Origin of the sequence: Brevibacterium sp. R8603A2 (assembly GCF_023072605.1) — a bacterium.
GTDB classification, from domain to species: Bacteria; Actinomycetota; Actinomycetes; order Actinomycetales; family Brevibacteriaceae; genus Brevibacterium; species Brevibacterium pityocampae.
Genome location: NZ_JALLGN010000017.1, coordinates 1 through 47,878, shown reverse-complemented (window position 1 = coordinate 47,878; position 47,878 = coordinate 1). Strand labels below are relative to the sequence as shown.

Below are 47,878 nucleotides of genomic sequence, written 5' to 3'. Positions count from 1 at the left end.
GAAGAGCACCTCGATCTGCGCACGTTCCGTCACTGTCAATCTGGGTCCAGGCACCTCGATCACCCACGATCATCAAAGCCATCCCCGCCACTCAGGGACACCGTTGCAACAACCGTATGAAACCACCCTCAGGAACCTTCGGAAATTGAGGTTTGGGGGGTGGGTGAATAGAGGCCGCCGACGGCGTCGGCTTCCCCTCCGATGCCGCCGGCGGCGGGCGCGCCTGAGCGCGCAGAACTCATCCTATACCGAGAACACTCGGATTCGACAACTCGATTTCACGAGTTCTGCTCAGGAACCTCGGAGGGAGTGGTCCCCGCAGCGGCCCCGGCGGGTTCGGCATCGCGCTCGGCGCGCAGCGAGGCGATCGCGGCCTCGAAATCCTCGAGCGACTCGAAGCCCTGGTACACGCTCGCGAAGCGGAGGAACGCCACCTGGTCGAGCTCGCGCAGCGGCTCGAGGATCGCCAGCCCCACCTCGTCGGCGTCGATCTCCGCGATCCCGCGGCTGCGGATCTTCTCCTCGACCCGCTGGGCGAGCTTCGCGAGGTCGTCCTCCCCCACCGGTCGGCCCTGGCAGGCCTTGCGCACACCGGAGATGACCTTCTGCCGGGAGAACTCCTCGGACACCCCGGAGCGCTTGATCACCGCGAGGCTCGTGTGCTCCATCGTGGTGAAGCGCCGCATGCAGTTGGGGCACTGGCGGCGCCGTCGGATCGACGAGCCGTCCTCCGAGGTGCGGGAGTCGACGACCCGGGAATCGGGGTGGCGGCAGAACGGGCAGTGCATCAGTTCTCCTCATCCGCGGCGAAGCGCAGGCTCACCGCGGCGCCGTGGGCGGGCAGGTCCTCGTCCGCGGCGAGTGCGACGATGTGGTCGGCGACGGCGGCGAGCGCCGGGGCCGGGTAGTCGATGACCTGGCTGACCTTGAGGAAGGACTGGACGCCGAGCGCGGAGGCGTGGGCCGCGTTCCCCATCGTCGGCAGCACGTGGTTGGAGCCGGCGCAGTAGTCGCCGAGCGCCACCGGCGAGTGGTCGCCGAGGAACACCGCTCCCCCGTTCGTCACACGCTCCGCGACGGCGCGGGGCTCGGCGACCATGAGCTGCACGTGCTCCCCGGCGTAGGCGTTGAGCACGGCGATGCCGGCATCGAGGTCCCGCACGAGCACGATCCCCGACTGCGGCCCGGCGAGCGCCTCGGCGATCCGCTCCCGGTGGGAGGCGGCGGGCACCTGCGCGGCGAGCTCGGCGGCGACCGCGTCGGCCAGCGCCTCCGAGGCGGTGACGAGCACGGAGGCCGCCTGCGGGTCGTGCTCGGCCTGGCTGATGAGGTCGGCGGCGACGAAGCGCGGGTCGGCGGTGTCGTCGGCGAGGACGATGATCTCCGTCGGGCCGGCCACCGAGTCGATCCCGACCACCGAGCGGACGCTGGCCTTGGCGGCGGCGACGAAGGCGTTGCCCGGGCCGGTGATGAGGTCGACCGGTTCGAGCACCTCGCCGTCGTCGAACCCGTGGGCGAACGCGGCGACGGCCTGTGCGCCGCCCATCGCCCACACCTCCTCGACCCCGAGCATCGCGGCCGCGGCCATGACGGTGGGGTGCGGCAGCCCGGTGGACTGCGGCGGCGAGGCGATCGCGAGCGAGGCGACACCGGCGACCTGCGCCGGCACGACGTTCATCACCACGGTGGACGGGTACACCGCGAGCCCGCCGGGCACGTAGAGGCCCACCCGGTCGACCGGGAGCCAGCGGGTGGTCACGGTGCCGCCGCCGTCGAAGCTCGTCGTCACCGGGGGCCGGGCATCGGCGGCGGCGACTGCGCGCGTGCGGCGGATAGTCTCCTCGAGCGCGGCGCGGATCCGCGGGTCGAGCTCGGCGGCGGCGCGGGTGAGCTCGGCGGCCGGCACGCGCACGGTGTCGAGCGCCACCCGGTCGAAGCGCTCGGTGTACTCGAGGACGGCGGAGCGGCCGTGCTCGCGGACGGCGGCGAGCAGCGGGCCGACGGCGGCGACTGCGTCGGACAGGTCGACCTGGGCGCGCGGAACGGAGGCGCGCAGGGTGCGGCGGTCGAGTGCGGAGTCGCGGAGGTCGAGGCGATTGATCGGTGAAGTGGTCACTACCCCAGTCTACGACTCGCAGCCGGCCGGTCGCCGTTCGCGCTCGAGCCCACAGCGCTGGATCGGCTCACCCGAACATCGACGGGGAGGACACCTGCAGGCACTGGGCGCCGAGGAGCGCCTTGAGGTCGCCGAACAGGCTCGGCCCCGGGGTCACCCGCACGCTCGCATCGAGCTTCATGACGATGCTGCGGCCGGGCTGGGTGAGGCTGAGCCGGACCTCGGTGGGCCCGGAGTTCGCGCGCAGGATCTCCCCGAGCTGCTCGACGAGCTCCGGGGTGCACCGCTGCACCGGCATGGTGATGTGGAGCGGCCGGTCGGCGGGGTCGGTGACGTCGGGGATCGTCATCGACTGCGCCATGAGGGAGGCCGGGCGGTCGTCGGAGCGCCGGATCCGTCCCGTCACGGTGACGACGAGGTCGGTCGCGAGCAGCGTCGCCACGGGCTCGTAGACGTCGCCGAAGAACATCACCTCGACGCTCGCCTCGAGGTCCTCGACGGTGACGATCCCGTAGGGCTTGCCGGAGTTCTTCGACACCCGGCGCTGCACCTGCGTGATCATCCCGCACACCTTCACCGAGGAGCCCTCCGGCCGGGTGTTCTCCGGGTCGACGATCTCCGCGATCGAGGCCTCCGCCTCGCTCTGCAGGACGCCCTCGAGCCCGTTGAGCGGGTGGTCGGAGACGTAGAGGCCGATCATCTCCCGCTCGAACGCGAGCTTCTCCTTCTTCTCCCACTCCGGGCGGTCGGGGATCGAGACGGAGAAGCTCGTCTCGCTCGCATCGTCGCCGCCGAGCCCGGCGAACAGGTCGAACTGGCCCGCGGCCTCCTGCCGCTTGACGCCGATGACGGAGTCGACGGCCTCCTCGTGCACCTCGACGAGCGAGCGGCGGGTGTGCCCGAGCGAGTCGAACGCGCCGGACTTGATGAGCGATTCGATCGTGCGCTTGTTGCACACGTGGCTGGGCACCTTGTCGAGGAAGTCGGTGAAGGAGGTGAAGGCGCCCTTGTCCTGGCGCGCCTCGACGATGCCGTCGACCACGTTCGCCCCGACGTTGCGCACCGCGCCCATCCCGAACCGGATGTCGGTGCCGACCGGGGTGAAGTTCTGCGCGGATTCGTTGACGTCCGGCGGCAGCACGGTAATCCGCATCCGGCGGCACTCGCCGAGGTAGATCGCGAGCTTGTCCTTGTTGTCCCCGACCGAGGTCAGCAGGGCGGCCATGTACTCCGCCGGGTAGTGCGCCTTGAGGTAGGCGGTCCAGTAGGAGATCACGCCGTAGGCCGCGGAGTGGGCCTTGTTGAACGCGTAGTCGGAGAACGGCAGCAGGATGTCCCACAGCGCCTGCGCCGCGGCCTCGGAGAAGCCGCGCTCCTTCATCCCCTCGAAGAAGCCGACCTGCTGCTTGTCGAGCTCGGACTTCTTCTTCTTGCCCATCGCGCGGCGCAGGATGTCGGCCTGGCCGAGCGAGTATCCCGCGACCTTCTGCGCGATCGCCATCACCTGCTCCTGGTAGATGATGAGGCCGTAGGTCGTGTCGAGGATGTCGCGCAGCGGCTCCTCGAGCTCGGGGTGGATGGGCGTGATCGGCTGCTGGTCGTTCTTGCGCAGCGCGTAGTTCGTGTGCGACTGGGCGCCCATCGGGCCGGGCCGGTAGAGCGCGAGGGTCGCGGAGATGTCCTCGAAGTTGTCCGGCTGCATGAGGCGCAGCAGCCCCTGCAGGCCGCCGCCGTCGAGCTGGAACACCCCGAGCGTGTCGCCGCGGGCCAGCAGCTTGTAGGACTCCGCGTCGTCGAGCGCGAGCTGCTCGAGGTCGAGGTGGAAGTCGCGGTTGAGCTCGATGTTCGCGATCGCGTCGGAGATGATCGTGAGGTTGCGCAGGCCCAGGAAGTCCATCTTGATGAGCCCCAGGCCCTCGCTCGTGGGGTAGTCGAACTGGGTGATGACCTGGCCGTCCTGGAAGCGGCGCATGATCGGGATCACGTCGATGATCGGCTCCGAGGACATGATGACGCCCGCGGCGTGCACGCCCCACTGCCGCTTGAGCCCCTCGAGTCCCTTGGCGGTGGTGAAAGTCTCCTGCGCGTCCGGGTCGGAGGCGACGAACTCGCGGAACTCCCCGGCCTCGCCGTAGCGCTTGGCCTGCGGGTCCTCGATGTCGGCCAGCGGGATGTCCTTGGCCATGACCGGCGGCGGCAGCGCCTTGGTGAGCCGCTCCCCCAGCGAGAACGGCTTGCCGAGCACGCGGGCGGAGTCCTTGAGCGCCTGCTTGGTCTTGATCGTGCCGTAGGTCACGATCATCGCGACGTACTCGCTGCCGTACTTGCGGGTGACGTACTCGATGACCTCGCCGCGGCGACGATCATCGAAGTCGACGTCGAAGTCGGGCATGGAGACGCGCTCGGGGTTGAGGAAGCGCTCGAAGATCAGGCCGTGCTCGAGCGGGTCGAGGTCGGTGATGCGCATCGCGTAGGCGACCATCGAGCCGGCGCCGGAGCCGCGGCCGGGACCCACCCGGATGCCGTTGTCCTTCGACCAGTTGATGAAGTCGGCGACGACGAGGAAGTAGCCGGGGAAGCCCATCGAGATGATGACCTCGAGCTCGTAGTCCGCCTGTTTGCGCACCTCGTCGGGGATCCCGCCGGGATACCGGTAGTGGAGGCCCTTGTCGACCTCCTTGATGAGCCAGGAGGTCTCGTCCTCGCCCGGCGGGCAGGGGAACTTCGGCATGTAGTTCGCCGAGGTGTCGAAGGACACCGCGCAGCGCTCGGCGATCTCGAGGGTGTTGTCGCAGGCCTCGGGCATCTCCTTGAACAGGGCGCGCATCTCCGCCGGCGACTTGAGGTAGTAGCCGGATCCGGAGAACGCGAAGCGGCTGCCGCCCTGGTCGTAGGTCGGCTCGATGAGCTTGGAGCCGGACTGGATCGCGAGCAGCGCCTCGTGCGCCTTCGCATCCGATTCGTGCGTGTAGTGGAGGTCGTTCGTCGCGACGAGCGGGAGATCGAGCTCCTTCGCCAGCCGCAGCAGGTCCTTGATGACCCGGCGCTCGATGGACAGCCCGTGGTCCATGATCTCGCAGTAGTAGTTGCCGGCGCCGAAGATGTCCTTGTACTCCGAGGCCGCGCGCAGCGCCTCGTCGTACTGGCCCAGGCGCAGGCGCGTCTGCACCTCGCTCGAGGGGCACCCGGTGGTGGCGATGAGGCCGCTCGCGTGGTTCTCGATGAGCTCCCGGTCGAGGCGGGGCCACTTGCCGAACGCGGAGTCGAGCGAGGCCACCGAGGACGCCCGGAACAGGTTCTGCATGCCGGTGTTGTTCTCCGCCAGCAACGTCATGTGGGTGTAGGCGCCGCCGCCGGACACGTCGTCGCCGCGCTGGCTCTCGTCGGTCCGCCACTTGACGCGGGTCTTGTCCCCGCGTGCCGTCCCGGGGGTGACGTAGGCCTCGACGCCGATGATCGGCTTGACCCCGGCGCTCGTCGCCTGGCTCCAGAAGTCGAACGCGCCGAACAGGTACCCGTGGTCGGTGGTGGCGATGGCGGGCATCCCCATCTCCTTGGTCGCCGCCATGAGATCGCCCACGCGGGCCGCTCCGTCGAGCATCGAGTACTCGGTGTGCACGTGCAGATGTACGAAGCTGTCGCTGCTCACGGATCCCTCTTCCCGGCCTCGGATTGTGCTCGTCCCAGGGTACCGCCGATCACGGACACGGGGGTGCTCCCGAATCCCCTGCGCGGTCCGTTCAGCGGACGATCGCGCGCACCTCGTCGCCCGTTCCCGGGCGCCAGGCAACCGGGTGCTCGGTGCCGGGGGCGAATCGTGATCTCTGCCACCGGGCGAGGTGCTTGATCTCCCAGCCGCGGAACGTGCGGCCGTCGGGGAGCCGGACGTCGTAGACGATGAGGTGCTCGTAGGCCTCGTTGCTGATCCGCCCCAGGAAGGTCTGCTCGGTCACGGTGCCGTGGGCCACCGGCGCGCCGACGAAGGCGGGGTCGAGGCGCCGCTCGCGGTGCCGGCGCAGCATCACACCGAGGACCGCGAGGCCGGCGACCGCGGCGAGGAACAGACCGCCGATGACGACGACGAGGCCGATCGCGAACAGCCGGTCCACGGGCGCCCCGTCAGCCCTGGGCGCGGCGCAGGCGGTCGAGCGCGGTCTGCAGATCCTCGGGATAGCTGCTCTCGAACTCGACGAACTCCCCGGTCTCCGGATGGGTGAAGCCGAGCCGCACCGCGTGCAGCCACTGGCGCTCGAGTCCGAGCTGGCCGGCGAGCACGGGGTCCGCGCCGTAGGGCAGGTCCCCGGCGCAGGGGTGCTTGGTGGCGGCCATGTGGACGCGGATCTGGTGGGTCCGGCCGGTCTCGAGCCGGACCTCGAGCAGAGTCGCCGAGCGGTAGGCCTCGAGGACCTCGTAGTGGGTGACGGCGTGCTTGCCGTCGGTGAGCACGGCGTAGAGCCCGTCGCGGCGCGGGTTCCGGCCGATCGGCGCCTCGATCGTGCCGACGACCGGGTCCGGCAGGCCCTGCACGAGCGCGTGGTAGGTCTTGGCCACGGTGCGCTCCTTGAACGCCCGCTTGAGCACCGAGTAGGCGTGCTCGCCCTTGGCGACCACCATGACGCCCGAGGTGCCGACGTCGAGGCGGTGGACGATCCCCTGCCGCTCGGCCGCGCCCGAGGTGGCGATGTCGTAGCCGGCGGCCGCGAGCCCGCCGATCACCGTCGGGCCCTTCCAGCCGGCGGCGGCGTGGGCGGCGACCCCGACGGGCTTGTCGACGACGACGAAGGCATCGTCGTCGTAGATCACGCGCATCCCCTCGACGGGTTCGGCGACGATCTCCAGCGGTTTCGCCGGCTCCGGCATGACGACGTCGATGCGGGCCCCGGCGCTCACCCGTTCGGACTTCCCGACGACCGTGCCGTCGACGTGGACGTCACCGGCGGCGGCGATCGCCGCGGCGGCGGAGCGCGACAGCCCGAGCATCCGGCTCAGGGCGGTGTCGACCCGCTCCCCCTCGAGGCCCTCGGGCACGAACATCGAACGCTGGGTCACACCTGCTCCTTCGTCTGGTCGTCGGCGGCCGGACCGGAGGCGGTGTCGAGCGTGCCGTCGAGGCCGATGCCGCGCAGGGTGGTGAGCACGATGACGACGGCGGCGGCCGAGATCGCGATGTCTGCGATGTTGCAGATGAAGAGCGAGAGGTCGATGAAGTCGACGACAGCGCCGTGGAAGAATCCCGGCGGCCGGAACAGGCGGTCGAGGAGGTTGCCGGTGAGACCGCCGAGGAGGAGGCCGAGGCCGCAGCTCCAGGCGCGCGAGCCCAGCCGCCGACTGGCGAACAGGATCCCGACGAGCACGATGATCGCGATGACGGCGAAGATCCACGTCGAGTTCGCGCCCATCCCGAACGCCGCTCCCGGGTTGCGGTAGAAGGTGAAGCCGGCGAGCTCGCCGATCACGGGGATCGAGGGCTGGCCCTCGAGCGTCGCGATCGCGATCTGCTTGGTGACCTGGTCGAGCACGATGACGGCGGCGGCGATCGCGAACAGCGTTCCGGCGAGGAGCCCTCTCCTGCCGGTGGGGGGTGCGGTGCTCACGGCCGTGGGGTCTCCTCGGGTCGGGCGGCGATCGATTCGGCTCCCCAGTCTAGCGGCCGAACCGCCCTGGCTAGTACTCGGCGGAGCGCTGGGCGAGGAGCAGACCCTTGCCGACGGCGAGCGTGAGCACAGCGAACCCGGGCGTCTCGCGCAGGGCGGCTGCGAAGTCGGCGGTCTCGTGCTCGTGGGAGATGACGTTGTCGACGACGAGCAGCCCGTCGAGCAGCCGCAGGATCTGCGGCAGGTAGTCGAGGTAGGCGGTGCGATCCGAATCGAGGAAAATCAGGTCGAAGGAGCCGTGGATCGCGGCGAGCTCCTCCCCCGCGTCGCCGACCCGCTGCTCGATCTGCGCCTCGAGGCCGACCTCGGCGAAGTGCCCGGCGGCCTCTGCGGCCCGCCCGGGGTGGTTGTCGATGGTGAGGATCCGCCCGCCGGGCGGCAGCGCCTGGGCGATCCACATCGTCGAGTACCCGTTCGAGGTGCCGACCTCGAGCACGTTCTCCGCACGCAGGCCGCAGACCAGGTCGGCGAGCAGGCGGGCCGAGGCCGGCTCGAGGTTGCGGTAGCGGCTCTCATGCGCTTCGACCCGGGAATCGTGCTCCCGGGACCGAGCGAGGACCGCGGCACTGAAATCGTGGAAGTCGACCATGGTCCCACCCTAGGCTCCCGCGCCCGGCTTGGGAACAGTGCCGGACCGCACCGGGGAACAGCGGACGGCGCCGGCGAGCCGTGCTCGCCGGCGCCGTCGCGTCGCTGCCGATCGAACCGGGGTGCGGCTCAGATCGAGTGCTGCGGGGAGTTCCCGAGCTTGTTCCCGCCCAGGGTCTCCGGGGCCAGGGACCCGGAGTTCTCGAGCTCGCGCAGCTGATCGCTGAGGTAGCTCTTGAGACGGGTGCGGTACTGACGCTCGAAGTTCTGCAGACCGTCGATCTCGCGCTCGAGGTTGGCCTTCTCGGTCTCGAGGTGGCGCAGGATGTCGTCGCGCTTCTTCTCCGCGTCGCCGACGATCTCCGCGGCCTTCTTCTCCGCGTCGCCGATGAGGCGGTCGCGGGTGCGCTCGCCCTCGGCGAGGTGCTCGTCGTGGAGGCGCTGTGCGAGGGCGATGAGGCCGTGCGCATCCTGCTCGGTGCGTCCGGAGCCGCCCGCGGCGGACCCGGCGACGGCACCTGCACCCGCACCGGCGGCGAGGCCGGCACCGGCCGACTGGCCGAACTGCTGGCTCTGCGGCGAGGTCTTGGGCGCCTCGGCCGGAGCGGACTGCTGCTGCGGGGCGACGAGCGGCGAGGACTGGGTCTGCGCCTTGGGCTCGGGGCGCTCCTCGGCCTTGGGCTCGTTGCCGGGCACGGCGGCGGGCATCGCCTGGGTGGCCTGCGGGTCGATCGCCGGCTCCGGCTTCGAGGTCTGCGCGGATCCGCCCTGGGAGAGTTCGTTCACACGCTGTTCAGCGGCCGAGAGCTTCTGACGGAGCTCGTCGTTCTCCTGGTAGAGACGGCGGAGCTCGACGACGACCTCGTCGAGGAAGTCGTCCACCTCGTCCTGGTCGTACCCGTCGCGGAACTTCACGTGCTGGAACCGCTTGTTTACTACGTCTTCAGGCGTAAGCGCCATGAGGCCACCTTCGGTCGACAATGGTGTTCTTTACAAGTCTGTTATACAACAGGCAACAGAGAAACTGTATCCCATCCCCCGCGGTGTTGTCGTGTCCAGCGGTTTCCCGCATCGTTCCGGCCCTGGCCGGGCACCCCGGGAGTGGTCACGGAACGGTCACGACGCCGGCGGTGCGGGAGTCGTCCCCGCACCCGGCTCAGGCGAAGGAGTTGCCCGCCACGCGCAGCGCGCCGGCGAGCACCTGGACGAGGATGAAGACGACGATGAAGCCGAGGTCGAGCGAGATCTGCCCGAGGCGGATCGGCGGGATGATGCGGCGCATGAGCTTCACCGGCGGATCGGTGAGCGTGTAGACGACCTCGCAGAGCACGAGCACGAACCCGGTGGGGCGCCAGTCGCGCGAGAACACCTGGATGAGGTCGATGACGACGCGGGCGAGCAGCACGTAGACGTACAGGCTCACGATCGTCGCCAGGAGATGGAAGATGATGCCCACGGGCGAGTCGAACCTCTTTCGTGAAGGGGACAACGGCGGTCTACCCACCAGGGTAGACCGCCGTCGGAGGAAACCGGAACCGCGACCCGCTTCTCCCAGCGAGCCCTCGGGTGGTGCCGGGGCTCAGCTCTGGTTGAAGAAGCTCGCCTGCATGTCGCCTGCGCCCTCGTTCTCCGTGGACACCTCGATGTTCTCCGGGGTGAGGAGGAAGACGTTGTTCGTGACCTTCTCGATCGAGCCGCGCAGCCCGAAGATCAGGCCGGCGGAGAAGTCGACGAGGCGCTTGGAGTTCGCCTCGTCCATCGCGGAGAGGTTCATGATGACCGGGATGCCGTCGCGGAACGCGGTGCCGATCGCCTTGGCATCGTTGTAGCTGCGGGGGTGGATCGTCTGGATGCGCTGCATGGCCGAGGCCGGAGCGGATTCGACGGGGCGCACGGAGGCGCGGATGGGGGTCACGGCGGCGGGCTCCTCGTACTCGACGACGTCGTCGTAGTCCTCGACGCCGTACTCGTCGGCGTAGTCGTCGGTGTCGACGGTGCTGCGCTGGTGGCGGATGTGCGGGTCGTCGATGTCGTCCTCGACGAAGCCCAGGTAGGTGCCGATCTTCTTGAGAGCGGACATGTCGTCTCCTCGTGGTTCGCGGTTCGTGTCGCAGGTGCGCCTGCGCTGAGTCTCCCTCGATTCGAAACTAGCGCAGTCGACGACCGGATCGCGGGAGGGCGCGCGGGTGTGTCGAGGGCCGCCGGCGGCTCAGTGGGCGCGGAGCCAGATCACGCCGGCGAACCGACCGGTCACGCCGTCGCGGCGGTAGGAGTAGAGCCCGGGGTCCTCGGCGGTGCACGTCGGCACCCACTGGTGGATCGCGGCACCGGCCCGGCGGAGCTGCTCGGCGACGCCGGCGGCGACGTCGAGCGCCGGGGTGCCGTGGGCCGACACCGAGGCGGTCACGGGTTCGGCGGCCGCGACCTCGGCGCGGAGCTCCTCGGGCACCTCGTAGCAGCGCGGGCAGATCGAGGGGCCGATGACGGCGGTGATGCGCTCGGCGCCGGCGGCGGCCATCGCCTCGAGCGCGGCGGGCACGACCCCGTCGGCCATGCCCTTGCGGCCGGCGTGCACGGCGCCGATGACGCCGGCGGTGACGTCGGCGAGGAGGACGGGGGTGCAGTCGGCGACCTGGACGACGAGCCCGAGGTCCGCGCTCGTCGTGATCTGCGCGTCGGCGACGACGGCGGGTGCGGGCACCGATGCGCTCGGGTCCGGGAGATCGATCCGGTGCACCGCGGTGCCGTGGACCTGGGACACGAAGCTCAGGCGGTCGGCCTGGAGCTCGAGCACCGTGGCGAGCATGCTCCGGTTCGCCGCGACGTGCTCCTCGGCGTCGCCCACGTGGTGGGCGAGGTTGAAGGAGTCGAAGGCGGCAGCGCTGTAGCCGCCCCGCCTGTCGGTGAACGCGGCGTGCGCGGTGAAGCGGTCACCCGACAGGACGAAGCGGCTCTGCAGCACGGGACGGCCTCAGACGATCCCGGTCACTTGAGGAAGTCCGGGATGTCGAGGTCCGAGTTGTCGAACCGGGACGGACGCTGCTCCTCCGGGAGGGAGGAGGGGACGTCGGAGTCCTGCTGGGCGGAGGTCGCCTGGCGGTCCTGCGCGAAGCGCTCCTGCGAGAAGTCCTGGCCGCGCTGCTCGGCGGGGGCGGACTCCGCGGCCGGCGATTCCGGCTCGGGCTCGACGACCGCGGGGCGGCCGGCGGGCTCGGGGGCGTCCCCGACCTGCGAGTCGAAGCCCGCGGCGATCACGGTGATCCGGCACTCGTCGCCGAGGTTGTCGTCGATCACGGTGCCGAAGATGATGTTCGCCTCCGGGTGCGCGGCCTCCTGCACGAGGCGTGCGGCCTCGTTGATCTCGAACAGGCCGAGGTCGGAGCCGCCCTGGATGCTCAGCAGCACGCCGTGCGCACCCTCGATGCTCGCCTCGAGCAGCGGGGAGGCGATGGCGGCCTCGGCGGCCTGCACCGCACGGTCCTCGCCGACGGCGGAGCCGATGCCCATGAGGGCGGTGCCGGCGTTCTGCATGACCGACTTCACGTCGGCGAAGTCGAGGTTGATCATGCCGGGGGTGGAGATGAGGTCGGTGATGCCCTGCACGCCGGAGCGCAGCACCTCGTCGGCGGACTGGAACGCCTCGAGCACGGACACGTTGCGGTCCGAGATCGACAGCAGCCGGTCGTTCGGGATGACGATGAGGGTGTCGACCTCTTCGCGGAGCGCGGCGATGCCGGCCTCGGCCTGGGCCGAGCGGCGGCGTCCCTCGAAGGTGAACGGGCGGGTGACGACGCCGATGGTGAGCGCGCCGAGCGAGCGGGCGATGCGCGCCACGACGGGTGCCGCACCGGTGCCGGTGCCGCCGCCCTCGCCGGCGGTGACGAAGACCATGTCGGCGCCCTCGAGCGCCTCCTCGATGGCCTCCTCGGAGTCCTCCGCGGCCTTGCGGCCGATCTCCGGGTCCGCACCGGCGCCGAGGCCCCGGGTGAGGTCGCGGCCGATCTCGAGCTTGAGGTCGGCCTCCGAGAGGAGCAGCGCCTGGGCGTCGGTGTTGATCGCGATGAACTCGACACCGCGCAGACCGACGTCGATCATCCGCTGGACAGCGTTGACTCCGCCGCCGCCGGTGCCGGCGACTTTGATGTCCGCTCCGGATTGTGGGAATTCAGCCAAGTCGGTTCCTCTTTCGACGCATCTGGCCCGCGAGCGGGCGCTCCGGCGATTTTGCCTTCGACCCGACGCTATGGGGATCGCCGCCCCGGTGCAACCACTGTCCCCGGTGTGTCCGCCGGGGATCGCGGAATCGGGCGGAAAGTCCGTCCCGGACCGCGGCGGGGCGGGCGCGGGTGCGGGCGTGGGTGCGGGTCAGCGGGTGACGGGAACCTCGGGCACGGAGACGTCGATCTCGGTGGCCCCGGTGCGCATGAGCGCGAGCGCGACCTCGAACTTCCGGGCGGTGTCCTCCGGGGAGCCGAAGTGCACGGTGACCTCGGTGCCCTCGTGGTCGTAGAGCATGCGGAGGTCCTGGTCCGAGCCGGCGCGCATCGAGGTGATGTGCGCGCGCTGCGCGGCGGGCACGGCGTCGATGAAGGCGACGGCCGCGCCGACGGCGGCGGGCACGTCGGCGCCCTCGGTGAGCTCGAGCACGGGCAGCCCGTCGGGGGCCTCGTCGACGCTGTCGATCGCGTGCCCGGCGATGTCGTAGCGGTCGAAGCCGCCGTCGGCGGGCACCGCGAGGACCGGCTGCCGGTCGGTGAGCTCGACGGCGAGCGCCCGCGGTCCGGCCCAGCGCACGCGCACCGTGTCCGTCTTGGGGAACTCCGCGCCGATCGCCTCCTCGAGCGCGCCGAGCCGGATCCGCGGCAGCGGGGTGCCGGCGTGCGCGCCCTCGACGTACTCCGTCACGGCGGCCGGATCGGTGAGCTCGGCGCCGGTGACCTCGACGCGCTCGAGCGCGAGCAGCGGTGAGAACCACGCGGCGGCGGCGAGTCCGAGGACGGCGAGCACCGCCCCGGCGGCGATCGCCCAGGTGCGGATCCGGGCGCGCCGGCGGGCGGCGAGCCGGTCGGCGAGGCTCGCGGTGCTCACGCTTCGAGGGCCGCCACGAGCTCGGGGCCGAGGAGCGTGACGTCGCCGGCGCCGGCGGTGATGACGACGTCGCCGGGCCGCACGCGCTCGCGCACATAGGGCACGGCGTCGGCGAAGGAGGCGAGGAACACGACCTCGTCGTGGGGCACCTCGGCGGCGATGAGCGCCCCGGTGACGCCCGGGATCGGGTCCTCGCGGGCGGGGAACACGTCGAGCACGACGACGTCGTCGGCGATCCCGAGCGCGCGCCCGAACTCCGCCTTGAAGCTCTGCGTGCGGGAGAACAGGTGCGGCTGGAAGATCACGTGGACGCGGCCGCCGGGGTCGACGACCTCGCGGGCGGCGGTGAGCACCGCGGCGACCTCGGTGGGGTGGTGGGCGTAGTCGTCGTACACCCGCACCCCGCCGGCGGTGCCGCGCAGCTCGAAGCGGCGGCGGGTGCCGCCGAAGGACTCGACGCCGGTGATCGCCTCGGCGAGCGGCAGGCCGAGCTCGGCGGCCACGCAGAGGGCGGCGGTCGCGTTCGCGGCGTTGTACTCCCCGGGCTGGCGGAGCCGGATCGGCCCGTGCACGGTGCCGGCGAGCGCGAGGGAGAACTCCGCGCCGGTGCGCCCGGGGCGGATGTCGACGATCCGCGCGTCGGCGTCCTCGGCCTGCCCGTAGAGGAGCACCCGGGCACCCTCGGCGCGGGCGCGCTCCCCGATCTCGCGGGAGCCGGCGTCGTCGGCGCACACGATGACGGTGCCGTCGCGCTCGGCGATCCGGGAGCAGAAGTCGACGAACGCCTGCTGCACGGCCTCCCAGGTGCCGTAGTGGTCGAGGTGGTCGGCCTCGACGTTGGTGATGACGCCGACGGCGGGCTCATAGAGGAGGAAGGAGCCGTCGGACTCGTCGGCCTCGGCGACGAACACGTCGCCGGTGCCGTCGTGGGCGTTCGTGCCGGTCGCGGTGAGCACCCCGCCGATGACGAACGAGGGGTCCGCGCCGCAGGCCTGGAGCACGACGGTCGTCATCGAGGTCGTCGTCGTCTTGCCGTGGGTGCCGGCGATCGCGACGGTGCGCCGGTCGGTCATGAGGGAGGCGAGCGCCCGGGAGCGGTGGATGATCCGCAGCCCGGCGGCGCGCGCGGCGGCGAGCTCCGGGTTGGTCTCGCGGATCGCGGAGGACACGACGACGGTGTCGGCGCCGGCGATGTTCTCCGCCCGCTGCCCGATCTCCACCTGCGCGCCCTGCGCGCGCAGCGTGGTGACGACGCTCGAGTCCTTGGCGTCGGAGCCGGTCACGGTCATCCCGCGCATGAGCATGATGCGGGCGATGCCGGACATCCCGGCCCCGCCGATTCCGATGAAGTGCACCCGGCCGAGCTCGGCGGCCGGCACGATGGCCTCGGTCATTGGTGTCCCTCGCTGTCGGGTCGTTCGGTGGTCGGGGGTGCGGCCGCATCGCGGGCGCGCTCGTCGCGGGTGCGCCGCTCGGGCGGGTAGGGCCGGTGCGGGTGGTCGAGCCCGGCGGCGTCGAGGATCATCGCGACCATGGTGCGGGCCGCGGTCCGCGGGAACACCATGTTCCGCGCGGCCTGCTCCATCGCGGCCAGGCGCGCGCCGTCGGTCAGCAGCGGGATGATCCGGGTGCGGATGCATTCGGCGGTGAAGTCGGCGTTCTCGATGATCTCCGCCGCCCCGGCGGCCGCGGCGTCGGCGGCGTTGAGGCGCTGCTCGCCGTTGCCGATCGGCAGTGGGACGTAGATCGCGGGCACCTGCGCGGTCGTCGCCTCGGCCACCGTGCCCGCGCCGGCCCGGCAGATGAGGAGGTCGGCGGCGGCGTAGACGTGCTCCATCCCGTCGACGTAGTCGACGACGTGGTAGCCGTGGTAGCGCTCCGCGGCGGCGGCGAGCTCCGCGCCCTTGCCCGCGCCGGTGATGTGGAGGACCTGGAGGCCGGCGGCCATGAGGTCGGGCATCGCCTCGCGGAAGGCCTCGTTCATCGCCTGCGCGCCGAGCGAGCCCCCGGTGACGACGAGGGTGCGCCGCTGCGGGTCGAGCCCGAGGGCGGTGGCGGCCCGGGCGCGGGCGGCGGGGTCGGTGCGGTCGACGGCCTCGATCGCCGAGCGCATCGGCATGCCGACGTGCACGCCGCCCAGCGGGGTGCTCGCGAAGGTGTAGCCGACGCGCTCGCGGGGGGCGAGGCGGGCGCCGAGGCGGTTGGCGAGCCCCGGCCGGGCGTTCGCCTCGTGGACGACGATCGGGGTGCCGGTGCGCCGCGCGGCGAGGTACGCCGGGGTCGACACGTAGCCGCCCACCCCGCACACGACGTCGACGCCGCGCTCGCGGATGATCCGGGTGACCGCGGCAACGGTGCCGAGCAGGCGGCCGGGGAAGCGCACGAGGCCGGCGTCGAACCTCCGCGGGGCGGGCACCTTGTCGATGGTGAGGAGCTCGTGGCCGGCCTCGGGGACGAGCCGGGTCTCGAGGCCCTCGGCGGTGCCGAGCATGAGGATCTGCGCGTCGGGGACCTGGAAGGCGAGGTCGTCGGCGATCGCGAGCATGGGCGAGATGTGGCCGGTGGTGCCGCCGCCGGCGAACAGGACTGTCAGGGGCATGGGGATCTCACTTCTGTCGGGCCGGTCGGCGGGCGAGGACGGCGAGGGAGCTGCGGACCCGGTTCGACTGGGCGCGCATCGCCTCGCGGGCGCCCTCCTCGGCGCGCGCGAAGGACAGCACCATGCCGATCGCGATGAGCGTGGCGAGCAGCGCGGAGCCGCCGTAGGAGACGAGCGGGAGGGGGACGCCGATGACCGGCAGCACGCCGGCGACGACGCCGATGTTCACGGCCGCCTGGCCGACGAGCCACATGAACACGGCGGCGGTGGAGGTCTGCACGAAGCGGTCGCGGGAGCGCATGATGATGCGCACGAGGCCGTAGCCGAGCGCGGCGAAGAGGAGGAGCACGACGACGGAGCCGAGCAGTCCGAGCTCCTCGCCGATGATCGCGAAGATGAAGTCGTTGTGGGCCTCGGGCAGCCAGGACCACTTCTCGCGGCTCGCCCCGAGTCCCACCCCGAACCAGCCGCCGGAGGCGAGCGCGTAGAGGCCGTGGTTCGACTGCCAGTGCTGGCCCAGCGGGTCCATCTCCGCGGAGTCGGAGCCGGTGAGCATCGCGCGCACGCGGGCCATCCGGTTGGCGCTCGTGATGACCATGAGGGTGACGACGACGCCGATCGCGGCGAGCGCGCCGAGGAAGTAGCGCCACGGCACTCCCCCGACGAACAGCGCGCCGAGCGCGAGGCCCATGATGATGAGGCCGGTGCCGAGGTCGCGGCCGTAGAGGATGAAGCCGAGGACGATCCCGAGGACGGCCACCGCCGGCATCATCTCCTTGAGGGAGCGCAGCCGGTGGGCCTTGTTCGCGAGGAACACGCCGAGCCAGAGCGCGAGCGCGGCCTTGACGAACTCCGCCGGCTGGCCCTGGATGCCGCCGATCGACACCCAGCTCGTGGAGCCGTTGACGGTCCGCCCGAGCCCGGGGATGAAGGGCAGCACCTGGAGGGCGATGCCGATGAAGATCGCGAACGGGGCGATCATCCGCCAGCCGCGCAGCGGCACGAAGGACAGCCCGAGCATCGCGAGGAGGCCGACGACGGCGAAGGCCGCCTGCCGGCCGACGACGGAGAACGAGGAGCCCTCTCCCCCGGCGTAGGAGGTGATCGAGGAGGCCGAGAGCACCATGACGAGGCCGATCCCGGTGAGGGCGAGGGTCGCGGCGAGCACGAGGTAGTAGCTCGTCACCGGGAGGTCGTGGATCCGCCGGAGCACGGCGAGCACCCCGGTGTCGCCGCGCAGGAAGTCCTGCGGGCGGGTGCTCCGGGCCTGCGCGGAGCCGGTCCGCGGCGCGGTCCTGCCGGGGCTGCTCATCAGCCCTCCACGGCGCGGCGCACCGCGCGGGTGAACAGGTCGCCGCGGGTGGCGTAGTCGAGGAACTGGTCCATGCTCGCCGCGGCCGGGGCGAGGAGCACGGTGTCGCCGGGCCGGGCGGCGGAGGCGGCGAGCGCGACGGCGCGCTCGGCCACGGCGGCCCCCCGCTCGGCGGGGTCGGCGTCGGCCGGGTCGGCGGGGACGTCGACCTCGAGCACGGGGACCTCGGGGGCGCGGGCGCCGAGCGCGGTGCGCAGCGGGGTGCGGTCGGCGCCGATGAGGACGACCGCGCGGAGGCGGTGGGCGTGGGCGGCGACGAGCGCGTCGTAGTCCGCGCCCTTGGCGAGCCCGCCGGCGATCCACACGGTCGGGTCGAAGGCGGACAGCGCGGCCGCGGCGGCGTGCGGGTTCGTCGCCTTCGAGTCGTCGATCCAGCGCACCTCGGCGTGCTCGGCGACGAGCGTGAGCCGGTGGCCGCCGGCGGCGTGGGCGCGCAGGCCGTCGCGCACCGCGGCCGGGGGCACCCCGACGGCGCGGGCGAGCGCCGCGGCGGCGAGCGCGTTGGCGATCTGGTGCGGCGGGGCGGGGCGGTCGGGCTGGCCCGAGGCGCGCGCGACGTCGGCGAGCGAGGCGAGCTCCGCGGCCGCGGAGTAGCGCTCCGGGATGTAGGCGCGGTCGACGAGCGCGTCCTCGACCACCCCGAGCTCCCCGGGGCCGGGGATGCCGGCGGTGAAGCCGATCGCGCGTGCCCCGGCGATGACCTCGGCGTCCTCGACGAGGGCGCGCGTGGCGGGGTCCTCGACGTTGTAGACGCAGGCGGTGCGGACGTTGGTGTAGGCGCGGCCCTTGTCCGCGGCGTAGGCCTCGCCGCTGCCGTGCCAGTCGAGGTGGTCGGCGGCGATGTTGAGCACCGCCGCGGCGTCGGCGCACATCGAGAACTGCCAGTGGAGCTGGAAGCTCGACAGCTCGATCGCGAGGACCTCCGCCTCGGGGTCGAGCACGGCCTCGAGCAGCGGGGCGCCGATGTTGCCGCAGGCGCGCACGTTCAGGCCGGCGGCGCGGAGCATCGCCTCGAGCATCGTCGTCGTCGTGGTCTTGCCGTTGGTGCCGGTGACGACGAGCCAGGGGGCGGCGTTCGCGCCGCGCACCCGCCAGGCGAGCTCGACCTCGCCGATGACGGGGATGCCGGCGGCCGCCGCGGCGCGCAGCAGCGGCTGGTCGGGCCGCCAGCCGGGCGAGGTGACGACGAGGTCGGGGGTGCGGCCGGAGCGCGGGACCGGGAGGTCCTCGACGTGCTCGGGCCCGCGCCGGATGTCGACGTCGAACACCGCGAGGATCGCCTCGTGCTCGCTGCGGTCGCGCAGCGTGTCGGCGTCGACGACGACGACCTCGGCGCCGCGCTCGGCGAGGTGGACCGCCGCCGGGTACCCGGACACGCCGAGTCCGGTGACGACGACGGTGAGCCCGGCGAGCGAGGACTCCGGGCCGTGGAGGGCGGCGGGGATCGCCGCGGCGTCCGGGTAGTCCACCGCGACCGCCCCGGGCGGGAGGATCGGCGGCAGCGGTGCCGGGTCGGGGGCCTCAGCCAAGGTGGGACACCCATTCCGCGTAGAACAGGCCGACCGCGGCGACGACGAAGAGCAGCGCGATGATCCAGAAGCGCACGACGATCGTCACCTCCGCCCAGCCGATGAGCTCGAAGTGGTGCTGGAGCGGGGCCATCCGGAACACCCGCCTGCCGGTGAGCTTGAAGGAGGCGACCTGGATGATGACGCTGAGCGTGATGAGGACGAACAGGCCGCCCATGATGATGAGGAGGAGCTCGGTGCGCGACATGATCGCCAGGCCGGCGATCGCGCCGCCGATCGCGAGCGAGCCGGTGTCGCCCATGAAGATCTTCGCCGGGGAGGTGTTCCACCACAGGAAGCCGATGCACGCCGCGGCCATCGCCGCGCCGACGATGGTGAGGTCGCGCGGGTCGCGCATGTAGTAGCAGCCGTCGCGGATCTCGCTCATGAGGTGGCAGTTCTGGGTCGACTGCCAGGTGGTGATCATGACGAAGCCGGTGAACACGATGCCGGCCGCGCCCGCGGCGAGCCCGTCGAGCCCGTCGGTGAGGTTGACCGCGTTCGACACCGCGGTGACGATGAGGTTCGCCCAGATGATGAAGAGGAGGAGGCCGACGATGCTGCCGGCGAAGGCGAGGTCGAGGGCGGTGTCGCGGACGAAGGAGATCGCCGTCGATGCCGGGGTCTGTCCGAACTCGTTGGGGAACTGGAGGGCGAGCACGGCGAAGCTGATGCCGACGAAGCCCTGGCCCACGAGCTTGCCGACCGGCTTGAGGCCGAGCGAGCGCTGCTTGGAGACCTTGATGTAGTCGTCGAGGAACCCGACCGCGCCGAGTCCCGCGGCGAGCCACAGCACGAGCACGCCCGAGGGGGTGGGCAGCGAGCCGGTGAGGAGGTGGGAGAGGAAGTAGGAGATGAGCGCGGCGCCGATGATGACGACGCCGCCCATCGTCGGGGTGCCGCGCTTGGTCGCATGGGTCTCCGGGCCGTCGTCGCGGATGAACTGGCCGTAGCCGCGCTTGACGAGGACCCGGATGAAGAGCGGGGTGCCGATGAGCGTGATGAGGAGGCTCAGGCACGCGGCGAGGATGACGGCGATCATTGCTGTCCCGACACCCCGGCGATCTCGTCGCCGAGGTAGCGCAGCCCGGCGTCCCGCGAGGACTTGAAGAGGACGATGTCGCCGGGCTGGAGCTCGACGTTGAGGAGTTCGCGGGCCTCCGCGATGCTCGCCACCCAGACCGCCTCGTTGCCCCACGAGCCCTCGAGGTTCGCGGCCTGGTAGATCGGCTTGGCGCCCTCGCCGACGGCGATCGTGCGGTGGATGTTGAGGCGCACGACGAGCCGGCCGATGGTGTCGTGCTCGGCCACGGAGTCCTCCCCGAGCTCGAGCATCTCGCCGAGCACGGCGAAGGTGCGGCGCGGCCCGGTGGTGTCGTCGCCGCGGCCCATCGCGGCGAGCGTCTTGAGGCTCGCCCGCATGGAGTCGGGGTTGGCGTTGTAGGCGTCGTTGAGCACGGTGACGCCGCTCGGGGAGTCGATGAGCTCCATCCGCCAACGGCTCGCCGCGCCCGAGGTGCCCAGGGTGGTGACGATCGAGCGGGCCGGGATGCCGCACAGGTGGGCGACGGCGGCCGCGGCGAGCGCGTTGTTGACATGGTGCTCGCCGAGCAGCGCGAGCTCGACGCGGACCGGCTCCTCCTCGGGCAGGTGGAGGGTGAACGAGGTGCGGCCGGAGGCGTGGGTCTCGATCCCGGTGGCGCGCACCGTCGGGGTGCGCTCGGCGTTGCCGGCGGCGCTGAACCACAGCACGCCGACGCCGGGGTCGAGCACCTCGGTCATCGCCGCGACCCGCCGGTCGTCGGCGTTGAGCACGGCGCGGCCGCCGGAGATCAGCGATTCGACGAGCTCGGCCTTGGCCCGCGCGGTGTTCTCGATCGAGCCGAACACGCCGCCGTGGGCGGTGCCGACGTTGAGCTCGACGGCGATGTCCGGGCGCACGAGCGAGGTGAGGTACTCGAGGTTGCCGATCGACCGGGCGCCCATCTCGAGGACGAGGAAGCGGGTCGACTCGTCGGCGCGGATCGCGGTGAGCGGCACCCCGACCTCGTTGTTGTAGGAGTTCGGGGGCCACACGGTCTCCGCGTGCCCGGCGAGCAGGTCCGCGGTGAGGTCCTTGACCGTGGTCTTGCCGGCCGAGCCGGTGATCGCGATGACGGTGAGGTCGCCCTCGGCGCGCAGCGCCTCGACGTTGAGCTGGGCGAGCCGGCCGAGCGCGGCGGTGGCGTCGGCGACGTGGAGGGTCGGCAGGTGCTTGCCGTCGACGGTCGGCACCGCCTCGGCGATGATGAGGACGGCGCCCGCCTCGAGCGCGGCCGGCACGTAGTCGAGGCCGTCGGCGGTCTCCCCGCGCCGAGCCACGTAGATGTCCCCCGGGGAGACCTCGCGGGAGTCGGTGACGACTCCTCCGCTGAGCTCCTGATCGGGGGAGATTCCGTAGAGTTCGCCTTTGAGGGCAGTGGCCACCTCATGCACTGAGAATCGCTTCATATCACTTCCGAACTCTACCGGTTCCGATGTCGCCGCCCCGTGATGCGAGTGCGGCGCGTGTCTGCTCGCGGTCGTCGAAGTCGTGGACGACCCCGGCGATCTCCTGTCCCGTCTCGTGGCCCTTGCCCGCGATGACGAGGGTGCCGCCGGGCCCGGCGGCCGCGATCCCCGCGGCGATCGCCTCGGCGCGCGGGCCGATCTCGTGGACGGCGTCCGCGGCGGCCCGGGCGGTGCCGTCCGCGCGGGCGTCGGCCACCCCGGCGAGGACGGCGGCGCGGATCGCGGCGGGGTCCTCGCTGCGCGGGTTGTCGTCGGTGACGATGACGACGTCGGCCTCGCGCGCCGCCGCCCGGCCCATCGCCGCGCGCTTGCCGCGATCGCGGTCCCCGCCGGCGCCGAGCACGATCGCGAGCCGGCCGGCCCCCGCATCGAGCCCGGCGAGCACCTGGGCGATCGCGTCCGGGGTGTGGGAGTAGTCGACGATGACGCGCGGGTCCGCCGGGTGCACGACCTCCATTCGGCCGGGCACGGGCGCGGTGAACTCGAGCGCGGGGCCGGCGAGCTCGGCCGGGTCGACCCCGGCGGCGATCAGCATCGCGAGGGCGAGCGCGGTGTTGAGGACGTTGAAGGCGCCGGGCAGCGGGGAGCGGGCGCGCAGCTCGACGCCGTCGCCGCGCAGCGTGAACTCCCCGCCGGACTCCTCGGCGACGAGCCAGTCGGGGGCGTCGGCGGCCTCGCGGCTGATCGTCGTCACCGGGATCGGGGACTCCGCGGCGAGCCGGCGCGCCCAGTCGTCGGCGAGGACGACGACGCCGGAGTCGGCGAAGTCGGGGGTGAAGAGCTCGGCCTTGGCCCGGAAGTACTCCTCCATCGAGCCGTGGAAGTCGAGGTGGTCCTGGGACAGGTTGGTGAAGCCGACGACCCGGAAGCGGGCGCCGTCGACGCGGTGCTGGCTCAGCGCGTGGGAGGACACCTCCATCGCGCAGGTGTCGACGCCGGCGGCGCGCATCCGGGCGAAGAGCGCGTGGAGGTCGGGGGCCTCCGGGGTGGTGCGCACGGCGGACTGGCGCTGCCCGGCGATGAGGGTGGCCACGGTGCCGATGACGCCGGTGGTGCGGCCGAGCGCGGTGAGCAGGCCGTTGAGCATGTAGGTCGTCGTCGTCTTGCCGTTCGTGCCGGTGATGCCGAGCAGCTGCGGGTCGTCCGGGTCGGTGCCGTGGATCCGGGCGGCGATCGCGCCGAGGTGGGCGCGCGGCCGCTCGACGACGAGCACCGTGGCCTCGTCGAGCACCGCCGTGGTCCCCGCCTCGGCGAGGGCGGTGCGGATGAGCTCGAGGCCGTCCGGATCGGTGAGGACGGCGCGCACGCCGCGGGCGAGCACCTCGGGGACGAACCGGGCGCCGTGGACGTTCGCGCCCGGCAGCGCGGCGTAGAGCTCACCGGGGGCGACGGCGCGGGAGTCGAGCGACGCCCCGGTCACGGAGCGCTGCGGGTCGCCGAGGACGCGCACGTCCGGGGAGAGTCCGAGGTCGGCGATCTGCATCAGTTCCATTCCTCCGGGGGGAGTTCGGGGTCGGTGGTCGAGGGCGGGACCCGCAGGTGGCGCAGGGTGAATCCGGCGACGTCGGAGAACACGGGTGCCGCAGCCGATCCACCGTAGTAGCCCTTGCGCGGTCGCTGCAAGGTCACCGACACCGCGATGCGCGGGTCCTCGATCGGGGCGACGCCGACGAACGAGGCGGTGTAGCCGTCGTAGCCGCCGCCGGAGTCCGCCGGGGCCTGCGAGGTGCCGGTCTTGCCGCCCACCCGGTAGCCCGGCACCGCGGCGTTCTCGCCGGTGCCCTCGACGACGGTGGCCTCGAGCATGCTGAGCACCTGCGCGGAGGTGTCCTCGGACACCACGCGGGTGCCGGTGCCCTGCGGGACCGGGGTGACCGTGCCGGAGTCGTCGACCATGCCGGACACGAGCTGCAGCGGCATCCGCACTCCCCCGTTGGCGACCGTCGCGAACGCCGAGGTCGTCTGCAGGGCGGTGCCGGACATGCCCTGCCCGAACATCACCGTGTACTTCGTGCGGCCGTCCCAGTCCTCGTAGGGGTGGAGGATGCCGCCGGTCGAGCCGGGGAACTCGATCCCGGAGGCCTGGCCGAACCCGAAGTCGCGCATGTAGTCGTAGCGCTGCTCGAGTGAGAGCTTGTCCCCGGCGAGGATGGTGCCGGTGTTCGAGGAGTTCATGAGGATCCCGGCGAAGGTCAGCTGCTGGTCCGCATGCTCGCTCGAGTCGCGGAACTCCTCGTCGTTGGGTGCCGTCCAGCGGTCGGGGACGGTGAATTCCGTGGTCGGTGTGACGAGGCCCTCCTCGATGAGGGCGGCGGCGGTGATCATCTTCGCCGTCGACCCGGGCTCGAACATGCCGGTGAAGATCCGCGAGCCGCGGTCCTCGGCGTCGACGGCACCGGGATCGTTGGGGTCGACGCTCGGGGCCTCGGCGGCGGCGAGGATCCGGCCGGTGCCGACCTCCTCGATGACGACGGAGGCCCATTCGGCGTCGTGCTTCTCCGCCTGGTCGGCGATCGCCTGCTGCGCGTAGTACTGGATGGTGGGGTCGATGGTGAGCTGGAGCCCGGTGCCGTTGCGGGCCGGCACGAGGTTGGAGTCGCCGAGCGGGATCATGTCCCCGGCGAGCCCGCGCTCGTACTGCTGCTCGCCGTCGCGGCCCTGGAGGGACTCGTCGTACTCGAGCTCGAGGCCGGCGAGCGCCTGGCCGTCGGAGCCGGTGAAGCCCATGAGGTTGCCGCCCACGGCACCGGCCGGGTAGGTGCGGATGGAGTACTCCTCCATGCTCACGCCGGGGATGTCGAGGGCGTCGATCTCGTTCCACACCTCGCTCGTGAGGCCCTCGGCGACGGGGTTCCACAGCTTGTCCCCGGCGAGCTCGGGCAGGAGCAGGCCGGGGTCGGTGTCGAGCGGGCCGGCCATCGCCTGGGCCGCGCCCCACGCGCCCACGAGCTCGCCGTCGGCGTTCTCGTAGCGGGCGATGTTCTGCTGGTCGACGACGACGCGGTAGCGCATCGCGTTGTCCGCGAGCACGGTGCCGTCGGCGGCGGTGATGACGCCGCGGGCGGCGGGCAGCGGCTTGGACACGAGGCGCGAGTCGAGCGCCTCCTGCGCGAGCCGCATCGTGTCCATCCCCTGGATCGCGACGAGCCGGCCGGCGAGCAGCAGCAGGACGGCGAGCGAGGCGACGACGAGCCAAGCCATGCGGCGGCGCGGATCCGGCGGACCGCTGCGCTTCGGGCCGCGGCGGAACAGGCCGGGCCGGCGCGCGCCGGCGGTGCCCTGCTTATCGGCGCCCTGCTGACGAGTGCCGGTCTTCCCGGTGCCGGTCCTCCCGGCGGGCCGGCGGGCGGAGGACTGCGAGGAACGGCTGCGGGGCGGGGTCACCGTGGGCATCCACCTTCCTCACTTTCCTCATCGCACTGCTCGGGTCACTCGGGCCTCATCGGGGGCTGCGCTGGCTCGGGGCGGAGATGTCGGACGATCCCCCTCCGACCGCCGGCAGCGTCTCATCCGATCGTAGGTTCGGACGGACGTCTCCCCGGGCATCGGCACGCGGGCCGGGCACGGTTGAGGGATTTCGCAGGGTGTTCCCCGGCACGCTGCCCGGGGAGAGCACCTCGCCGTCGGAGAGCCGGATGTACTCCGGGGTGAGATCGCGGGTCATCCCGAGCTCCTCGGCGGCCGCCGCGATGTTCTGCGGGCTCTCCCGGTAGGAGATGTCCTCGGTCAGCCGGTCGCGCTCCTCGTGGAGGCGGGCCTGCTCGGCGGTGAGCTGCTCGACCCGGTAGGTGCTGTGGGAGATCGTGATGTTGAGGAGGAGCACGCCGAGGATGCCGAGCACGATGATGCCGACGCAGATCACGGAGAACGGCATCCGGCGCCGTGCGGCCTGCGGGACGACGAGCCGGAGGCGCGAGATCTCCGCGTCGCGCAGCGGGGTGGCCGCGCGCTTGCGGGCCGGAGCGGTGTGGACGGCCTGGGCGAGTGGACTCATGGTGCCGGCTCCCTCGTCTTGCTCACGGCCCGCAGGCGCACGCTCGCGGCCCGCGGGTTGGATTCGGTCTCCGCGGCGTCGGCCTTCTCCGCGCCGCGGGTGATCTCGCACAGCCAGGGCTGCAGGTGGTCGGGGACGACGGGCAGCTCCGGGGGTGCCGCGGCGGTGGTCCCGGCCTTGAAGATCCGCTTGACGATGATGTCCTCGAGCGACTGGTAGGACTCGACGACGGCCACTCCCCCGACGTGGAGCAGGTCGAGCACCGCCGGGAGCGCGACCTCGAGGATCGCGAGCTCGCGGTTGACCTCGATGCGCAGCGCCTGGAAGGTCCGCTTGGCCGGGTGCGAGCGCTTGCGCGCGCCCTTGGGCTCGGGGATCACCCGCTGGAGCATCGCGGCGAGCTGCTCGGAGGTGGTCCAGGGCCGCTGCTCCCGGTCGGCGACGACGACCCGGGCGATCTTGCGGGCGAAGCGCTCCTCGCCGTACTCGGCGATGATCCGGGCGAGCGCGGCCTCGGAGTACGTGTTGAGGACGTCGGCGGCGGTGAGCGCGTCGTCCGGGTCCATCCGCATGTCGAGCGGGGCCCGGCGGGAGTAGGAGAAGCCGCGCTCGTCCTCGTCGAGCTGGAGGGAGGACACGCCGAGGTCGAACAGGGCTGCGGAGATCGCGTCGAAGCCGTGGTCGGCGAGGGCCGCGGGGATGATGTCGTCGGTCCCGTGGACGGGGACGAAGCGTTCCCCGAACGGGGCCAGACGCTCGCTCGCGATCGCGATCGCCTCGGGGTCGCGGTCGACGCCGAGGAGGACGACGTCCTCGAAGGCTGCGAGCACGCCCTCGCTGTGCCCGCCCATCCCGAGCGTGGCGTCGACGACGACGGGGGTGCGGCCGGCCTCGCGGGCGGCGGCGACGCCGATCCCGAGGAGCTCGACGCAGCGGTCGAGGAGCACGGGGGTGTGACGGTTCTCGACCACGGGCGCCTCCTCTCGGCGTCGGTTCGGACAGTGCTGCGATCTCTCACTCGATCCAGAACCTCGCCCGCCCGTCGCCCTGGCACCGGGGAAGTGTGACAGGACCCGTGGCTTCGGAACCGGGGAAGTATCCCGAAACCTGCGGCGGACGAGGATCTCAACCGAGTGCTCAGATCACTCCGGGAATCACCTCGTCGGTGCGCTCGGCGAATCCCTGCTCCGTTTCGGCCAGGTAGCGCTCCCAGGTGGGGGCGTCCCAGATCTCGACACGGTTGCCCATGCCGATGACCGCGAGGTCGCGGTCGAGCGAGGCGTACTGGCGCAGGATCTGCGGAATGGTGATCCGCCCCTGCTTGTCCGGCTGCTCGGCCGAGGCCCCGGAGAGGAACATGCGCAGATAGTCGCGGGCGTCCTTGCTGGTCATGGGCGCCGCTCGCATCTGCTCGTGGACGGACTCGAACTCCCGGGCGGAGAACAGGGTGAGGCAGTGCTCCTGTCCCCGGGTCAGCACCAGTCCGTTCGCGAGCTCCTCCCGAAACTTCGCGGGCAGGATGAGCCGGCCCTTGTCATCGAGCCGCTGCAGGTGCGTGCCCAAGAACATGCCGTCTCACCCCTTTCGAAACCCGTCGGCTCCGATGCGGCCCACTGTACTCCACTTTCCCCCACGATTTGCCTCAATTTTTCCTGAATGCGCTCTTCAGACCCTGTTTCCCCAGGTCAACCGCGTGGAGGAAAGTGGGGGAAATGTGCTTGAACGTGGTGGGAGCGGGGCGCGACGGGCCTCTCCGGCGGGGTTCGAGGCGCCCGCGGGCCCGGTTTCCCGCCCGGATTCCCGGGGCGGTGGGTCGCCGGGGAGGGGAGTGGGGGGGCGGACGTGGAGGGAAGTGGGGAGGGTGGTGGAGCGCGGTGGGGCGGGCGCCTCGGGAGGGGGGTCGATCACCTTCCGGCGGGCGCCTCGGGAGGGGTGGGGAGGGATGTGGATCCGGCCCGAGGTGGAGCGCGGCGGCCGGGTGCGCGACAATGGACGAATGAGCTATCCGAGCGAATCCGACCAGCCCACCTCGCGCCGCGCCGCCCGCACCGGCGGGTACCCCCAGGTCGCCGCCCAGCAGCCAGCCGCGGCCGGCGGGGACTCCCGCCTCATGGCGGGCACCGGGGTCGGCTCCCAGTCGACCGATCCCGCCCTGTCGCAGGTCCAGCAGATCGCCGGCCAGGCCCGCCAGGCGATGAACTCCGTGCTCGAGGGCAAGGACCACGCCGTCCGGCTCGCGCTCATCACGCTGCTCGCCGGCGGCCACCTGCTGCTCGAGGACGTGCCCGGCGTGGGCAAGACGCTGCTGGCGAAGTCGCTCGGCCGCGTCGTCGACGGCTCGGTGCGCCGGATCCAGTTCACCCCGGACCTGCTGCCCTCCGACGTGCTCGGCGTCAACCTCTTCAACCAGGAGTCGCGGCACTTCGAGTTCCGGCCCGGCCCGGTGTTCGCGAACATCGTCATCGCCGACGAGATCAACCGCGCCTCCCCCAAGACGCAGTCGGCGATGCTCGAGTGCATGGCCGAATCGCAGGCGAGCATCGACGGCACGACTTACCGGATGCCCGACCCGTTCATGGTCGTCGCCACCCAGAACCCCATCGACATGGAGGGCACGTACAGCCTGCCCGAGGCGCAGCGCGACCGCTTCATGGCCCGGATCTCGATCGGCTACCCGAGCGCCCAGGCGGAGGTCGACATGCTCGACCACCACGTCGACCACGACCCGCTCGCCGGCCTCGCGGCGGTGACGAGCCTCGAGTCGATCATGCAGGCGCGCGACACCGTGCGCCGCATCACCGCCACCCCGGAGCTGCGGACCTACATCGTGTCGCTCCTCGAGGCCACCCGCCGCGACCCCGCGGTGGCGCTCGGCGCCTCGCCCCGCGGCGGAGTCCAGCTGCTCCGCGCGGCGAAGGCGCTCGCCGTCCTCAGCGGCCGCTCCTACGTCACCCCCGACGACGTCCAGTCGCTCGCCGTCGACGTCCTCGCCCACCGCGTCATCGCGAAGGACGACGACGATCCGCAGGCGTCGGCGGACATCGTGTCCCAGGTCGTGTCGCGCACCCCCGTGCACTGATGCGCCTCACCACCGCGGGGATCGTCTTCACCCTGGCCGGCATCACGCTGTGCGTGGCGGCCTACCGGTTCTCCCTGCCCGGCCTGCTGCCGGCGGGGATCCTGCTCCTCGGGCTCGTGCTGCTCAGCGTCGTCCTCGCCTTCTTCTCCGGCGCCCGGCTCGCCGCCGTGCTCGACGCGCGCACCCGCCGGGTCGACGGCGTGCCCGTCGCCGAGGTCGGCGCACCGCTCGACCTGCGCGCCGCCCTGACCAACCGGACCCCGCTGTCGCTCGGCGCCTTCGAGGTCGAGTTCGTCCCCCGGGAGGGGTTCGGCGAGACGCGCGGTCTGCGGATCCCCGGCATGGACCCCGGCGGCACGATCACCATCGACGCCGACTTCGCCCCCGACCGGCGCGGGATGTCCGGGCTGCAGGCGGTGAAGTCCGTCATCGACGGGCCGTTCGGCCTGTGCAGCGTGACGAAGACGGTCCACCGGGAGTTCCCGGTCGCCGTGTCGACCCCGATCCAGCGCGTCGGCCTGCCCGTGTCGGCCGGGATCGCCCGGCCGATGAGCGACAGCCCGCAGGTGGTGCGCGGGGACACGAGCCGCGACTTCCACACCCGCGAGTACGTCCCCGGCGACGATCTCCGCCACATCCACTGGGCCTCGACCGCCCGGGTGGGCGAGCTCATGGTCCGGCAGGAGGCCGAGGAGGAGACGCCCTTCGCCGCGGTCGTCCTCGACACCGCCGGCCTCACTGCCGGCGACCACCCGACCGAGGTGCTGATCTCCGGGGCGGCCTCCCTGACGACCGCCTATCTGCGCGCCGGGTACGACGTCCTGTTCTACGCCGAGGGCCGCCGCGAGGTGCTGTCCGGGCGCCGCGGCGAGGACCGGCTGCGGCTTCTCACCGCCCGCTACGCCGCCGGCGGGACGGAGCTGCCCGGCGAGCTCGGCCGGCTCGGCTCCGTGGTCGCCGCGATCGTGTGCGCCCCCTCCCCCGCCCGCGCCGACGAGATCGCCGGCCACCTGCCGCGCAAGACCTCCGTCCGCCGGCTCACCGCAGACGAGGTAGCGGACTCCGCAGGGCTCGACTCCGAGCTGTTCGGGCACCGCCTCGCGCTGCCGGAGTCCTGGACGCGCCGCACCCGAAGGAGCCGCCGATGACCGCCGCGCCCGCAGCGGCCGGGACCGCCCCGCGCACCCCGCCGATCCTCCTGCCCGCGCTCCTCGTGCTGCTCGCGATGACCCTCGCCGCGGTGAGCATGACCGCGGTGTTCACCGACACCGTGTGGCTCGTCCAGGTCCTCGCGATGACCGCGGTCGTGCTCCTCACCGGTGCGGTGTTCCGCGCCGTGCCCGCGCTGCGCGCCACCGGGATGACGGTGATCGCCCAGTTCGTCGTCGCGGCGCTCGCCGCCGTCTACCTCTGCGTCCCGGAGACGCTCACCGCCGGGGTGGTGCCGAGCGGCTCCTCGTTCGGCCATCTGTTCGCCCAGCTCGCCGCCGGCATCGACGACATCTACAGCACCACCGCCCCGGCGCAGAGCACCCCGGGCTTCCGGACGATCCTCACCGTCGGCTTCGGGCTCATCACCATGCTCATCGACGGCCTCGTGTCCGACATCCGGGCGCCCAAGGTCGCCGGCATCCTGCTGCTCCTCGTCTACATCATCCCGGTGCTCCTCGCTCCGCGGGAGCTGCGCTGGTGGCACTTCGCGGTCATCGCCGCGGCCTTCCTCCTCCTCATGCTCTCGAGCTATGTGGGATCAGTGCATCTGCGCTCCCCCGCGACCGCGATCACCGCCGGCGCGCTCGCGCTCGCGCTCGGCGTCGGCCTGCCGGTGCTCCTGCCCGACATCGCGGTGCGGCCCGACCAGCCGGTCAACGCGCAGGGCGACCTCACGGTGATCAACCCGTTCCTCGACCTCAAACAGGACCTCAACACCGACGACGACTCGATGGCGTTCACGTACACCACCGACGACCCGCTCGCCCCGCCGATCCGGCTGACCTCGGTGAGCGACTTCGACGGGACCACGTGGATGCCCGCGGAGTTCGACCTCGACCCCTTCGCCGTCGCGGTCGACGGGATGCCGAGCGCCCCCGGCGTGTCCGCCGACACCCGCACCGCCGAGCGGCGCACCGACATCAGCATCGTCGACCTCGACCAGCAGCACCTGCCGGCGCCCTACGCCCCGCAGTCCGTCGACGGCGTGTCCCGGCGCTGGATCTACGACGCGCAGACGCTGACGATCGTCGGCAACGGCGAGATCACCGCCGGTGCGCAGTACGGCGTCGACTACCTCTCCGTCGAACCCACCGCCGAGGCGCTGCGTGAGGCCGGGCCGGTGTCCGCGACGGAGTTCGAGGACCTGCTCGCACTGCCGCAGGACACTCCGCAGATCATCGCCGACACCGCCGACCAGGTCACCGCGGGCTCGGAGAACGAGTGGGAGAAGGCCGTCGCGCTCCAGGAGTACTTCCACTCCGGCGAGTTCACCTACTCCACCGATGCACCCGAGGAGGCCTCCGGCGACGTGCTCGCGGACTTCCTCGAGGACAAGCAGGGCTACTGCGTCCAGTTCTCCGGGGCGATGACCGCGATGGCCCGCTCGCTCGGCATCCCGGCGCGGATCGGCGTCGGCTTCACCGGCGGCACCGCGACCGGCGAGGGCGCCTACGAGGTGCGCATCAACCAGGCCCACGCCTGGCCCGAGCTGTGGTTCGAGGGCACCGGCTGGGTGCGCTTCGAGCCCACCCCGGGCGGACCAGCCGGCACTCCCCCGCCGTGGACCGAGGCCGGCGGCTCCGACGAGCCGGAGGAGACCGCCTCGCCCGAGCCCACCGAGGAGCCGACGACCGAGGAGCCGGACTCCGGCACCGAGGACGCCGGTGAGCCGACCGCCGAGGCAACCGAGGACACCACCGGCGGCGACGCCGCCTCGTCCGGCCCCTCCTGGCCGCTCATCGTCCTCCTCGTCGCGCTCGCCCTCGTCCTCCTCGCGCTCCCGGCGCTGCTGCGGCTGCTCGCCGCCGGCCGTCGCCTGCGCGATCCGCTCGACCCCGAGCGGGTGTGGGAGGAGATCCGCGCGCTCGCCCGCGACCACGGGATGCCGCTGTCGCCGGCGATCACGGTGCGCGAGCACCTCGAGCGGCTCGGGGAGCTCGTCCCGGGCCCCGAGCGCGAGGGGCTCGCGGAGATCGGCCGGGCGGTCGACGAGTCCCGGTACGCCGGGGCCGTGCGCACCGAGCTCGACGGCGCCCGGGTGCGCTCGACGCTCGGCGCCCTGCGCGAAGGGCTGCGGAAGCAGGCCGGCGCCGCGGCGGGGGTGCGCGCGCGCCTGTGGCCGGCGAGCGTCTTCGGCCTCCGCTGACCCGAGGTCCGCGCTCCCGTCGAGCTGTCATTCATGCTCGATCCCTCCGTCGAACTGCCGTTCGTGCTCGATTCCCGGCCCGGATCTCGAGCAGGAACGGCAGGTCGACGGCATGGGTGAGCAGAAATGGCAGGTCGACGGACCTCGGCGCGCTCGGGCACAGGCGGCAGGTCGACGGAGTGGCCGGGCGACCAAGGGCACGACGCGGATCGGCCCCGGACGGGTGTCCGGGGCCGATCCGTGTCCGCGTGGTGCTCGGGTCAGGGGTCGCGGTTGATCATTCGTCGCGGCGGCGCTTGTCCCAGCGGTCCTCGAGGCGATCCATGAAGCCGCCGTTCGCGCCGCCGGCGGCGCTCTTCGCCCTACCCGGCGCACGGGTCGTGGAATCGGCGGCGCCGGTGGGCGCCGCGGACGGGGCATCGTTCCCGGCGACCGCCCAATAGCCGCCGAGCACCATGATCGCGAAGCCGATCACCCCGCCGATGACGTTGAAGGGGAGCTCGAAGAGATAGATCGAGGCGACGACCACGGCCGCCCCGGCGATGAGCGCGAGCGCACCGCCGACGAACCGCTTGGCCGAGATCGGCGAGCCGGCTTCGCTGCGCGGCTGCGTGATGTTCTGGGCGAAGCGGGGGTCCTCGCTGCGCAGTTGCTTCTCGAGCTGATCGAGCAGCTGTTGTTCATGGTCCGAAAGCGGCATGCCGGCCCCCTAGTGCACACGCGGAAAACTGAGTATCCCCATCATAGTCCGCCGACGCCGAGTTGGACATCCGGCCGCAGCCATTGGTCGGAATCTCTGACGAACCACTCAGCCTCCCCGGTCGCGCTTCCTCCGCATCAAGGATGCTTGGCTGATCGCCGCGCTCCCGAACCGCTGTCGCACGGCGTCGAGGGCGAGTTCGGCCTCGCGCGGCGAGTGCTCGGGCTCGTCGAGCGTGGACTGGCGCCCGGCGGCGGAGATGTCGACGAGGTCGGCGGCCCGCAGCCCGAGCAGCCGCACCGGCTGCGCGTGCGCCTCGCGGAGCCGGTGGAGGGCCGGCAGCAGCGCCTCGTGGAGCTCGGTGGCGACGTCGGACGGGGCGGCGAGCGTGACCGAGCGGGAGAAGGTGGTGAAGTCCGCCAGCCGGTACTTGAGCCCGACGACCGCCGCCGCCTTGCCCTCGCCGCGCAGGCGGGAGGCCACGGTGTCGGCGAGCCGGAGCAGCTCGAGCTCGAGCACTGCGGGGTCCGCGACGTCGTGCGGGAAGGTGTGCTCGCCGCTGATCGTGTGGTCCCGCGCGGAGCTGTGGACCGTGCGCCCGTCACGGCCGTGGGCGTAGCCGTGGAGCGTGATCCCCGCGGAGCCGAGGATGCGCTGCAGCCAGGCGGGGTCGGCATCGGCGAGCTGGGCGATCTGCCGGATGCCGTAGCGGGCGAGCACCGACTGCGTGCGGGCACCCACCCCGGGCAGCGCCTCGACCGGCATCGGGCGGAGGAAGTCGGCGACCTCGGCGACGGGGACGACGAGCAGACCGTCGGGCTTGGCCCGGGCCGAGGCGAGCTTCGCCACCACCATGCTGTCGGCCGCACCGATCGACGCGGCCAGTCCGGTGCGCTCCCGGATCGCTGCCCGCAGGTCCGCGGCGATGCGCGCGGGGCGGCCGAGCCGGCGCAGCGCGGAGCTCACATCGAGGTAGCCCTCGTCGACGCTGACCTGCGCGTAGTCCTCGGTGACCGTGGACACGACCTCGAACACCTGGCGGGAGAACGCGCCGTAGCGGCCCTTCGAGGGCGGGATCACCGTGGCGTGCGGGCACAGGGCGACCGCCCGGGACATCGGCATCGCCGCGTGGACGCCGTATTCGCGGGCCTCGTAGCTCGCCGACACCACGACCCCGCGGCCGCTGCGACCGCCGACGATGACTGCGGTGCCGATGAGCTCGGGGCGCTCGAGGAGCTCGACGGACACGAAGAAGGCGTCCATGTCGAGGTGGAGGATCGTGCACCCGGTGTCGTCGGTGCCGAGCGCGGCGAGGTCCCCGCCGGAGCGCGACAGCTGCTTTCGACTCATCTCACCCCTGCCCGGTAAACTCGAGAGCATGATACATCGAATCGCGCTCATGGGCGCCGGACTCGCGACCGCTGCGGCGCTGACCGCCTGCACCGCTCCGGACCCCGTCACGGAGGAGTCCTCTCCCGCGGCGGCCGAGTCCGCCGAGCCGACCGAGGAGGAGCGGACCCCCGGTGTGATGACCACCCAGGGTGCCCTGCTGCCCGATTTCCCGGCCGCGATCGAGCAGCTCCCCGACAGCGAGATCATCTCCTCCTCGCTCGGCACCGTCGACGCCGGGGAGGCCGGACAGTCCGCAGATGCATCCGCCCCGGCCGAGGGCGAGGAGGCCCCCGAGGGCGAGGAGGCGCCGGCCGAGCAGGTCAACGCGGCGCTCGTCATGCGCACCGACATGTCCGAGGAGGACATCCTGTCCTTCTACACCGAGTCCCTCGAGGGCCACGGCTTCGCCGCGGTCGGCGAGGCCGGGTCGAAGGACGGCGTGACCACGCAGGCGTTCCACGCCGAGGGCGACGCGCAGACCGTGTCCGTCTCGATCGGCCCCGACCCCGACGACGAGGCGAAGCGCCTCGTGACCGTCGGCGGCGTGGTCGCTCCGTGAGCCGGCTCACCCCACCGGCCGCCGTCATCGAGCGGGTCGACACCGCGCTCGCCGAGTCACTGAGCGCCGCAGCGGACTCCTTCGCCGCGATCTCACCGAGCGCCGCGGAGCTCATCGACCCGATCCGCGAGTTCACCGCGAAGGGCAAGCGGATCCGCGCGCTCATCACCTGGTGGGGCTTCGAGCTCGGCGGCGGCGACGCGGCTGCGGAGCCCGGCATCGCCCGGGTCGCCGCGTCCGTCGAGCTGCTCCATGCCGCAGCCCTCATCCACGACGACATCATCGACGACTCCGACACCCGCCGCGGGCGTCCGGCCGTCCATGCCGCGCACCGCACCGCGCACGCCGAGCGCGGCTGGGCCGGTGACGCCGCCCTCTACGGCACCGGCGCCGGGATCATCGCCGGCGACCTGTGCCTGTCGCTGAGCGAGGAGATCTACAGCTCCGCCGGGCTCTCCCGGCTCGCGGAGCCCGAGGCCGTCCGCCGGCACGACGACTTCCGCCGCGAGGTCATGGTCGGCCAGTTCCTCGACATCCGGCTCCAGGCCGCACCGGTGGAGCCCGCGGACCTCATCGATCGCGCCCGCGAGGTGCTCACCTACAAGTCCGCGAAGTACTCCGTCGAGCACCCGCTCCTGCTCGGTGCCGCGCTCGGCGGCGCGGACGAGGACCAGCTCGCCGCGCTCGCAGAGTTCGGGCTGCCGCTCGGGCGCGCCTTCCAGCTCCGCGACGACGAGCTCGGCGTGTTCGGGGACCCGCAGGTCACCGGCAAGCCCGCCGGGGACGACCTGCGCCAGGGCAAGAAGACCGTGCTCGTCGGCTCCGCCCTCACCCGCCTCGATCCGGACACCGCCGCCTGGTTCGCCGAGCGCCTCGGCGCCGCGGACCTCACCGATGCGGAGATCGGCCGAATGGAGGAGCTGCTGATCTCGACCGGCGCGCTCGCCGCGTTCGAGGAGCAGATTGATGCGGAGACCACCCGCGCGGAGTCCGCGCTCGCCGAGCTCCCGCTCGCCGCGACGGACCGCGCGCTGCTCGAGGCGTACATCCTCCGGCTCACCCGCCGCGCCGCCTGACGCCGGCTCCGCGACGCCGATCGCGACGGCTCGGTGAGCGCGGCGCGGCTCAGCAGTCCGGGGGTCGAGTCAGCCGGGTGGATCAGCTGGCCGGGAGCCGGATCAGAAGGCCAGGGCCTGGGCGCGGCGGCGCACCTCGCCCTTGTTGTTCGCCCGGAGCAGGTCGATCGGCCGCCCGGGCAGCGTGTCGTCGGGGGTGAAGAGCCAGGCGATCGCCGCCTCGGCGTCGTAGCCTGCATCCTCGAGGAGGATGAGGGTGCCCTTGAGCGCCGGGACGGGTGCCTCGCCGTCGATGAAGAGGGCCGGCACCCGGAACACCATCGGGTCGCCGTGCTTGAATCCGGCGATCGCCCGGTCCTCGACCCAGCGCCGCACCTTCGAGATGCCGACGCCGGTGTCCTCGGCGATATCGGGCAGGGTCGTCCATTCCTCTACGAGGGTCTCTGCTGTGCTCACCCGTCCAGGGTACTGCCCGACACGCCGGGCGCGCACGCTCACCCGATTCTGCGCCGTCTCCTCGCTAGGCTGGTCATGACTCCATCCGCAGCTTGTCTTCCCCCTATGAACTGCAGGTCATCGCATGAGCACTCCAGCGACGCGTCCCGCCTCACCGCGGGCCCGACGGGCGTACAGCACTGCCGCCGCGTCCGCGCCCCTCATGGTCGCCGCCCTCCTCGCGGGCACCGCTCCCGCTCAGGCCGCGCACCCCGATGCCCCCGGCTCCCCGCTGCAGCCGGATTCCCGTCCTGCCCCGGCCCCCGGCCCCACCGCACCGCTCGAGGCGGCCGCGGCACCCGTCACCGAGGCTCCCCAGCTTCCCTTCGTCGTCGACGGGCCCGGCTTCACCTCGGGCACCACGACCGCCGCGGTCCCGGTGTCCCACGGCGGGCGCACCTACCAGGTGCGGACCGGGGACACGGTGATCTCCATCGCCGCGAAGCACGGGGTGTCCGCCCCCGCCCTGCTCGAGCTCAACCGCCTGCGCGGGAAGGCGGACGTCCGCCCCGGCCAGGTCCTCTCCCTGCCCGAGCAGGCCTCGGTCCCGGCGCCGGCCGGGCACCGTGTGCGCCCCGGTGATACGCTCGCCGCGATCGCGCACCGGCACGGCACCACCGTCCCGGCGCTCCAGCGGGCGAACGCGATGGGCACCTCGACGGTCCTGCGCACCGGGGAGCTCCTCGCGCTCTCCGGCACCGGCGCATCGAGCCAGCGGCCCTCGCCGCCCGCCGTCACCGACCTCCCCCATCTGCCGCGCGCCTTCGAGGGCCGCGCCTACCCCGCCGCGGTCCACACCGCCGCTCGGATCAACAAACAGACCCTCGCCGCCCGCCCGGCCCCGCACCGGACGGAGATCACCGCGCTCGTCGCCTCGATCGCCCGGCAGCTCGGCGTCGACCCGAGCCTCGCGCTCGCCGTCGCCCAGCAGGAGTCCGGGTTCAATCAGCGCGTCGTGTCCCCGGCGAACGCGATCGGCGTCATGCAGGTCTCGCCGGCCGCCGGGGCCTGGGCGGGACAGCTCGCCGGCCGCGATCTCGACATCCTCGACGCCGCGGACAACATCACCGCCGGCACGGCGATCCTGCGCTGGCTCACCCGCACCGCGGACTCCGAGTCGCAGGCACTCGCGGGCTACTACCAGGGGCTGAGCTCGGTGCAGGAGAACGGACCCTACGCGGACACCCGGCGCTACGTGCGCGCAGTGCAGGTCCAGAAGGACCGATTCAGGACACAGGAGCAGAAATCATGATGGCCCTCCAGGACCCGCTGCTCGGCATCGTGCTCGACGAGCGGTACCGCATCGAGGCGGTCGTCGCCCGCGGCGGCATGGCCATGGTGTACCGCGGCACCGACCTGCGGCTCGACCGCGAGGTCGCGATCAAGGTCATGCACGCCCACCTGCTCAGCGACGACACCTTCGTCGAGCGCTTCAAGCGCGAGGCGATCAACGCCGCGCGCCTCAGCCACCCCAACCTCGTCGCCGTCCACGACCAGGGTCGCGACGGCGACGTCGTCTACCTCGTCATGGAGTACCTCGAGTCGGTGACGCTGCGCAAGGAGCTGGGGCACCGCGGCCGGCTCAGCCCGCGCCAGGCGATCGTCGTCATGGACTCGATCCTCGCAGCGCTCGAGGCTGTCCACGCCGCCGGCATCATCCACCGCGACCTCAAGCCGGACAATGTGCTGCTCGGCACCGACGGCCAGATCAAGCTCGCCGATTTCGGCCTCGCCCGGGCGGTGACGAGCGCGACGACGACGAAGACGCTGATCGGCACGGTCGGCTACGTCGCCCCGGAGCTCGTCACCCGCACGGGAGCCGACGCGCGCACCGACCTCTACACGCTCGGCATCATGTTCTACGAGATGCTCACCGGCTCCCAGCCGTACACCGACGAGGTGCCGATCCAGGTCGCCTACCGTCACGTCCACGATTCGGTGCCCGCCCCCTCGGAATCGCGCGCCGGGATCAGCCCCCTGCTCGACGCGATCGTGCTGTGGGCGACCTCCCGCGAGCCCGACGACCGGCCGGGCGGCGCGAGCGCCCTGCGCACCGCGCTCACCGAGGCGCGGATGTCGCTCTCCGAGGCCGAGCTCGACCTCGCCACCGGCGACGGCGACCCCACCGCCCACTCCCCCGTGCTCACCGCGACGATGGTCATCGACGAGGATCCAGAGCAGCCCGAGCCCAAGGAGCCGCGGGCGCGCACCGACGAGATCCCCTACCTCGCCGACGAGGAGGACGACGACGCGGAGCGGGACGTCGACACCGGAGCCGCACAGGACTCCCGGGTCGCCGCTGCCGGTGCTTCCGCCGGTGCGCACGGGGCGGCGGGTTCCACCGGTCCCGGTCGCACGAAGCGCACCCGGATGCTCGCCGGGTCCGGCGGCGGGCCCCACGGCGGCGCGGGCACCCGTCCGGGCGGTCGCCGCGGGCCGCGCAAGCGGGTCGCCGGAGTGCTCGCCGCCGCTGTCGCGCTCGGCCTTGTGGCCTGGGGCGTGACACCCACGGAGGAGCCGATGGCAGCGGTGCCCGCCGCGGTCGCCGGCCAGGATCAGCGCGACGCCTCCCGCACCATCACCGATGCCGGGCTCGAGGTCCGCACCCACGAGGTCTTCAACACCGCAGTGCCGGCGGGCAAGGTCGTCGGCACCGAACCGGGGCCGGGCACCGAGCTCGCCCCGGACTCCGTCGTCACCGTGCTCGTGTCGAAGGGCGAGGAGCTGTTCGGCACCCCGGACACCGCCGGCGGCACCGAGGAGGAGGCGCGCACCGCGCTCGAGGAGGCCGGCCTCACCGTCGGCACGGTGTCGCGCGAGCACTCGTCGAGCGTGCCCGACGGCGAAGTCATGTCCCAGTCGGTGGAGGCCGGCGCACAGGTGTCGCCGGGCACCGCGGTCGACCTCGTCGTGTCGAAGGGCGTCGCCCCGGTCACCGTGCCGATCGTCACCGGGCTCGAGTACGACACCGCGTTCGGCAAGCTCACCCGCCTGGGCTTCCTCGTGGCGAAGGAGGAGAAGTACGACGACTCCGTCGAGAAGGGACGCGTGATCTCGCAGTGGCCGCGCGGAGAGAAGCAGGTGGGCCCGGGCGAGCTCGTCATCCTCACCGTGTCGAAGGGCAAGGAGCCCGCCGACGGCGAGAAGAAGGACGAGGCGGAGTCCGAGGAGAAGACGGACTGACTCCGGATCAGGCGTTCTCGGCGAGGCTGCGGGCGAGGATCTCCCCGGCGCGCCGGGCATCCTCGGCGGACACGTCGAGGTGCGTGACGATCCGCACCGAATCCTCGTCCATGACCGACACCCGCACCCCGGAGGCCTCGGTCGCCGCGGCGTAGGCCTGCGCGTCGAGTCCGGTGGGGCCGAGGTCGATGAAGACGATGTTCGTGTCCACGGTGTCCGGGTCGACGACCGCCGGGTCGACCTCGGCGATGGCGCGGGCGATCCGGGCCGCGGCCGCGTTGTCCTCGGCCAGTCGCTCGAGGTTGTGCTCGAGCGCCCACAGGCCGGCCGCGGCGAGGATCCCCGCCTGTCGCATGCCCCCGCCGTAGCGCTTGCGGAGTACGCGCGCCTCGGCGATGAGCTCGGCGGAGCCGACGAGCACGCTGCCCACCGGCGCTCCGAGCCCCTTGGACAGGCACAGGGAGACCGAGTCGGCGAGCGCGCCGTACTCCCCCAGTCCGACCCCGGTGGCCGCGGCGGCGTTCGCGATCCGCGCGCCGTCGACGTGGACGGAGACCCCGAGCTCGCGGGTGCGCGCGTGGAGGGTGCGCAGCTGCTCGATGTCGGCGACCCGGCCCCCGCTGAAGTTGTGGGTGTTCTCCACCGAGATCACCGCGGTGCCCACCTGGTTGTAGCCGCGCGGGCGGCTCACCATGGACAGCGCCTGCGCGGCGTCGAAGGTGCCGTCGGCCGACACCCAGGTGCGGGAGGTGACGCCGGCCAGCGCAGCGTGCCCGCCGCACTCGGCGCGCAGGATGTGCGCGCGGTGGTCGGCGAGCACCTCCCAGCCGCGGGGCACCTGCGCGGCGATGCCGAGCATGTTCGTCATCGACCCCGAGGGGCAGAACAGGCCCGCCTCATGGGACAGCAGTCCAGCCACCTGCTCCTCGAGGGCATTGATCGTGGGGTCCTCGCCGTAGACGTCGTCGCCCACCTCGGCCTCGGCCATCGCGCGGCGCATGTCCGGCGTGGGGCGGGTGACGGTGTCGGAGCGCAGATCGATCATCGGGGCCCTCCCGGGGTGTGTGCGGATGCCGTGGGTGCGGGGCGTCGCGGTCGCGGGGGTTCCCCGCCGGTGCGGTGCTCCGGTCCCGGCCTCGTCAGTGCTGGGTCTTCTGGCGGTCGGTGAGGTACTCCGCGACCTGGAAGGCCATCTCGAGGGACTGGTCGTGGTTGAGGCGCGGGTCGACGAGCGTCTCGTAGCGCCGCCGCAGGCCTTCCTCGTCGATCTCGGAGGCCCCGCCGAGCACCTCGGTGACGTCGTCGCCGGTGAGCTCGATGTGGAGGCCGCCGGGGATCGTGCCGGCGTCGTAGTGGGCGTCGAAGAAGCCGGCGACCTCGCCCATGACGTCCTCGAAGCGACGGGTCTTGTAGCCGGTGTTCGAGGTGATGGTGTTGCCGTGCATGGGATCGCACACCCAGGTGACCTGGGGCAGGCGATCGCCGATATCCCCGAGGAGCTTCGGGAGGCGCTCGCGGATGACCTCGGCGCCCATCCGGGTGATGAAGGTCAGGCGGCCGGGCTCGCCCTTGGGGTCGAGCTTGTCGGCCAGCGCGAGCGCGTCGTCCGCGGTGGCGGTGGGTCCGAGCTTGACGCCGATCGGGTTCTTCACCCGCGACAGGAAGTCGACGTGGGCGGAGTCGAGCTGTCGGGTCCGCTCGCCGATCCACAGGAAGTGGCCCGACACGTCGTAGGGGTCGCCGGTGCGGGAGTCGATCCGGGTGAGAGCGCGCTCGTACTCGAGCAGGAGCGCCTCGTGGGCGGAGAAGAACTGGACGGAGCCGATCGCGTCGAAATCGGCTCCGCACGCGTCCATGAACTTGAGCGCGCGATCGATCTCGCGGGCGAGCTGCTCGTAGCGGTGGTAGTTCGGGTTCGAGCCGAGGAAGCCGCGGTTCCACTCGTGGACGAGGCGCAGGTCCGCGAAGCCGCCGGTGGTGAAGGCGCGGATGAGATTGAGCGTCGACGAGGACACGTGGTAGGCGTCGAGCAGCCGGTTCGGGTCGTGACGGCGCGCCTCGGGGGTGAACTCGTGGTCGTTGACGATGTCGCCGCGGTAGGACGGCAGCGTCACACCGTCGCGGGTCTCCATGTCCGAGGACCGCGGTTTGGCGAACTGCCCGGCCATCCGGCCGATCTTGACGACCGGCAGGGATCCGCCGTAGGTGAGGACGACGGCCATCTGGAGCACCGTCTGCACACGGCGCCGGATGGCGTCGGCGGAGGCGCTGGCGAAGGACTCCGCGCAGTCTCCCCCGGCGAGCACGAAGGCCTCACCGCGGGACGCCTGCGCGATGTGGTCGCGCAGCCGGTCGGCCTCGCCGGCGAAGATCAGGGGCGGCACCTCGCGCAGGCGGTCGAGGACCCCTGCGAGCTCCTCGGCGTCCTGATACGTCGGCTGCTGCAGCGGCTCGAGAGAGCGCCAGGCGTCGAGACCGGCGATGGTCTCCTCGCTGGCCTCGGCCTGTCCGGCGGCTTCGTACAGTCGGCTGGTATTCAAGCTCACGGATGTCTCACCTGGTTCGATCGTTGTGATGGGGCGGGCGGGTGCGGGACGTGCGGCGGCTCAGGACCGGCCCTCGAAGTCCTCGGGCGACACGTGGTCGAGGAACTCGCGGAACTGCGCGACCTCCTCCTCGTCGGGCGCCGGGGCGTCGATGCCGTTCTCCGCGACGACCTCCTCGGCCGCATAGACCGGGCTGTCGGCGATGAGCGCCATCGCGATCGCGTCGGAAGGTCGGGCGGAGATCGTCTTGCCGGCCTCGGTGCGGAGCTCGGCGAGGAAGGTGTGGTTCTCCCGACCGGTGATCACGACTCGGCTCAGGCTGTCGCCGTGCGCTTCGAGGATGTCGAGCATGAGGTGGTGGCTCAGCGGCCGCGGCGGTGTCAGCCCGCGCTGCACGATCCCGATCGCGTTCGCCTCTGCGGCGCCGATCCAGATCGGCAGGAACCGGGGCAGGTTCACCGCCTTGAGCAGGAGGATGGGCTGGTTGGCGGGGAGCTCGATGCGCACCCCGACGACCTCGACTTCGACAGCGGCCATGGACAGCCCCGCCTCAGGCGGTCCGCGGTCGCTGCTGGAAGATCATCCGGAACTTGCCGATCTGCACGTCGGCACCGTTCTGCAGCTCCACGGAGTCGATGAGCTGCCGGCCCACGTAGGTGCCGTTGAGCGAACCGGTGTCGCGCAGGGTGAATCCGGCAGGGGTGCGGACGAACTCCGCGTGCTTGCGCGACACGGTCACGTCGTCGAGGAAGATGTCGGCGTTCGGGCTGCGCCCGACGGTGACGACATCGGTGTCGAGGAGGATCTGGGCACCGGCGTCCGGGCCGGAGACCACGACGAGCAGCGCATCGGAATCCTGCAGGTGCGCGAGATCCGGGACCGGGTGGATCTCACCGGTGTGCGGGTCGAGGAACCCTTGGAACTGCTGCGACTGGGGCTGCGAGTCCGCGGGCGCGGCCCGGCCGGAGTCGGTCTGGTGGTCCTGCGGTCCCCCGACGGCGCCGTAGGGCTGGCCCTGGGAGCCGTACTGACCCTGGTCCTGCGGCTGCTGCCACTGGCCCTGGTCGCCGTAGGGCTGGCCCTGCGAACCGTACTGACCCTGATCCTGCTGCTGCCACTGACCGTGCTGCGGCGCCGGTGCATCGTAGGGCTGCCCCTGGGAGCCGTAGGGCTGCTGTGCGCCGTACTGTCCCTGGTCCTGCGGCTGCTGCCACTGACCCTGGTCGCCGGACGGCTGCGCCTGCTGGGTGCCGTAGGCGTGGCCCTGGGAGCCGTTCTGCGGCTGCTGCCACTGCTCCTGGTGCACGGGGGCCTGCTGCCGGCTGTAGGGCTGTCCCTGCGAGCCGTACTGTCCCTGGTCCTGCGGCTGCTGCCACTGACCGTGCTGCGGCGCGGAACCGGCCTGGGCGTGCGGAGCGGGCGTGACAGGGGCGTGGTTCTGCGTCGGCGGCTGCGCGCCGCCGTCGGCCTCACCCTGCGGACCGGGCTGCTCGCCCTGGTCCCCGAACGGGAAGGTCTTCGGAGCCCGCTCCTCGTCGGTGCCGCCGTACCAGGGGGCCTGCGGGACTCCGGAGTCGTTCCGGGGGTCGTGCTGCTGGGACATCAGGCTCCCTCGCTTTCCACTTCCTGGCTGTACGTGTCTGCATCCATGAGCGCGTCCGCCTCGGCGGGGCTGCTCATCCTCACCTCGAAGAGCCAGCCGGCGCCGTAGGGGTCGGAGTTGACGGTCTCCGGGGTCTCGACGACCTCGTCGTTGACCGTGACGACCTCTCCGCTGACAGGGGCGACGACGTTGGACACACTCTTCGTGCTCTCGATCTCCCCGCAGGTCTCATCTGCGGTGATGGTGTCACCGACGGCAGGCAGGTCGACGAACACGACGTCTCCCAGGGAGTCCTGGGCGAAATCGCTGATCCCGACTCGGACGACGGCGTCCTGCCCCGTACCGGCGACCCATTCGTGATCGCGCGAGTACTTGAGGTCGGCCGGGAAGTCCAACTGAGCCATGTCATCTCCTGCGTCGTGTGGTGGTGCCACCAGCATAGCCGTTCGCCCACCTCAGGTAACATTCGGGCGACGAATTCGTCACACACCTTATCCGGGTGCTGTTCCGCGGTCGAGCGGGGCGCCGCACCCCTGCTCGGAGGCCGCTCGCCCGCCGGTCCCGGCTGCGCCCCTGACCAGCCATGATGCGGGCGTCGGTTCACGCACCTCCGGGTTCGGATCGCTCCGCGCACCGCCCCTGTTCAGCCGCCGCCCTCGCCACCCTTGTCGACGTCCTCGCCCTCGGCCGGGGCGACCACGCTGTCGATGTCCACCGCATCATGCGTCTCCACGGTGAACCTGCCCCCGCGCTGCTCGATCGTGTCGGCGACGCCGCCGGGGATCCGCATCGCCGTGGCCATGGTGTCCGGCTCGCCGATCGCGGTGATGGTGATCGGCCGGCTGAGATCCGTGCCGGCGACGCGCAGCCTGCCGTCCTCGGACTCGGTGAAGTAGGTGTCGACGACCACCCGGGTGCCGTTGATGTCGATCGCCTCGGCCCCGGCATCGCGCAGCTCCTGGACGAAGGTGACGAGGTTCGCCGCGGTGACGACGCCTGCAGAGCCGTCGATCGTGGCGACGATGCCCGGCCCGGTGACGGCGACGGTGCCGGCGAGGATCGACAGTGCCTCGACCCGGTCGCGCGCCTGCTGCCGGGCGGCCTCGCGCTGATTAGAACCGGATTCGAGCTCCTGCTCGTCCCGGCTCAGCTGGGAGGCCTCCGACTCGAGCCGGGCGTTGCGGTCGTCGATGTCGTCGAGCACCCGGACGAGCTCGGTCTCCGAGAGCTGACTGAGGCCGGATTCTTCGGTCTGCTGGATCTGGGCGACGAATGCGAAACCGAGCAGCGCGCAGAGCACTCCGGCGAGCGCCTGGGAGCGCCAGGAGGAGAGACCGAAGGCGGAGCGCAGCCTCTCCCAGGCCTGCTCCCGGGTGCCGGCGTGCTCCGGCTCCGGGTTGGGCCCGGGCGGACCGGACTCCGGTCGCTCCCGCGGATCGAGGTCGCCGGTGCTCATGCCTTGAACAGCTGTCTGCGGATGGCCGCGGCGTTGGTGAAGATGCGGATGCCGAGGACCACGACGACGCCGGTGGAGAGCTGCGAGCCGACTCCGAGCTTGTCGCCGATAAACACGATGAGCGCGGCGACGAGGGAGTTGGAGAAGAAGGAGATGACGAAGACGCGGTCGTCGAAGTTCCCGCTGAGCACTGCCCGCAGGCCACCGGCGAGCGCGTCGAGCGCGGCGACCACGGCGATCGGGAGGTAGGGCTGGATGACGGCGGGGACGGCCGGGTCGAGGATGATCCCGAGCCCGATCCCGATGACGAGTCCGATGATGGCGATCACAGAATGGCCTCCGGTCCGGGGTCGGTGCGTTCGGCGAAGCGCGGGGCGGAGACCTCGGCCGCGGGCAGGGTGCGCTCCTCGCGGGAGATCTGCGAGCCGATCCCGTATTCGGTCCGGATCGTCGTGAGGTAGTCGGCTGCGGGTGCGGCGAGGAACCGGTCGCCGAGCTTTTCGTCGCCGATCGCGACGACCTCGTAGGGCGGTTCAAGCGGATCGAAATTCACGAGGATCGCGCTGCCGGCCGAGCGGATGGCCGAGGCCGAGGTGAGCCGGTGGCCGTTGATCGCGATGCCCTGCGCACCGACGGCGTTCAACCCGTTGACGACGATCTGCAGGTCGATGTCCTGCACCCGGTTCTCCGCGGCGGTGGTCTGCCGGGGGTCGTCCTCGGCCTCGGCCCGGTCCTGGTCACGCAGGGTGATGATCGTGCCGGGGCCGGTGAGCTCCTCGGCGCCGGCAGTGCGGGCGAGCGCGTCGAGCTCGCGGCTCTGCTCCTCGGTCAGCGCCGAGCGCTGAGCGGAGGCGAGCGCAGCCGTGCGCTCCTCGATGTCGGAGGCGAGCCGCTCGTTGTCCTGCTGCCGGGACTCGATCTGCCCGGCGAGGAAATCGGCGGTGCCCCGCTCCCCGTCCTCGGTGCGGGTGAGCTGGACGACCGCGACGGTGAAGGTCAGCCCGAGCACGACGGCGACAGCGCCGAACATCATCCGCGATCCGGTGGTGCGGGGCACCTTCTTGCTCGCCGCGATCTCGTAGTCGGGCTCCGGAGTGCGGTTCCACAGGGATTCGAGCAGGGATTCGGAGAACGAGGTGCGGGGCCGGTCGGATTCGCGCGAGGAGATGCGGCGCTCGGCGAAGCGGCGGGCGCGCGCCGGGTCGGAGCGGCGGCTGTGGGAGCGGCGGGTGTCGGAGGCGGCGAGGGCGGCGCGCCTCTCGGAGATCGGCGGCTCCCGGTCGCAGCCTTCTGCGCGTGCTCGGGGGTCCTCGGAGTGCTCGTCCGCCACGCGCCCCTCCTCGTCTCGTCCGTCCCGATGCCGCGTCGATCCCCCATCGTGGCATATCCGGGCCGGTGTCGCACTCAGTCCAGGAGCGCGGACCGGCGGGGTCCGTGCGGATCACGCTGCGGGTGGGTCACACCTCGATCAAGGCGGTGCAGATGCCGCAGGTCTCGAACTCGCGGCGGCCTCAGCGCGCGATGGGGATGAAGAAAGAGGGTGAACTGGGAGAACTCGCGCATCCGGTTCCACCGGGTGGTGTTGTGGCAGCGCGGGCAGTCGCGCAGCGCGCCGGGGCCCTGGGGTCTCTGCCGCTTGCCGAAACCGAAGATGACGAACATCGGGCCAGTCTACGCGTCACCGGCCCGCGGGGTGCCGGCCGTTTTTGCCCGCACGGCGGGCGGGGTATAAGGTTGTCCAGGATCGTTTCGCCGCAGGGCGGACCAATCGGGCTATGGCGCAGCTTGGTAGCGCGCTTGACTGGGGGTCAAGAGGTCGTGGGTTCGAATCCCGCTAGCCCGACAGTGTGATGTCTCAGTACATCGGAAACACCCCGAACCCATGGTTCGGGGTGTTTTTCATTGCTTCTGGTAACGGCGTGTGGGGTCCAGGGTGAGGTCGCGGATGACTTCTCCGGTGGTCTTGTCCACGATCGTGATGTGGCGGTCTTTGATGATGAGGACGACGCGGGTTCGGGCGTGGGTTCGGCCGACGCCGATGGAGTACATGCGGGAGTCGTAGCGGAGGCTGACTTTCCCGGTTCTGTCGATCCGGTCGTGGCGGTAGCGGGTAGTGTCGGCCGGCAGTGGTGAGGGCGTGTCCTTGGGTTTGCTGATGTAGGCGGCGTAGGGGGTGGTCTTCTTCGCGCTCTGAACGCGCTGGGTGTTGTAGATGGTGGCGAACGCGTTGAGTCGGGTGTTGAGCTCTGCGATCGTGGTGGCCGGTTCGGTGGCGGCGAGCCATTTCTTCATCGTCTGTTGGAAGCGTTCGACTTTCCCTTGGGTCTGGGGGTGGTTGCCGGTGCCGTTGCGCTGTTCGATGTCGTGGGCGCGCAGGTGTTTCTCGAAGCGGTTGATGTCGCCGCGGTAGCGGGCGGTGTAGACGAGTCCGTTGTCGGTCAGGGTGGCTGCCGGGAGGCCGTGGCTGCTGGTGGTGCGGGTGAATGTGGATACCACGGTGTTGACGGTGATGCGGGGGTGGGCGGAGATGTGCAGCGCGTAGCGGGAGTAGTCATCGAGCCAGGTGATGACTTCGACGTCGGTGTCGTCGGCGAGTCGGACGTGGGTGAAGTCTGATTGCCAGCAGCCGTTGGGCAGCTCGGCTTCGAAACTGTCGCGCGTCAGATTTAGTGGCAGGGCCGTTATGTAGGTCCTGAAGGAGAGTCAGACATGGGTAGACCACCCTCGATTCCGGCGGAGAAGAAGACCCGGATAGTGCTGAGCGTGCTGGCCGGGGAGATGTCCATCGCCGAAGCGGCACGCAAGGAGAAAGTCAGTGAGCAGTCCATCGGACGGTGGAAGGCCGAGTTCCTGGAAGCCGGCAAGACCGCCCTGGTGGCCGGCAGGTCCGGACCATCCTCCC

At 71.8% G+C, this 47,878-nt stretch carries 44 protein-coding genes, 1 tRNA gene and 1 pseudogene; 9 read left to right on the top strand and 37 right to left on the bottom strand.

The genetic code is table 11. The features are described from left to right. Positions 1-278: 278 nt before the first annotated feature. The 24 genes from nrdR to mraZ form a co-directional block, all read right to left on the bottom strand. Positions 279-788, bottom strand: coding sequence for a transcriptional regulator NrdR (nrdR, locus tag MTQ12_RS14005; protein ID WP_247619110.1), 510 nt, complete (start codon positions 786-788; stop codon positions 279-281). Continuing rightward, a complete protein-coding gene (gene hisD, locus MTQ12_RS14000) occupies positions 788-2,116 on the bottom strand; it encodes a histidinol dehydrogenase (protein ID WP_247619109.1) in 1,329 nt (442 codons plus the stop codon). Before hisD ends, nrdR begins: the two co-directional genes overlap by 1 nt. Positions 2,117-2,183: 67 nt before the next feature. Further along, positions 2,184-5,765, bottom strand: coding sequence for a DNA polymerase III subunit alpha (gene dnaE / locus MTQ12_RS13995; protein ID WP_265808742.1), 3,582 nt, complete (start codon positions 5,763-5,765; stop codon positions 2,184-2,186). A 91-nt stretch (positions 5,766-5,856) separates the two neighbouring features. Further along, the gene (locus tag MTQ12_RS13990; RefSeq protein ID WP_247619108.1) at positions 5,857-6,225 is read right to left on the bottom strand and encodes a hypothetical protein; all 369 of its coding nucleotides are present in this window, start codon (positions 6,223-6,225) and stop codon (positions 5,857-5,859) included. Positions 6,226-6,235: 10 nt separating this feature from the next. Continuing rightward, on the bottom strand, positions 6,236-7,165 hold the full coding sequence (locus MTQ12_RS13985) for an RluA family pseudouridine synthase (RefSeq protein WP_247619107.1): 930 nt from the start codon (positions 7,163-7,165) through the stop codon (positions 6,236-6,238). Then, positions 7,162-7,710 carry a signal peptidase II gene (locus MTQ12_RS13980; protein WP_247619106.1) on the bottom strand — a complete coding sequence of 183 codons (549 nt, stop codon included), beginning with the start codon at positions 7,708-7,710 and terminating at the stop codon, positions 7,162-7,164. The genes MTQ12_RS13985 and MTQ12_RS13980 overlap by 4 nt, the downstream gene beginning before the upstream one ends. Before the next feature lie 70 nt (positions 7,711-7,780). Then, a complete protein-coding gene (locus MTQ12_RS13975; RefSeq protein ID WP_137319948.1) occupies positions 7,781-8,359 on the bottom strand; it encodes a class I SAM-dependent methyltransferase in 579 nt (192 codons plus the stop codon). Positions 8,360-8,487: 128 nt separating this feature from the next. After that, positions 8,488-9,318, bottom strand: a complete 831-nt coding sequence (locus tag MTQ12_RS13970) for a DivIVA domain-containing protein (protein WP_247619105.1) — start codon at positions 9,316-9,318, stop codon at positions 8,488-8,490. Positions 9,319-9,514: 196 nt separating this feature from the next. Continuing rightward, entirely contained in the window at positions 9,515-9,814 is a 300-nt protein-coding gene (locus MTQ12_RS13965; RefSeq protein ID WP_247619104.1) for a YggT family protein, read from the bottom strand. Between the two features lie 123 nt (positions 9,815-9,937). Further along, positions 9,938-10,438: a cell division protein SepF gene (gene sepF / locus MTQ12_RS13960; RefSeq protein ID WP_247619103.1), complete on the bottom strand. Its 501-nt coding sequence runs from the start codon at positions 10,436-10,438 to the stop codon at positions 9,938-9,940. A gap of 129 nt (positions 10,439-10,567) precedes the next feature. Further along, positions 10,568-11,320, bottom strand: a complete 753-nt coding sequence (pgeF, locus tag MTQ12_RS13955; RefSeq protein ID WP_247619102.1) for a peptidoglycan editing factor PgeF — start codon at positions 11,318-11,320, stop codon at positions 10,568-10,570. A gap of 23 nt (positions 11,321-11,343) precedes the next feature. Beyond that, the gene (ftsZ, locus tag MTQ12_RS13950) at positions 11,344-12,531 is read right to left on the bottom strand and encodes a cell division protein FtsZ (protein WP_247619101.1); all 1,188 of its coding nucleotides are present in this window, start codon (positions 12,529-12,531) and stop codon (positions 11,344-11,346) included. Positions 12,532-12,723: 192 nt separating this feature from the next. Next, positions 12,724-13,446 carry a cell division protein FtsQ gene (locus tag MTQ12_RS13945; protein ID WP_247619100.1) on the bottom strand — a complete coding sequence of 241 codons (723 nt, stop codon included), beginning with the start codon at positions 13,444-13,446 and terminating at the stop codon, positions 12,724-12,726. Continuing rightward, positions 13,443-14,840 (bottom strand): UDP-N-acetylmuramate--L-alanine ligase, encoded by a 1,398-nt coding sequence (gene murC / locus MTQ12_RS13940; RefSeq protein ID WP_247619099.1) that lies wholly within the window; start codon positions 14,838-14,840, stop codon positions 13,443-13,445. The genes MTQ12_RS13945 and murC overlap by 4 nt, the downstream gene beginning before the upstream one ends. Further along, the gene (locus MTQ12_RS13935; RefSeq protein ID WP_247619098.1) at positions 14,837-16,045 is read right to left on the bottom strand and encodes a UDP-N-acetylglucosamine--N-acetylmuramyl-(pentapeptide) pyrophosphoryl-undecaprenol N-acetylglucosamine transferase; all 1,209 of its coding nucleotides are present in this window, start codon (positions 16,043-16,045) and stop codon (positions 14,837-14,839) included. The genes murC and MTQ12_RS13935 overlap by 4 nt, the downstream gene beginning before the upstream one ends. Before the next feature lie 7 nt (positions 16,046-16,052). Next, positions 16,053-17,357 (bottom strand): putative lipid II flippase FtsW, encoded by a 1,305-nt coding sequence (gene ftsW, locus MTQ12_RS13930; protein ID WP_247619097.1) that lies wholly within the window; start codon positions 17,355-17,357, stop codon positions 16,053-16,055. Beyond that, positions 17,357-18,946, bottom strand: coding sequence for a UDP-N-acetylmuramoyl-L-alanine--D-glutamate ligase (murD, locus tag MTQ12_RS13925; protein WP_247619096.1), 1,590 nt, complete (start codon positions 18,944-18,946; stop codon positions 17,357-17,359). The genes ftsW and murD overlap by 1 nt, the downstream gene beginning before the upstream one ends. After that, the gene (gene mraY / locus MTQ12_RS13920) at positions 18,939-20,027 is read right to left on the bottom strand and encodes a phospho-N-acetylmuramoyl-pentapeptide-transferase (protein WP_247619095.1); all 1,089 of its coding nucleotides are present in this window, start codon (positions 20,025-20,027) and stop codon (positions 18,939-18,941) included. The genes murD and mraY overlap by 8 nt, the downstream gene beginning before the upstream one ends. Beyond that, positions 20,024-21,451 carry a UDP-N-acetylmuramoyl-tripeptide--D-alanyl-D-alanine ligase gene (gene murF, locus MTQ12_RS13915; protein ID WP_247619094.1) on the bottom strand — a complete coding sequence of 476 codons (1,428 nt, stop codon included), beginning with the start codon at positions 21,449-21,451 and terminating at the stop codon, positions 20,024-20,026. Before murF ends, mraY begins: the two co-directional genes overlap by 4 nt. A 25-nt stretch (positions 21,452-21,476) precedes the next feature. After that, the gene (locus MTQ12_RS13910) at positions 21,477-23,018 is read right to left on the bottom strand and encodes a UDP-N-acetylmuramoyl-L-alanyl-D-glutamate--2,6-diaminopimelate ligase (protein ID WP_247619093.1); all 1,542 of its coding nucleotides are present in this window, start codon (positions 23,016-23,018) and stop codon (positions 21,477-21,479) included. Further along, positions 23,018-24,928: a penicillin-binding protein 2 gene (locus MTQ12_RS13905; protein WP_247619092.1), complete on the bottom strand. Its 1,911-nt coding sequence runs from the start codon at positions 24,926-24,928 to the stop codon at positions 23,018-23,020. Before MTQ12_RS13905 ends, MTQ12_RS13910 begins: the two co-directional genes overlap by 1 nt. Before the next feature lie 46 nt (positions 24,929-24,974). Next, positions 24,975-25,529 (bottom strand): hypothetical protein, encoded by a 555-nt coding sequence (locus MTQ12_RS13900; protein WP_247619091.1) that lies wholly within the window; start codon positions 25,527-25,529, stop codon positions 24,975-24,977. Continuing rightward, a complete protein-coding gene (gene rsmH / locus MTQ12_RS13895) occupies positions 25,526-26,500 on the bottom strand; it encodes a 16S rRNA (cytosine(1402)-N(4))-methyltransferase RsmH (protein WP_247619090.1) in 975 nt (324 codons plus the stop codon). The genes MTQ12_RS13900 and rsmH overlap by 4 nt, the downstream gene beginning before the upstream one ends. Positions 26,501-26,666: 166 nt before the next feature. Continuing rightward, positions 26,667-27,098, bottom strand: a complete 432-nt coding sequence (gene mraZ / locus MTQ12_RS13890; RefSeq protein WP_137319962.1) for a division/cell wall cluster transcriptional repressor MraZ — start codon at positions 27,096-27,098, stop codon at positions 26,667-26,669. Positions 27,099-27,639: 541 nt separating this feature from the next. Here mraZ and MTQ12_RS13885 point away from each other — a divergent pair. Genes MTQ12_RS13885 through MTQ12_RS13875 form a run of 3 tightly spaced genes read left to right on the top strand, consistent with a single transcriptional unit; the run spans position 27,640 to position 31,966 of the window. Beyond that, positions 27,640-28,608 carry a MoxR family ATPase gene (locus MTQ12_RS13885; protein ID WP_247619113.1) on the top strand — a complete coding sequence of 323 codons (969 nt, stop codon included), beginning with the start codon at positions 27,640-27,642 and terminating at the stop codon, positions 28,606-28,608. Further along, positions 28,608-29,756 carry a DUF58 domain-containing protein gene (locus MTQ12_RS13880; protein WP_247619089.1) on the top strand — a complete coding sequence of 383 codons (1,149 nt, stop codon included), beginning with the start codon at positions 28,608-28,610 and terminating at the stop codon, positions 29,754-29,756. Before MTQ12_RS13885 ends, MTQ12_RS13880 begins: the two co-directional genes overlap by 1 nt. Beyond that, positions 29,753-31,966, top strand: coding sequence for a DUF3488 and transglutaminase-like domain-containing protein (locus tag MTQ12_RS13875; protein WP_247619088.1), 2,214 nt, complete (start codon positions 29,753-29,755; stop codon positions 31,964-31,966). The genes MTQ12_RS13880 and MTQ12_RS13875 overlap by 4 nt, the downstream gene beginning before the upstream one ends. A 277-nt stretch (positions 31,967-32,243) precedes the next feature. Here the strand turns inward: MTQ12_RS13875 and MTQ12_RS13870 are convergent, their stop codons facing one another. Next, positions 32,244-32,666, bottom strand: a complete 423-nt coding sequence (locus tag MTQ12_RS13870) for a DUF3040 domain-containing protein (protein ID WP_247619087.1) — start codon at positions 32,664-32,666, stop codon at positions 32,244-32,246. A gap of 108 nt (positions 32,667-32,774) precedes the next feature. Next, positions 32,775-34,016 (bottom strand): DNA polymerase IV, encoded by a 1,242-nt coding sequence (gene dinB, locus MTQ12_RS13865; protein WP_247619086.1) that lies wholly within the window; start codon positions 34,014-34,016, stop codon positions 32,775-32,777. 28 nt (positions 34,017-34,044) lie between these two features. On the opposite strand from dinB, the gene MTQ12_RS13860 reads away from it, so the two are divergent. Continuing rightward, on the top strand, positions 34,045-34,617 hold the full coding sequence (locus tag MTQ12_RS13860; RefSeq protein ID WP_137319967.1) for a hypothetical protein: 573 nt from the start codon (positions 34,045-34,047) through the stop codon (positions 34,615-34,617). Next, a complete protein-coding gene (locus tag MTQ12_RS13855) occupies positions 34,614-35,693 on the top strand; it encodes a polyprenyl synthetase family protein (RefSeq protein WP_247619085.1) in 1,080 nt (359 codons plus the stop codon). The genes MTQ12_RS13860 and MTQ12_RS13855 overlap by 4 nt, the downstream gene beginning before the upstream one ends. Positions 35,694-35,795: 102 nt before the next feature. On the opposite strand, the gene MTQ12_RS13850 is transcribed toward MTQ12_RS13855, so the two are convergent. Further along, positions 35,796-36,149: an Rv2175c family DNA-binding protein gene (locus MTQ12_RS13850; RefSeq protein ID WP_247619084.1), complete on the bottom strand. Its 354-nt coding sequence runs from the start codon at positions 36,147-36,149 to the stop codon at positions 35,796-35,798. Between the two features lie 124 nt (positions 36,150-36,273). On the opposite strand from MTQ12_RS13850, the gene MTQ12_RS13845 reads away from it, so the two are divergent. Further along, entirely contained in the window at positions 36,274-37,440 is a 1,167-nt protein-coding gene (locus MTQ12_RS13845; protein WP_247619083.1) for a LysM peptidoglycan-binding domain-containing protein, read from the top strand. After that, on the top strand, positions 37,437-39,371 hold the full coding sequence (locus tag MTQ12_RS13840) for a PASTA domain-containing protein (RefSeq protein ID WP_247619082.1): 1,935 nt from the start codon (positions 37,437-37,439) through the stop codon (positions 39,369-39,371). The genes MTQ12_RS13845 and MTQ12_RS13840 overlap by 4 nt, the downstream gene beginning before the upstream one ends. A gap of 7 nt (positions 39,372-39,378) precedes the next feature. On the opposite strand, the gene MTQ12_RS13835 is transcribed toward MTQ12_RS13840, so the two are convergent. The 9 genes and pseudogenes from MTQ12_RS13835 to MTQ12_RS13795 form a co-directional block, all read right to left on the bottom strand. Then, entirely contained in the window at positions 39,379-40,416 is a 1,038-nt protein-coding gene (locus tag MTQ12_RS13835; RefSeq protein WP_247619081.1) for a GntG family PLP-dependent aldolase, read from the bottom strand. A 94-nt stretch (positions 40,417-40,510) separates the two neighbouring features. Beyond that, the gene (locus tag MTQ12_RS13830) at positions 40,511-41,911 is read right to left on the bottom strand and encodes a 3-deoxy-7-phosphoheptulonate synthase class II (protein ID WP_247619112.1); all 1,401 of its coding nucleotides are present in this window, start codon (positions 41,909-41,911) and stop codon (positions 40,511-40,513) included. A gap of 66 nt (positions 41,912-41,977) precedes the next feature. After that, entirely contained in the window at positions 41,978-42,454 is a 477-nt protein-coding gene (locus MTQ12_RS13825; protein WP_137319973.1) for a bifunctional nuclease family protein, read from the bottom strand. 13 nt (positions 42,455-42,467) lie between these two features. Further along, positions 42,468-42,764 (bottom strand): annotated as a pseudogene (locus tag MTQ12_RS13820) (FHA domain-containing protein); the annotation flags it as partial. A 755-nt stretch (positions 42,765-43,519) separates the two neighbouring features. Continuing rightward, entirely contained in the window at positions 43,520-43,924 is a 405-nt protein-coding gene (gene gcvH, locus MTQ12_RS13815; protein ID WP_137319975.1) for a glycine cleavage system protein GcvH, read from the bottom strand. 239 nt (positions 43,925-44,163) lie between these two features. Continuing rightward, positions 44,164-44,976, bottom strand: coding sequence for a DUF881 domain-containing protein (locus MTQ12_RS13810; RefSeq protein WP_247619080.1), 813 nt, complete (start codon positions 44,974-44,976; stop codon positions 44,164-44,166). Continuing rightward, positions 44,973-45,305: a small basic family protein gene (locus MTQ12_RS13805; RefSeq protein WP_137319977.1), complete on the bottom strand. Its 333-nt coding sequence runs from the start codon at positions 45,303-45,305 to the stop codon at positions 44,973-44,975. Before MTQ12_RS13805 ends, MTQ12_RS13810 begins: the two co-directional genes overlap by 4 nt. Beyond that, positions 45,302-46,306, bottom strand: coding sequence for a DUF881 domain-containing protein (locus MTQ12_RS13800; RefSeq protein ID WP_247619079.1), 1,005 nt, complete (start codon positions 46,304-46,306; stop codon positions 45,302-45,304). Before MTQ12_RS13800 ends, MTQ12_RS13805 begins: the two co-directional genes overlap by 4 nt. A gap of 74 nt (positions 46,307-46,380) precedes the next feature. Beyond that, positions 46,381-46,638 (bottom strand): hypothetical protein, encoded by a 258-nt coding sequence (locus MTQ12_RS13795; RefSeq protein ID WP_247619078.1) that lies wholly within the window; start codon positions 46,636-46,638, stop codon positions 46,381-46,383. Between the two features lie 107 nt (positions 46,639-46,745). Here MTQ12_RS13795 and MTQ12_RS13790 point away from each other — a divergent pair. Next, positions 46,746-46,819, top strand: a tRNA-Pro gene (locus MTQ12_RS13790). A 56-nt stretch (positions 46,820-46,875) separates the two neighbouring features. Here MTQ12_RS13790 and MTQ12_RS13785 read toward each other — a convergent pair. Further along, on the bottom strand, positions 46,876-47,613 hold the full coding sequence (locus tag MTQ12_RS13785; protein WP_247619111.1) for a DDE-type integrase/transposase/recombinase: 738 nt from the start codon (positions 47,611-47,613) through the stop codon (positions 46,876-46,878). Between the two features lie 72 nt (positions 47,614-47,685). Between MTQ12_RS13785 and MTQ12_RS13780 the strand changes: the two genes are divergently transcribed. Continuing rightward, a partial coding sequence (locus MTQ12_RS13780; RefSeq protein ID WP_247619077.1) for a helix-turn-helix domain-containing protein occupies positions 47,686-47,878 on the top strand: 193 nt, incomplete at its 3' end.

What these genes read in the sequence shown, in the direction of transcription:
- MTQ12_RS13970 (WP_247619105.1), bottom strand. Translation starts at nt 9,318, where the DNA reads ATGGCGCTTACGCCTGAAGACGTAGTAAACAAGCGGTTCCAGCACGTG.
- gcvH (WP_137319975.1), bottom strand. Translation starts at nt 43,924, where the DNA reads ATGGCTCAGTTGGACTTCCCGGCCGACCTCAAGTACTCGCGCGATCAC.
- mraY (WP_247619095.1), bottom strand. Translation starts at nt 20,027, where the DNA reads ATGATCGCCGTCATCCTCGCCGCGTGCCTGAGCCTCCTCATCACGCTC.
- MTQ12_RS13845 (WP_247619083.1), top strand. Translation starts at nt 36,274, where the DNA reads ATGAGCACTCCAGCGACGCGTCCCGCCTCACCGCGGGCCCGACGGGCG.
- MTQ12_RS13905 (WP_247619092.1), bottom strand. Translation starts at nt 24,928, where the DNA reads ATGCCCACGGTGACCCCGCCCCGCAGCCGTTCCTCGCAGTCCTCCGCC.
- dinB (WP_247619086.1), bottom strand. Translation starts at nt 34,016, where the DNA reads ATGAGTCGAAAGCAGCTGTCGCGCTCCGGCGGGGACCTCGCCGCGCTC.
- MTQ12_RS13935 (WP_247619098.1), bottom strand. Translation starts at nt 16,045, where the DNA reads ATGCCCCTGACAGTCCTGTTCGCCGGCGGCGGCACCACCGGCCACATC.
- MTQ12_RS13825 (WP_137319973.1), bottom strand. Translation starts at nt 42,454, where the DNA reads ATGGCCGCTGTCGAAGTCGAGGTCGTCGGGGTGCGCATCGAGCTCCCC.
- MTQ12_RS13885 (WP_247619113.1), top strand. Translation starts at nt 27,640, where the DNA reads ATGGCGGGCACCGGGGTCGGCTCCCAGTCGACCGATCCCGCCCTGTCG.
- nrdR (WP_247619110.1), bottom strand. Translation starts at nt 788, where the DNA reads ATGCACTGCCCGTTCTGCCGCCACCCCGATTCCCGGGTCGTCGACTCC.
- sepF (WP_247619103.1), bottom strand. Translation starts at nt 10,438, where the DNA reads ATGTCCGCTCTCAAGAAGATCGGCACCTACCTGGGCTTCGTCGAGGAC.
- MTQ12_RS13795 (WP_247619078.1), bottom strand. Translation starts at nt 46,638, where the DNA reads ATGTTCGTCATCTTCGGTTTCGGCAAGCGGCAGAGACCCCAGGGCCCC.
- MTQ12_RS13810 (WP_247619080.1), bottom strand. Translation starts at nt 44,976, where the DNA reads ATGAGCACCGGCGACCTCGATCCGCGGGAGCGACCGGAGTCCGGTCCG.
- MTQ12_RS13900 (WP_247619091.1), bottom strand. Translation starts at nt 25,529, where the DNA reads ATGAGTCCACTCGCCCAGGCCGTCCACACCGCTCCGGCCCGCAAGCGC.
- MTQ12_RS13880 (WP_247619089.1), top strand. Translation starts at nt 28,608, where the DNA reads ATGCGCCTCACCACCGCGGGGATCGTCTTCACCCTGGCCGGCATCACG.
- mraZ (WP_137319962.1), bottom strand. Translation starts at nt 27,098, where the DNA reads ATGTTCTTGGGCACGCACCTGCAGCGGCTCGATGACAAGGGCCGGCTC.
- MTQ12_RS13840 (WP_247619082.1), top strand. Translation starts at nt 37,437, where the DNA reads ATGATGGCCCTCCAGGACCCGCTGCTCGGCATCGTGCTCGACGAGCGG.
- MTQ12_RS13875 (WP_247619088.1), top strand. Translation starts at nt 29,753, where the DNA reads ATGACCGCCGCGCCCGCAGCGGCCGGGACCGCCCCGCGCACCCCGCCG.
- MTQ12_RS13835 (WP_247619081.1), bottom strand. Translation starts at nt 40,416, where the DNA reads ATGATCGATCTGCGCTCCGACACCGTCACCCGCCCCACGCCGGACATG.
- ftsW (WP_247619097.1), bottom strand. Translation starts at nt 17,357, where the DNA reads ATGAGCAGCCCCGGCAGGACCGCGCCGCGGACCGGCTCCGCGCAGGCC.
- MTQ12_RS13975 (WP_137319948.1), bottom strand. Translation starts at nt 8,359, where the DNA reads ATGGTCGACTTCCACGATTTCAGTGCCGCGGTCCTCGCTCGGTCCCGG.
- MTQ12_RS13860 (WP_137319967.1), top strand. Translation starts at nt 34,045, where the DNA reads ATGATACATCGAATCGCGCTCATGGGCGCCGGACTCGCGACCGCTGCG.
- MTQ12_RS13910 (WP_247619093.1), bottom strand. Translation starts at nt 23,018, where the DNA reads ATGCAGATCGCCGACCTCGGACTCTCCCCGGACGTGCGCGTCCTCGGC.
- murC (WP_247619099.1), bottom strand. Translation starts at nt 14,840, where the DNA reads ATGACCGAGGCCATCGTGCCGGCCGCCGAGCTCGGCCGGGTGCACTTC.
- MTQ12_RS13870 (WP_247619087.1), bottom strand. Translation starts at nt 32,666, where the DNA reads ATGCCGCTTTCGGACCATGAACAACAGCTGCTCGATCAGCTCGAGAAG.